Origin of the sequence: Burkholderia sp. Bp8984 (assembly GCF_003853755.1) — a bacterium.
Classification (GTDB): Bacteria; Pseudomonadota; Gammaproteobacteria; order Burkholderiales; family Burkholderiaceae; genus Burkholderia.
Genome location: NZ_QTQN01000046.1, coordinates 1 through 47,440 on the forward strand (window position 1 = coordinate 1; position 47,440 = coordinate 47,440).

The following is a 47,440-nucleotide window of genomic DNA, read 5'->3' on the forward strand; positions in this document are numbered from 1 at the left end:
GCTCAGGACCTTTGTTGACTTTCTGGGCGAGTTTCTGCGCAGACCGATGGGCATTGCATGACGCCGGTCGATAAACGCTCGTTGGACAGGTTTCAAGTGCGTTGCGAGCGCCAGAATTCGGCGGTGAAGGAGAAATTTGGGCTTCGCGCTAAGGCCAGCTTTGAATGGCCCTTAGCGGCCGAACCCGGACCTGCGAGGAAGGTCGCGACGCATCGTGGGAGCCCGCGGACACCGCTGGCAGATGCCGACCCGTTTCTGCCGGTGGCAACATGACCGACCTGTCTCTTAGCGGGCTGGATCCGCCATTTAAACTACTTTGGCCCAACGGCCTTCGCATGCGAGGGCTTCCCGAATCAACGTTCAAACGGGCGACGGTGCTTTACCTCCGGCGCTTTGTCGACGCTAGCGCGACCCGTCAAATGCTCAACCATGCGCTGGGCAGCCGGCTGAAGCATTTCGAAGCTTTTGAAACAGACAATGAAGCGACGCTGCGCCCAAACATCGGTAAGTGGGATGATCCTAACGCCCAACTGAGGCCCATATGCTGTCGAAACCTCCACCGGCACGACGCTGATGCCTAACCCTGAAGCCACCACGCGAAACGCAGCATCGAAACTCGAGACGATCACGCGGAAGGCGATTGTATGGCCTGCTTGCGCTGCAGCACGTTGAAGCATCTTCTGCACTGCCGTCGCAGGAGGCAACCCAACATGGTCGTAGCCGAGCGTCTGGTGGAATGCAACGGTCGAGAGCTCCGCGAGAGGATGACCCAAAGGAACGGCCAATGCGAGGCGGTCTTGTCGATAAGCGCGATGCTCCAGGCCTTGTAGGTCAACGTTGTCCCAGCACACCCCGACCGATGCAGCGCCTTCGCGCAACTGCCGAATGAGGTCCTGTGACAGCCGCTCCTCGATGTCCACCATGATGTTCTTGTTGCTCGGCTCGCGCATGAAGGCCGCAATGTCGTCCAATAGCCTTTCCGCGATCGCCGATGCGGACGCACACACGCTGACCCTGCCCTTCAAGCCTTCGCCGAACGACGCAATGTCGCTTGCTATTCGGTCGATCGTGAAAAGCACGCTGCGCGCATGCTCCAACAAGGCCATTCCGGCTTGCGTCGGCTCGACACCGCGCCTCGAGCGCGCGAGGATCGGTACGCCAAGGTCAGCCTCCAGTTGAGCAATGCGCTTGCTTATCGCGGACGGCTCGATGTGTGCCTCCTCAGCCGCGCGCGCAATATTGCGCTGATCACAGACAGCAACGAAAAGCCGCAGCGTCTTCAAATCGAGTTCCCGCACTGCCGTCCCCCTATGCACTGGTGCTGGGCGATGCGTTGTGGTGTTCCGATTGGGAACGTTGGAGCTTCCAAAACGTCGCTTTACGAATACTGCGGAATCTCTAAAGTGTTGTCAAACGCTGGCGACTTGCAAGACCGGCATCGACAAACGGAGACATCAACGTGCCCTCATTCCCTTCTAACGTCGCGATTCGCGAAGTTGGCCTGCGCGACGGCCTCCAAAGCATCAAGACCGTTCTGCCGACCGAGCGCAAGCTCGAATGGATCGGAGACGCGTACGCCGCGGGGCAGCGCGAAATAGAGGTCGGTTCGTTCGTGCCGGCGCGCCTTCTTCCGCAACTTGCCGACACCGCTGACCTCGTCGCTTACGCGAAGACACTGCCCGGTGTCCTTGTGTCGGTGCTGGTTCCGAACCTCAAAGGCGCCGAACGCGCGATCGAAACGCAGGCCGACTTGATGCTCGTACCGCTCTCCGCGAGCCGCGAACACAGCCTTGCGAACTTGCGCAAGGAACCAGAAGACGTTGTTGCAGAAGTCGCGCGTATGCGAGCAGCACGTGACGCAGCCGGCTCAAAGACGCTGATTGAAGGCGGTATTGGCACGGCTTTCGGCTGCACGATCCAGGGCCAAGTCGAACAGCAAGACGTACTGCGTTACATGCAGGCGCTACTCGATGCGGGCGCGGACCGCGTCAGTATCGCCGACACGGTCGGCTATGCTGGTCCCGCCGCTGTCCGGGATCTGTTCGAGAAGGCGCGCAAGATCGCAGGCGAGCGCCTCTGGTGCGGCCACTTTCACGACACGCGCGGCCTCGCGCTAGCCAACGTCTATGCCGCGCTCGAAACCGGCGTTGCTCGCTTCGACGCGACGCTCGCTGGCATCGGCGGCTGCCCGCATGCGCCCGGTGCAAGCGGCAATGCCTCCAGCGAAGACCTGGCTTTCATGCTCGCAGATATGGGCATCGAAACGGGCATCGACATTCCGGCCTTGCTGACGCTGCGCGCAAAGGTCGCGCAGTGGTTGGAAGGCGAAACGCTTCACGGCGCACTGTGGCTCGCCGGGCTGCCCAAAACCTTCGCCGCTCCCGCCGCGCTTAACGCCTAAGGTCGATCATGAGTAACGACACCAGACTTCCTCTCGATGGGATTCGCGTCATCGAGTTCACGCACATGGTCATGGGACCAACGTGCGGCATGATCCTCGCCGATCTCGGCGCTGAGGTGATCAAGATCGAGCCGCCCGGCGGCGACAAAACTCGCAAGCTGCCCGGCCTCGGCATCGGCTTCTTCCGCTCATTCAATCGCAACAAGAAGAGCGTCGTGCTCGACATCAACACGCCCGAGGGTAAGGATGCCGCGGTCGAACTCATCGGCACCTGTGACGTGATGCTCGAGAACTTCCGCCCCGGCCTGATGACGAAGCTCGGGCTCGACTACGAGACGCTGTGCAAAAGCTATCCGCATCTCATCTACGTTTCCCACAAGGGCTTCCTGCCCGGACCGTATGAGAAGCGCCTCGCGCTCGACGAGGTCGTGCAGATGATGGGCGGCCTTTCTTACATGACCGGCCCGGTCGGGCGCCCGCTGCGCGCGGGGACGTCGGTAAACGACATCATGGGCGGCATGTTCGGTGCAATCGGCGTGCTGGCCGCCCTGCGCGAACGGGACAACACCGGCCGCGGGCAGGAAGTTCAGAGCGCACTGTTCGAGAATTGCGTGTTTCTGAGCGCCCAGCATATGCAGCAATACGCGATGACCCGCGAAGCGCCGCCGCCCATGCCAGCACGCGTGTCCGCCTGGAGCGTCTACGACGTATTCACGCTTGACCAGGGCGAACAGCTGTTCATTGGCGCGGTCAGCGACAAACAGTTCATCACGCTATGCGATGTGCTCGAACGCCCCGACCTGGCGGCCGAACCCAAGTTTGCGAACAACGCGCTGCGCGTTGCCGTGCGGCCGGAACTGCTCGAGCGACTTGGTGAAATCTTGAAGAGCCATCGCGCCGATGAACTCTCGCCGAAACTCGAAGCGGCAGGCATCCCATACGCGCCCATCGTTCGCCCCGAGCAACTGCTGGACGACCCACATCTCAAGGCGAGTGGCGGGCTCGCGCCAATGCAAACAGAAGACGGCGGCATGACCGATGTGGTCCTTTTGCCGATCACGATGGGCGGCCGCCGTCCGGGCGTGCGGCGGGCGCTGGCACGCGTCGGCGAGCATACGCAGGAAGTGCTGTCGCGCCTGAAGAGCAAGGTGAGCGCATGAGTCTTTTCTCCATCAGCGGTGCGAAGCCGCAAGTCGCCGCGTCGGCGTGGGTCGCGCCGCAGGCCGTCGTTGTCGGTCAAGCAACACTGGCCGAGTGCGCAAGCGTCTGGTTCAACGCAGTTGTTCGCGCGGACAACGAGCCAATAACGATTGGCGAAGGCAGCAACGTACAGGAATGCGCTGTCCTTCACACCGATCCTGGCTACCCGATGCAGATCGCCGCGAACGTCACCATCGGCCATCAAGCAATGCTGCACGGCTGCACGGTCGGCGAAGGCTCACTCATCGGCGTGCAGGCCGTGGTGCTCAACGGTGCGGTCATTGGCAAGCATTGTCTCGTCGGTGCCGGCGCCGTAGTGACCGAAGGAAAGGCATTTCCCGACCGGTCACTAATCATTGGCGCACCGGCGAGAGCGATGCGGGAGCTGACCGACGAGCAGGTGCAAAGCCTACTTGATAACGCGAAGGACTACGCGCGGCGCGCAGAATCTTACCGGCGCGACCTCGACCAAATTGCCTAAAGGAGCAGCGAAAGTGGCAGATGTTTTTGAAAACCCAATGGGCCTAAGAGGCTTCGAGTTTGTTGAATTCGCTTCGCCGACGCCGAATTTGATTGAGCCGATCTTCGAGAAGATGGGTTTCACACTGGTCGCGCGTCATCGGTCGAAGGACGTGGTGCTGTACCGCCAGGGCGACATCAACTTTATCGTGAACCGCGAGCCCAAGAGTCCCGCCTCTTACTTCGCAGCGGAGCACGGTCCTTCAGCGTGCGGCCTTGCATTCCGCGTCAAGGACGCACACGCTGCGTACGCCCGCGCACTCGAACTCGGCGCACAGCCGATCGACATTCCCACAGGACCGATGGAACTGCGGTTGCCCGCTATCAAGGGCATCGGTGGCGCGCCGCTCTATCTCATCGACCGCTACGAAGACGGTGAGTCGATTTACGACATCGACTTCAAGTTTGTCGAAGGCGACGACAGACATCCCGCTGGCTTCGGTCTCAAACTCGTCGACCATCTTACACACAACGTCTATCGCGGCCGTATGTCTTTCTGGGCCGGATTCTACGAGAGACTCTTCAATTTCCGGGAGATTCGCTACTTCGATATTTCCGGCGAATATACGGGTCTGACTTCGAAAGCCATGACGGCACCGGATGGCAAGATCCGCATCCCGTTGAACGAGGAATCATCCAAGGGCGCGGGACAGATCGAAGAGTTCCTGATGAAGTTCAATGGCGAAGGCATCCAGCACGTCGCGCTTCTGACGGACAACCTGATCGACACGATCGACCAACTGGCGATGGCAGGCATACCGTTGATGAGCCGACCGAGCGAAACATACTACGAGATGCTCGACGAGCGTTTGCCCGGGCACGGTCAGCCAGTCGCCGAACTACAGACTCGCGGCATTCTTCTCGACGGAAACACCGCTGGCGATCGTCCTCGTTTACTGCTTCAGATCTTCTCCGACACCTTGCTCGGGCCGGTGTTTTTCGAGTTTATTCAACGCGAAGGCGACGACGGATTCGGCGAAGGCAATTTCAAGGCGCTGTTCCAGTCGATCGAGCGCGACCAGGTTCGCCGCGGTGTGATCGCACAATCGTAAATCGGCGCACGCCGAGCGCAGGATAAGCGACAGGCACCGCAAAAAGAGTGCCGTCGTACCAGACGAAGTCATCAGGAGACGAACATGCAACCAACCGTTACTGCGGATTCGAACCCACTCGCCTCGCCGACCATTTCGGTCGGCGTTACACCCGGCGCAGAGATCTCCGCGCGTATGGATCGACTGCCCTCTGCACGCCATTTGTGGGTGCTCGTGGCGCTGATCTCGCTCGGCGGCTTCTTCGAGATCTACGATCTTATTTTCACGGGCTATATCGCGCCGGGAATGGCGAAGAGCGGGCTCCTTCAAACCACGACGCACGCCTTCTTCGGCTTGACGGGCATGGCCGGCTTTATCGCCGCCACGTTCGCGGGCCTCTTCGTTGGCACGTTTGCCCTGGGATGGATGCCGGACCGATATGGCCGCCGAGCCGTCTTCACAGTGTCCCTTCTGTGGTACTCGATCGGCTCGGGCATCATGGCGCTGCAGACGACGCCCGAAGGCGTCATCCTTTGGCGTTTTATCACGGGCATCGGTGTTGGCGTCGAAATTATCACCATCGACAGCTATGTGACGGAGCTGGTGCCACAGCACATGCGCGGCCGTGCGATGGCATTCAACCAGATGGTCATGTTCGCAGCGGCGCCAGTCGCGGCAATCCTCTCGTACTGGCTTGTACCGGAGATGGTATTCGGTATTGACGGCTGGCGCATCGTCGTTCTCGCGGGCTCCGCAGGCGCCGTCGTTGTGTGGTTCATTCGTCGGTCGGTCCCGGAGTCGCCGCGATGGCTCGCGACGCATGGCAAGGTAAGCGCAGCCGGCCAGATCGTCGAGAAGATAGAGGCTATCGTCCAGCGTCAATCTGGACAGCCGCTCCCGGCGCCGCTTCCAGTAATCGAACAACCTGCGCACCGGCGTGCATCATTTGCTGAACTTCTACAGGCGCCGTATCGCTCACGCCTCGTTCTGCTGATCACCTTCAACTTCTGCCAGTCCATCGGCTACTACGGCTTCGCGAACTGGGTGCCGACTCTGCTCATAGGACAGGGCGTCACGGTGACGAAGAGCCTGCTGTACTCGTTTGTGATCGCTTTTGCACTGCCAATCGGGCCATTGTTCGCGATGTTCTTCGCCGACAAGGTGCAGCGTAAATATCTGATCGTCGGAGGCGCGCTCGCTGTCATCGTATGCGGTCTCGCGTTTGCTCAGATGAAGTCGGCAGCATCGCTCATTGTCCTTGGCGTTTTGATCAGTCTTGCTGGCCAATTGATTTCTGTCTGCTACCATGCTTATCAAGCCGAGCTGTTTCCGACGGCAGTGCGATGCCGCGCCAATGGCATCGTCTACTCGGCGAGCCGCGTGGGGGCCATGATGTCAGGCTTCCTCATCGCATATCTGCTGCGCAATTTCGGCGTCGCGGGCGTCTTCACCGGCATCACAGCGACGATGCTGGTGGTCGCGATTGCAATCGGGGTCTTTGGTCCTAGAACAAACGGATTGCGACTGGAGGAAATCAACCAACACTGACCTCACACCCCGCTTCAGCCTGACCTACCTATAAAACGCAAGCACGAGCGGCCGCGTTGACGGCCACGAGTGGTACCGCGCTAGCACAGAGCTCAGTGACGCTGTATGGCATCGTAGATAACGGCATCGAGTATGTCAGCAATGTACGGGTTGCCCGCGGAGTGGGCAAGTCGCTCTATCAATTGGACGCGGTCAGCGGTCTTCAGGGATCGCGCTGGGGACTGCGCGGTGCCGAGGATCTCGGCGGCGGCATAAAGGCCATCTTCGTTCTCGAGAATGGTTTCGATGCGAATACCGGTAAGCTCGGCCAGGGTGGCTCCGAGTTCGGCCGCCAGGCGTACGTCGGGTTGTCGAGCGGTTATGGCACGGCTACGCTCGGACGCCAGTACGATAGCGTCGTGGATTTCGTGGGTCCGCTCGGAGTTTCCGATCAATGGGCGAGCCATCGCGGCGCGCATCCTGGCGACCTGGACAACCTCAACAACTCGGTTCGCACCAACAATGCGGTGAAATACGTGAGCGCGAACTATGGCGGCTTCGCATTTGGGGGGCTCTACAGCTTCGGCGGCCAGGCCGGTCAATTCTCGCGCAATCAAGTCTATTCGGTCGGTGTGGGCTATACGCAAGGGTCCGTGGTGCTCGGTGCGGCTTATCTCAACGTGCGCAATCCGAATGCGTCTTTCTTCGGTGACCATCCGAATGGTGGCGGTGCCGCGGTGAACAACATTCCGGCAGCCGTAGACAAAAGCAAAGTTGTCACCGTTTGCGAAGTAAAAATGTCACATCGCGGGTCGCCATCGACTGGGAAACGGAAAACTGTCGCAAATTCATGGGCTTAAGTGTCGCGCAATAAACTCGTCACCGGTCCCGGCGTCGCGAAGACGGGCGTCAACTCGCCCGGTCGCACCGAACAGCGCGATTGTTTTTTCCCGGCCATGAGGTCACACAGCCTTCGCCAACAAGGCTTTGATGGCCGTTTCGGTGTTGGCGATTGCGGCATGCGCCGCATCGGGGCCGAAAACCGTGCCTTCGACGCGCACTACTTCGACGTCGGTCAGGCCAATGAAACCGAGCAGGTGCAGCAAATAATTGGTCTGAAAGTCGAACGGTGCCCAAGCACCTTCCGAGAACACGCCACCGGTAGCGGTAACGAGATAGACCTTCTTGCCGGCCAGCAGCCCCTTCGGCCCAGTATCGCCGTAGCCGAAGGTGACGCCCGGCCAAGTGACGTGATCGAACCAAGCCTTGAGCTGCGAGGGCAGACCGAAGTTGATCATGCCCGAACCGAGCACGATCACATCGGCGACCTTCAACTCATCGACCAATTCTTGCGCGACCTTCACCGCCTCAACCTGTTCCGGTGTGCGATCTTCGGGTGCCGTGATCCGGCCCTGAATGTAGGCTGGCGTGATGTGCGGCGGCGGATTTGCGGCAAGGTCGCGCACGGTCAGCGGACCGCCCGTGCGGGCTTGGATGCCATCGGCGATTTCGGTGGCAAAGCGAGTGGAAAGGCTGTCAGCCCCGCGCGGGCTGGAAGTGACAAGTAGGGTTTGGCTCATGGCGGCTCAAAGGTATAAAAAGAGAACTTAGTAAGGTATTGACTCTTACTTACCAATTTATACAAAGGATGGTATGGTTCCTGCCGCTTCCCCACAAGAAGGCACACGCATGTCACTTAGTCACCCCGAGCTACCTGCCGATATGCCTGCACCTGACGCTGGCGGCTGCTTGGCAACTCGTGAAATCCTGGATCGCATCGGCGACAAGTGGAGCCTCTACATTGTCGCTATGCTGGCCAATGGCCCGCGGCGCTTCAACGAATTGAAGCGCGGCATCGACGGCATTTCCCAGCGGATGCTGACACTCACCTTGCGCGGACTGGAACGCGACGGACTGATAACGCGGACGATGTATCCAACGATTCCTCCTCGCGTCGATTACGAACTCACTGACATGGGAAGAACGCTGTTGAAGCCTGTCATGGCGTTGGTCAACTGGGCGAGCGCGAATCAAGTCGCCATTGCCGAGGCGCATAAACGTTTTGACGAGGCGCCGGAGCCAGATCAGGTGTCGACTCAGGGCGTTGTCTACCAGCGTCGATAACGGGTCCAGACCGTAGGCTTGTGCCAATACAGCGGCGAAATCCAAATGCCGGCTCCCGTTGGACCTGTTCCAACACGGATTTTTCGTGGGCTGAGAAGGCGCTGCATTTTCCGATCTATCCAACCGTGAGTCGGCCAACCAATCGGAAAATTCGCATAGCCTGACTTGGGTGTCCGCTCCCTGAGCCAGCCGGGACGCCTCAACGTCTCGCCGTTGACGCAAACCAATGACGCTTCCTGGCGGTGGATTCAACCGGCCGCCGCCCAGCGCACACGACCGGCGCAGATCGACGCTAAACGGGCGATCAAACCTCCCGTCAACGGTCATACGAACGAACCGACCGGGATCTATATGCTACGTCGACGATGCCGTGCCGCACTGTTTGAGCAAACTGTTCCAAAGCGCAAGTAGCTCAGCTTCCCCAGGCGCTCCGACGCCCTGCGTGCGAACTGCGGTATGTACGAGGACAAGATCAGATTTGGGATCAACGAAGATGCGTTGTCCGTGGATGCCTTCCAATGCGAACGCTCCGCGCGGCCCTGGTAGCAGCCACACCTGGTATCCGTAACCACCCGGATGACTCCCCTTACCCAGCGCGAGAAAAGTTCCAGGAGTGGCCGGTTTTGTGGCATCCAGTACCCACTGACGCGGGATAATCTGACGGCCATTGAACGCACCGCCATGCGCGAGCAGTAACCCGAACCGGGCATAATCTCTCAGCGTTGAATTAAGACTGTTGATGTCCGCATCCCCGGTGGGTTAAGACTCGGTGGAAATCAACACAGGAGGCATTACGCGGCGCCCTGCGGCTCGTAACAGCGGAACGCGATCTTGCCGAGGAGCGACTCCGGGCCTACCGTCATGAGTTATTCGGCGCAAAGAGCGAGGCACGAGATTCAGATCAACCCAGCCTGTTCAATGAAGCCGAGGTGCTCGGCGCGAGCAGCACGCCTGCTCAGGAAGATACTCCAGAATCGACGTTCGCTGCACATACGCGCAAGAAGCGGGGCCATCGCAAGCCACTTGATCCCAACCTGCCGCGCGACGTTGGCGCGACGTTGTGCGGCACGAACTGCTTGAAGCCGAACGCTTCTGCATGAACGATGGTCACGCGCTCGTCGAGCTCGGCGTGGAGATCAGCGAGCAGCTCGACGTGAATCCGGAGCGGCTTCGCGTGATCCAGCACCAGCGCGTCAAATATGCATGTCCGTGCTGCGATCTCGGCATCAAGGTGACGCCGACGCCGTCTCGCATCATTCCTCGCGGGCTGTTGAGCGAATCGGCGCTTGCATGGATCGCCACCGGCAAGTATCAGTTCGGAATGCCGTTGTATCGCCAAGCCGGTCTGCTACGTCGCTTCGGCGGCGACATCTCGTCGACCACGATTGCTGCGAGCATGGTCCGTGTGGGTCTCGAGACGCAGCCGGTGATCAACCTGATGCGTGATTCGCTGTTCGATGCGGATCTGGTCTACTGCGACGAGACAACATTCCGGGTCCTGAAGGAGAAGGGGCGCAAACCCCAGACGAAGAGTTACCTCTGGTCGCAGATGACAGATTCGGGACATCCGATCCGCTGCTTCACATACACGCCCGGACGCGGCGCGCAGTTGGCCGATAAACTGTTCATGGGCATCCGCAAGGGCGCGGTCCTGATGACCGATGGCTATGAACCCTATAACGGCATCGCCGAGCGATATCAGCTCGTGCATCTTGGATGCTGGGTTCACTGTCGGCGCTACTTCGTCAAGGCAGAAGAAAATGTGCCCAAGGCTGCGCGTTCGCGCGATCTGCTGGCCACGCGGTTCATCAAGCTGATCGGAAAGTTGTTCGCGGCCGAGGCACGCACTGAGAAATGGGAAGCCAACCAGCGACAGCGATTGCGACGGCGCTACAGTGCACGTGTGCTCGACGCCATTTACGATCTGATGCTCGAACAATCACCAGGCGTCGTGCCCAACAGCCTGCTCGGGAAGGCCCTGACCTACCTGCGCAAGCAGTGGCCGAAGCTGATCCTTTATGTCGAGAACGGAGACTGGCCCATATCGAACAATGCCTGTGAGAATTCGATCCGTCCGTTTGTGATCGGGCGCTGCGGCTGGCTATTCGCGGACAGTGTCGAAGGCGCGGCTGCGAGCGCCAATCTTTACTCTCTCGTCGAAACCTGCAAAGCCTGTCGAATCGATCCGTACCGCTATCTCACCTTGCTGTTCCAGCGATTGCCTCTAGCAAAGAACGTCGACGACTACACCACGTTGCTTCCCTGGAGCATGTCAACTCAGTCTGGACGACTTATAGATTTGCGCGTAGGAAGTCCACGACCTCATGGTCGATCTGGCGATGAATCTCCACACGATCGATCCCGAGCGCATCCTGACAGATCAGTGCCGCACTGGCGGCGACCGAGGCCGGACAAGGATCAATGAAAACGAAGTGGTTGCCTGGCACGATGTGGACTGCGGGCGGTGTGGGCAAGCCTGACACAACTCCAAGAGCGTTTCTCGCAGAACCAAGATAGCTGTCGTCCCGCGGTCGATAGAGCATCGTCGGTACGCGCACGGCGGACAAGCCAGATGCCTCAAACATCATCGCCAGCGGATCCATCAGCACCAAGGTCTTCAGGCGGCGATCAACGGGCGGTTGCCAAGCTATCAGGTCAGCGGGTACGGCCGCTTTGCCTTGGGTGCCGTGCGCACCATTGCTGGTTGCTGGACGCGGACACGATCCCGGATCATCGTGATCTGCGCAGTACGCACCGGCATACGCAAAATCGGGTTTCGCTCCGGCCAGAATCAGCGCAGTGTAGCCACCGGCTGAGTATCCGATCATGCCAATTCGGCCAACATCGGCGCTCGCGGAAAACCGTGGATCCGCGAGGACTGCATTGAGCGCGGCCTCTGCCTGCCGGGGGCGATCAATCAGAATCTGGGCTTGGGACGGCGCTCGGGGATAGCCTGAAGCGTCCCCAACGTGCGTCGGCAAGACGACGATAAATCCGGCGCGAGCCAGAGTTGTGGCCAATTCACGGTGGCTGAGGGGACCGCCGCCTCGTCCATGTGAAATCAATACAACCGGGAAGCGGCCATCTGGTACTGGAGAAGCATCGCGCGTCGCCTCAACAGTGAACGGGCCCGCTTGCCACGGAACTTCACGCTCACGCGTAGGGTAAAAGATCACCGTGTTGAAAGGGGCAGCTTCGTTCACCCCCGTGAGCCAGATTACCCCTGCGTTAAAAGCAGCCGGATCAGCCAGCGCGGAACACGTACATACGATCGCCAGTACGAGAGGCACTATCCAACGCATGTCACTACTCCTGGTCAGCCAGAATGAGAGGCGAAGGATATCAGAGCGTTCTTACACGTTTGATGACCGAGGGGCGTCGTTTATCGATCGCTTACGATCAGTTGCAGGATACGCAAGGTGGCGCTGATTCAGGAGCCATTCGTGCTCGGCCTCGTCGATGACGCATTCGAAGGCGGCGTCCAGTCTGCCCCGGTCGCCCTACCCGGTTGCCTTGGCTCTAATGTGCTGGCGACCGGAGCTGCGAGGAAACGTCGACGCAGGCGATATACGGTGGTGCAATGAACGCCTAATAGCTGTGCTGCTCGCTCAGCCTGCTGTCAGAAAAGCACGCCGTTGTCAAGCGGCCGAAGCACGGACGCAATCTTCGCTGCTCGAGCGGTCCGCTCTTCGATCTAATCCATATGGATTCCTATTAATCCACGCGACACGTACGTTAGCGATAACGAAGAACACGTGGAACGTGCTAGCAACGTTAGTGAACATTGGCCAAGTTTCTGTTGCAGAAACGCAACGGCCAAGCAGCCGCCGGAAAGCTTCAAAAAGTCCCTGTTCGCCGAGGCTTCTTTGAGAATTTCCGCTGGCAACGTTTCTGAGCGCGGCTAGCGCTAATAATGAACGCCTACACCATCACATACGAATGCCAGGCGGTGAACCGTTGCTGGTAGTGACTTTCCTTTGCGCGACAAGGAAAGATCGAATCAAGAACCTTAGCTCAGCGTCCGTCGACGGTGGCAGCAGGCGAGAGTCGGGGTTACACCCGAGCGTCTTCTGCGCGTCGGCCGGCGCTGCTTTGAGCAACCCACGATGCGGAGCGTGATGGTAGCGTCTCCCAATCTCAACCGCGAGCCATCGCTCGACCTCTCGAGGCGTCAACAACACGCCGTCTTTTCGAACTACCCCCTTTGCGGCCCTCTATGGGATGACCCAGTCGCTCCCGGCAGGCCTCGGACGCGCTCCATCAAAGTGCGGTTCAAGCGCTCAATGTGCCCGCCAAAATGCGGCCGCCCGACTGAACGATACATGGGGTCGATGTCGTATTCACGACACCCGCTGCGAAGTGCCCCGCTTTTCCAAGCACTTCAACATCCGCCGCTGGCCGCCCTGCTGGCCCACCATCGAGCCACTGCCCAGCACGGGTGGACCAGCGCTGAACCGGCAGCGCGTCTCAATGACAGAAATGACTGATTTGGTCATATCAGGGTTTTCATTGATCGATCTGATCACAAAATAGGCTAAAATGAACATATCGATCAATTTATTGATTGGAACGAGCAAGTCAATTCACCGATATCGGCCGGGATTTCTGTGCGTCCGGATAGCGTCGGAGGACATATCCAGCGGCGCAATCCTGACCGCCGGTGCGCAGCGTCCGCTGATGTCGACACACCCCATGGAGATGGCGATTCCGCCGCCGTCCCAGCCGCGATGGAGCAAGCATGTCAATTTCGTTCAAGGGAATCGTTCCCGCGCTGATCACGCCGATGACGGCGGACGAGAACGTCGATGAAGACGGCCTGCGTGCGCTGGTCGAGCGGCTAATCGAGGCCGGCGTGCACGGACTGTTCGTGCTCGGCACCAATGGCGAATTCATCGCGCTGAATGAAGAAGAGAAGCTGCGCATCGCGCGGATCGCGGTCAGCCAGGCGCGTTCGCGCGTCCCGGTCATCGCGGGCACCGGCGCGTATGCAACGCGTGACGTGATCGACCAGAACCGCAAGATGGCCGACGCCGGCGTCGACGCGGTGTCGGTCATCACGCCGTATTTCAATGGCGCGACGCAGCCGGAGCTCTACGCGCACTACAAGAAGATCGCCGGCGCGACGCCGCTGCCGGCCATCCTGTACACGATTCCCGCGAAAGCCGGCATCACGCTGACCGTCGATACGGTGCGCCGTCTTGCCGAGATTCCGAACATCCGCGGCATCAAGGACAGCGGCGGCGACTTCGACCGTTTGCTGCAACTGATCAACCTGCGGCGCGACGACTTCGCGGTGTTCACCGGCACCGACTCGATGATCCTGTGGACGCTGATCGCCGGCGGCGACGGCGCGGTCGCCGCGACGACCAACGCCGTCCCGGATGTCGTGATGTCGATCTGGAACAAGTTCCACGCGGGCGATATCGCCGGCGCGCGCGCCGCGCAGGAATCGCTGCGCGCGCTGCGCGACGCGTTCGCACTGGGCACGATGCCCGTCGTGCTGAAAACCGCCGCGCAGATGCTCGGGATGCCGGCCGGCCCCGCGCGCTCGCCCGCGCAGCCGCTCGACGACCACGCCCGCGAGCGCCTCGCGCAAGCACTCTCCGTCTACCGCGACGCCGCGCGCGGTCACTGAAACAGGTCCCAGCATGACGACTCACCACTTCCAGACAGTCAAGCACATCGTTCACGGCGCCGGCAGCCTCGCGACGCTGCCCGACAAGCTGGCACTGCTCGATACGCCGGTCAAGCGTATCGCGCTGATCACGCAACCGTCGATGGAAGCGCTCGGCATCGTCGATCGCGTGATCGAATCGCTCAACGCGAAGGACGTCGACGTGCGCATCATTCGCGGCGTCGAGCCGGAGCCGACCATCGGCAACGTCGAGACGGTGTTCAACGAACAGATCGAGCCGTTCGCGCCGCAGGCGATCCTGTCGATCGGCGGCGGTAGCGTGCTCGATGCGGCGAAACTGTTCGCAGTCCGTCTGACCAACGACGAGCCGCTGCGGAACTGGCTCGGCATCGACCTGATCAAGCGCCCCGGCGTGCCGATGATCCTGGTGCCGACGACGGCCGGTACCGGCTCCGAGGTTACGCCGAACGCGATCGTGACGCTGCCGGACGAATCGCTGAAAGTCGGGATCGTCAGCCGTCACCTGCTGCCGCAAATCGTCATTCTCGATGCGGAGCTGACGCTCGGCCTGCCGAAGCCGATCACGGCCGCGACTGGCATGGATGCGTTCGTGCACGCGCTCGAATCGTACATCTCGACGAAGGCGAACCCGATCAGCGACATGTACGCGATGGAGTCGATGCGGCTGATCGGCGCGCACATCGTCGAAGCCTATGAAAACGGCCGGTCGCTGAAGGCGCGCGAAGCGATGATGCTCGGCTCGATGTACGGCGGCCTCGCGCTCACCGCGGCCGGCACCGCGGCCGTGCACGCGCTCGCATACCCGCTCGGCGGGATGTTCAACGTCACGCACGGCGTCGCGAACGCGATGCTGCTGCCGCACGTGATGGCGTTCAATCTCGATGCGATCGAAGGCCGGCTGTCGAACGTCGCGCGCGCACTCGATCTCGCGTCGCAAGCCGACGCCGATGCCGACGCGGCCCGCAAGCTTATCGACAAGATGGAGGAATGGACCGCGGCCGTCGACATTTCGCAGGACCTGCGCAAGTTCGGCGTGTCCGAAGCGCATCTCGATGCGCTCGCGATCGCCGCGTCGAAGGTCAAGCGCCTGCTCGGCAACAACCCGAAGGCGCTGACGCTCGACGACATGAAGTCCATCTACCGCCGCCTGCTGCCGTGAACACGCCCGCACAGCCCGCGACGCGGCTCCTGATCGTCGCCGACGACCTGTCGGGCGCGGCCGACTGCGCGGTCGCCGGGTTGCGTCACGGCCTGACGGCAATGGTCGTGCTCGACGCCGCGCATACGGCCACGCCGCCGCAGGGCGTCGACATCCTGTCGATCGACGTGGACTCGCGCCGCGCGCCGAAGGACGCGGCCGCCCGGCGCACCGTGGATGCCGTCGCGTCGCTGTCGGGCACCGGCACGCGCGTCTACAAGAAGGTGGACTCGACGCTGCGCGGCAACTTCGCGGCGGAAGTCGCCGCGCTGGCCTCTCGCGTCGGCATGGCGATCGTGTGCCCGGCCTACCCGGCTTCCGGACGCACGACCATGGACGGACGCCAATGGGTGCGCGGCGTGCCGGTGGAAGCAAGCGAATACTGGCGCAACGACCACATCTCGGGCGAGGCCGACCTCGTTGCCTTGCTGTCGGCCGAGCATCTGCGTGTCGGATACGCGGCGATCAGCACGGTGCGCGGCAATGCAGATGCACTCGCCGCGCAGCTGCGCGAGCTGCAATCCGAACGCGTGCAAGCGGTCGTGTGCGACGCGGAATGCGACGACGATCTGCAACGCATCGCGCGCTCATCCGCGACGCTCGACGACGTGTTCTGGGTCGGTTCGGCCGGCCTGGCGCCCGCCGTCATCGACGCACTGGACCTGCCGCGCAGCGTCAGCGGCCCGGCGACCCGCGCTCCGCATCCGCAAGGCCCCGTGCTGACGGTGGTGGGCAGCATGTCGAGCGTCTCCCATGCGCAGCTGGACTGTCTCAAGGCACATGCCGGCACGCATCTCGTTGCACTCGACGTCGCCGTCTCCGCGCTGGACGACCCGCAAAGCGACGTCACGGCCGTGGTCGGCGACGCGCTGCGTCGCGGCCGGCATGTCGTCGTGTCGCTGAGCCCGACGCAGCGCGGCGACGTGAACGACGGACTGCGGTTCTGCACGCGTCTTGCCGCGCTGCTCGCGCCCGTCGTGTGCCACGCCGGCGGCATCATCGCGACCGGTGGCGAAACGGCGCGCGCGCTGCTCACCGCGGCCGGCGCGAGCGCGCTGCCCGTCGTCGACGAAATCGAGGACGGCATGCCGCTGCTCGAATGCCGATTGCACGGGAACACACTGCCCGTCGTGACCAAGGCCGGCGGTTTCGGCCGCCCCGATTCGATCTATCACGCCTGGCGCCGGCTTGCGAACGCAGGCAAACCGGCCGATACGGCTCAAACCAATCTGTGAAGGGAATTGCCATGGACAACCGTCCCATCATCGGCATCACCATGGGCGACGCGGCCGGCGTCGGACCGGAAATCATCATGAAGAGCCTCGCCCATGCATCCGTGTACGAGCAGTGCCGCCCCGTGGTCGTCGGCGACGCTGCGCGCCTGCGCGATGCCGGCCGCCGGGCCGGTGTCGATCTCGAGGTGCGCGCGATCGACCGGCCGTCCGAAGGCGCGTTCCGCGTGGGCGTCGTCGATTGCATCGACCTCGCGCTGATTCCCGCCGACCTGCCCTATGGAAAGCTGTCGGCGATCGCCGGAGACGCCGCGTATCGATATATCGCGCGCACCGTCGAGCTGACGTCGAACGGCGAGCTCGACGCGATCTGCACCGCGCCGCTGAACAAGGAAGCGCTGCATGCCGGCGGCCATATCTTCCCCGGCCACACCGAAATGCTCGCGCATCTGACCGGCATCGACGAAGTGTCGATGATGCTCGTCGCGCCCAATCTTCGCGTGATCCACGTGACGACGCACATCGGCCTGCTCGACGCGATCCGCAAGATCGAGCCGGGCCTCGTGCAACGCACGATCGAACGCGCCCACGACACGCTGGTGCGCGCCGGTATCGCGAATCCGCGCATCGGCGTCTGCGGGATCAACCCGCATGCCGGCGAGAACGGCCTGTTCGGCTACGGCGAGGAGGAAGAGAAGATCGTGCCGGCGGTCGAAGTGCTTCAGGCGCGCGGCTGGGACGTCGAAGGCCCGCTGCCGGCCGATACGCTGTTCTTCCGCGCGGGCCGCGGCGATTTCGACGTGGTCGTCGCGATGTATCACGACCAGGGACACGGACCCGTGAAGGTGATGGGCCTCGAAGCCGGCGTGAACGTGACGGTCGGCCTGCCCGTGATCCGCACGTCCGTCGATCACGGCACCGCATTCGACATCGCCGGCAAGGGCATCGCCGACGAACGCAGCCTGCTGGAAGCGTTCCGCCAGGCCGTGGATCTCGCGACGCAACGCAACGAGCCGTCGCCGGTCGCCAGCGCCGCGTAAGCGGCCCCGTACGCAACGACACGCAGCATCGGCGGGCGATACCGGCAGGTACATGCCGGATCACTCGACGCACCGAACCTACATCAACCGAAGGTAACGTGGAGACAAGCGATGGCCACCTTCAGTTATTGGGACACGGCTACCATCATTGGGATAGTTGTCGTCTACATTGTGATAACCAGCCTGATCAGCATTCGCCTGCGCAGCCGCAATTCCGAGCAGTTCATGGTGGCCGGGCGTTCGATGCCCGCCCTGGTGGTCGCGATCCTGCTGATGTCGGAATTCATCGGCGCGAAATCGACCGTCGGCACGTCGCAGGAAGCATTCTCGGCCGGCATCGCCGCATCGTGGTCGGTGCTCGCGGCCGCCATCGGCTTTCTCCTCTTCGGCCTTTTCATGGCCAAGCGCCTGTATGCATCCGGTGAATTCACCATCTCCGGATTCATCGCGCAGCGATACGGGCACGGCGCGAAGCTCGCCGTCTCCGCGATCATGATCTACGCACTGTTCGTCGTGAACGTCGGCAACTACGTGAGCGGTGCGGCGGCGATCTCGACGATCATGCGCATCGACCTGCCGACGGCCGCCGTCATCACCGCGATCGTCAGCACCATCTATTTCGTGTGGGGCGGCCTCAAGAGCGTCGCATACCTGACGGTCGTGCACAGCGCCGCGAAGCTGCTCGGCATCGCCATCCTGGTCGGCGTGGCATGGAAGCTGTCGGGCGGGATTGCGCCGATGGCTCGGAGCCTGCCCGCGCACTACTTCACGTGGACGGGCGCGTTGTCGGGCGGCACGATCGGGGCATGGATCATCGGCACCGCCGGCGCAATCTTCTCGACGCAGTTCATCATCCAGGCGATCTCGGCCACCCGCAGCCCCGAGGGTGCGCGCGCGTCGTCGCTTATCGCCGCGTTCCTGTGCGTGCCGATCGCGCTCGCACTCGGCTTCATCGGCGTCGCGGCCAAGTACCTGTATCCCGGCGTCAAGAGCCTGTACGCGCTGCCGGTGTTCCTGCAGCACATGAATCCGATCCTGGCCGGCATCGTCACGACGTCGCTCGTTGCGTCGATCTTCGTCAGCGTGTGCACCGTCGCGCTCGCGATCGCGTCGCTGATCGTCAAGGACTTCTATGTACCGCGTTTCAATCCGACGCCCGACGTCGAACTGAGGATGACGCGCTGGATCTCGCTGATCGTCGGCTTCCTGCCGCTGATCTTCGTGCTGTTCGTTCCGCAGATCCTCGCGCTGTCGTTCTTCAGCCGCGCGCTGCGGCTGTCCGTGTCGGTCGTCGCGCTGATCGGCATCTACCTGCCGTTCTTCAGCGGCAAGCGCGGCGCCGTGTCGGCGCTGATCGTCGCGACGCTCGCGACGACGTTGTGGTATCTGCTCGGCAACCCGTTCGGCATCGACAACATGTACATCGCGCTCGTGACGCCGGCCGTCGTGCTGGTGATCGGCAAGCTGCTGTTTCATGGCGACGGCGCGAACCTTCGCGACAAGCCGCTCACGCATCGCGAATCGCACTGACGCCGCCTACCCAGAGAGATTTCATGAGCACCTACCTCGTTGAAGCGGCGAGCGCTGCGCCGGACCGTTTCGTTCGCACGGCCTATGCCGACGCGGAACGGCAAGAAGCGTTTCTGCCTACCGCGTGCGTGCAGAACCACGCGGCCAACCTGCACTGCCTCGCCAACGGCGACCTGCTGTGCGTGTGGTTCGGCGGTACGCAGGAAGGCATTCCGGACGTGTCGATCTACCTGTCGCGGCTTGCGGCCGGAACCAACGAATGGTCGGCGCCGCGCAAGCTGTCGGACGACCCGACCCGCTCCGAACAGAACCCCGTGCTGTTCACCGCACCCGACGGCCGCCTGTGGCTGATCTACACCGCGCAGTTGTCCGGCCATCAGAACACCGCGATCGTGCGCCGCCGCGTGTCGACGGACGGCGGCGTCACGTGGGGCCCCGTCGAAACGCTGTTTGACCGGCCGGGGACGTTCGTGCGCCAGCCGATCGTCGCGCTCGACAGCGGCACGTGGATCTGCCCGATCTTTCTGTGCCGCACGGAACCCGGCGAGCGCTGGGTCGGCAACGACGACGTCAGCGCGGTCATGGTGTCCGACGACCAGGGTCACACGTGGACGCTGCACGAGGTGCCGGACAGCGTCGGGTGCGTGCACATGAACGTTCACGTGCTGCACGACGGGACGCTGCTGGCGCTCTACCGCAGCCGCTGGGCCGACTTCGTCTACGCGAGCCGCTCGACGGACGGCCGCACGTGGAGCGCGCCCGAGCGCACCGACGTGCCGAACAACAATTCGTCGATCCAGTTCACGGTGCTGCAGAACGGCCACCTCGCGCTCGTGTTCAACGAAAGCGACGCGTCACACGGCAAGGAGCGCCGTGCGTCGCTGTACGACGACATCGAGGATTCGGAGGACAGCGACGAGCTGCGCGACCAGAAGGCATCCGCGTGCGGCACCGCGTTCTGGGGTGCGCCGCGCGCGCCGATGTCGCTGGCCATCTCGGAGGACGGCGGCAGGACGTGGCGGCGCCGCCGCAACCTCGAAATCGGCGACGGCTACTGCATGACGAACAACTCGGCCGACCGGCGCAACCGCGAATACTCGTATCCGTCGATCGTGCAGTCGCAGGACGGTGCGTTGCACATCGCGTTCACGTGGTTTCGCCAGAAGATCAAGTACGTGCGCGTCGACGAAGCGTGGGTTCGCGGCCGATGACGCTCGCCGCGGCAACTGGCCGGCCGGTGCGGCAATTCGATAAACTTGTCGGTCGAGCTGCGCGCCGTTGCGCGCCCATTCGATCAGACCAGGAAATCACGCTCATGAAAGTGACCAGGCGCCGGGAGGCGATGCTGCAGGCCGTGCTCGGCGGCATGACGGAGGTTGCGACGTTGTGCGAGCACTTCGGGATGTCCGAGGCGACGGTGCGCCGCGACCTGCGTGCGCTGGCGAGCGACCGCCGCATCCTGCGCACGTACGGTGGTGCCGCCGCGGTCGGCGGCCACGAGCCGGAACCGTCGCTCGAGGAACGGCGCGTCAGTTCGCAGGAGCAGAAGGAAGCGATCGCACACGCGGCGAGCGCGTTCGTCGAGGACGGCGACACTGTGTTCCTCGACGGCGGCACCACGACGGCGGCACTCGCACGTCTTCTCGCCGGCCGGACGGACGTGCACGTGGTCACCAACAACCTGCTCGTCGTGAGCCTGCTCGTGGCGTCCGGTGTGCACGTGACTGTGATCGGCGGCGACGTGCGCTCGTCCAGCATGAGCACGCTCGGGCCGCTCGCGCAGATTGCGCTGAGCCGGCTGAGCGTCGACAAGGCATTCCTCGGCGCCGACGGCGTGGTCGCCGAGCTGGGATTGTGCGAAGCGAGCAACGAGCAGTCGTATCTGAAGGAATGCGTGATCCGGCAGGCCGCCGAGGTGTTCGTGCTCGTGACCGCGGACAAGCTCGGGCGCGCGAGCCAGCAGTACTGGACGCCGCTCGAACGCGACTGGACGCTCGTGACGGACGACGGCGCGCTGCACGAGCAGCTCGAGCCGTTTCATGCGCAGGCGCGGGTCACGGTTCATGCAGTCGGCACGAAGCCGGCGACTGCGTCCGGCAGTTCGCCGCAGGTTCAAACGTAACGGGAGAGATCGTGGCGCAACGGGAGCAGCCGGATTCGGTGTCACGTCATGCCGTCGTCACCGGCGCGTCGTCGGGGATCGGCCGCGCGATCGTCGAGCGTCTGCTCGCCGACGGCTGGCGCGTCACCGGACTATGCCGGTCGCACGTCGAAACGGCGCACGAATCGCTGACGATCGTGCCGGTCGACGTCACCGATTTTGCGGCGCTCGCGCCCGTGTGCGACGCGCTAGGCGCGGTCGACGCGCTCGTGCATGCGGCCGGCTTCATGCGCACCGCGCCGCTCGGCCAGCTGTCGCACGACGACGGCGCGGCGATGTGGCGGCTGCACGTCGACGCCGCGACGTTTCTCGCCGATCGCCTGGTGCCGCAGATGCCGGCCGGCGGACGGATCGTGCTGCTGGGCAGCCGCACCGCGAACGGCGCGGCCACGCGCAGCCAGTATGCGGCGACCAAATCCGCGCTCGTCGGCCTCGCGCGATCGTGGGCCGCGGAACTCGCGCAGCACGGGATCACCGTGAATGTCGTCGCGCCGGGCGCGACCGACACGCCGTTCCTGCGCGATCCGGCGCGTGCGGCCACACCGCCGAAGCTGCCGCCGATCGGGCGATTCATCACGCCCGACGAGGTCGCCGCGCTGACCGCGTTCCTGCTGAGCGCGGATGCAAGCGCGATCACCGGGCAGCAGATCGTCATGTGCGGCGGTGCATCGCTTTAACACGGCGCCGCCGGTGTTGAAGTTCGTAGATACTGCTGATGGTGTCCGTTCGAGCGCTAATTGTGTCCAGTGATTCCGCTAACGCGGGGTGGCAAACGTCAAGCTGAGGAAGTACGCAGCGGCAGGTCGCTGGCGAGGCGTTTCATCGACGTGCGCTGAATTCCGAGCGATGGTGTCGAAGCGCGACAGAGGCGCGTACCACGGCTGTTGACGTAGATCAAATTAAAGTTGTCACCGTTTGGGAAGTAAAAATGTCACTTCGCCGCCTCGCGCCGGCGATGAAGAGCGAAACCGTCGTGAATTCATGGGGTTGCACGTCGCGAACTAAAGTTGTCACCGGCCACGGTGTTGCGAAGACCAGTGTCAACTGCCGCGCGGCGCCGTTGCAGCGCCGGCAACCCCTGTCACGCGTTGTGCGAAACCCGAGTTTGAATGGGTGATCGTACTGTCGTGATAACAAAGCTTATCTCGTTACCAGAACGTTCGGCGAGGTCGGCAAACAAGCCCGTGCGCCGTCGAGCGGCCGTTCTGGAGCCGTGCGAGAGGCGCTTCGCGACCCACTCCGGTCAGACAGCCGCCTCCAAACCGGTCAGTCAGTCGAGTCAATGTTTTCGCGAACTGGAGCACCATAAAGCGGACGTTGGCGGCCTCACCCAATCGGGCCACTTGTGGGCGTTCGACCGCGCTCTCGCGGCGGACATTCGAACGTCAGTTCCGCTCAGCTATCAGACTCTGCCTTGTCGAAATGTGCCGTCGTGCTTCGGCGGCCCGATTGGCGACGCGTAGCGTGATCATCGAAGATTTGAACACTGGCGTTGGCGGTGTTAGCGCTTGCGTCACCTGCTGACTGAGAATTCGCAGTACAGGACAGTTTTCCCCGATAACAATCAATCTTCGTGCGCCAGCCGAAACAAGACATCAGCGAGGGGCGCGAATCTTGGACGTTGCGGCTCGTTGGGATGGATAGACGACGAAGTAAGAAATGCGCGGCCGCCATAAGCCTTTCACTCAGAGACGTCAATCCTTATCCCCGCCAGGGAAGCAGGGAATGCAAATCAACAATCGGCAAGCTACGAGCTCGCGTCGCGGTTCTGGCTGTCGAAAATCCGCCTCGCTTCTCTGAAGCGGTCCGCATTCTCGACAATCCAGGTCCACAACGGGACCATGCGAACGAGCAGGTCCATGCCCGTGTCGGATAACTCGTATTCGACTCTAGGGGGCACTTCATCGAAATCGTGACGGAGCACCAGACCGTCACGTTCGAGTTGTCGTAACGTGCGCGTCAACATCCGCTGAGTCACCCCGTGCATGCGCCTGCCGATTTCGGCATGGCGCAGCCTGCCGTACACGCCAAGCGTGTGGACGACACCGAGCGACCAACGACTCCCGGCGTGTGCGAGCACCTCTCGCCGCAGTCCGTCATCATCGTCTCGCAGGCCGTCGCAAACGGTTTGCGAATATCGGAGAAGTTCGTCTCGATCCAACTATCTGGCTCCCAGTATCACGCATGTGCCTTCTTTCATACACGTCCATGCATTGCTAGACTGCCGCAACACATTTCTCAGCAGGCTAGACGATGAACCAAACAGATCCTAACGCCACGTCTCAAAACATTCTCGTGCTCGGTGCTGGCGAACTTGGCCTTCCAGTGCTACGCAATCTCGCACGTCGAGCGAAGGACGTGGCCGGCGCGAAGATCAGCGTGCTGCTGCGCGCAAGTGCCGTTGAGTCCAATGCACCAGCCAAGCAACATGATATCGCGGAGATTCGAGACCTTGGGATCGAGATCGTCGTGGGCGATCTTGTGAAGAGCTCTATTGATGAGCTCGCAGGCGTATTCGCAGGATATGACACGGTAATCGGTTGTGCGGGCTACGCAGCCGGCATCGACACGCCGATGAAGTTGGCGCGGGCGGCGTTGCAGGCGCGCATCCCGAGGTACTTCCCGTGGCAGTTCGGTGTCGACTTCGATGTGATCGGTCGTGGCAGTCCGCAGGACATCTTCGACGCACAGCTGGACGTGCGCGAGTTGCTGCGCAGTCAGCACGAGACCGAGTGGGTCATCATCTCGACCGGCATGTTCATGAGCTACCTGTTTGAGCCAGACTTCGGTGTCGTTGACCTGCAAAACGACGCAGTCCACGCGCTGGGCAGCCTCGACACCGCCGTGACGCTGACGACGCCCGATGATATCGGCGCGCTGACTGCCGAGATCGTGTTCGCTCAACCCCGTATCCGGAACGAAATTGTATATCTGGCCGGTGACACCGTGACTTACGGGGTGGTCGCCGACAAGCTGCAAGCGGCCCTCGGCCGCCCCTTCAGTCGTTCCGAGTGGAGCGTGCAGTATTTGCTGGATGAGCTGGCGCGCGACCCGAACAACATGATGCGCAAGTATCGTGCGGCGTTTGCTCAAGGGCGGGGTGTCGCATGGGACAAGAGTGGGACGTTCAATCAACGCCATGCCATTCCAGTCACCGACGTAGCATCGTGGATCGACGCAAACCTTGCTTCGGGCCGCAGCGAGTAATCGTGAATCCGACCATCTAGGCAAACGGCATCGACGACTGCTTCCCCGGAAAGAAAGCCCGACCCCAGCGATGGGTGGGGGCTCCCGTATTCTGTACTGACTTCAACCGAATTCTGCTGGATGAAATCGACGTGTGAAAGCAATGTGGCAGCTGGCGGAAGTTGCTCGTCAGCGGTCGTTGACAGCGCTGAAGATTGGATGACGGGTTAGGGTCGGGCTGCGTCAGCCCCCTCTTCAAACTCATCGCCGGAAAGCGGCCAGTGGAATTCCGCTTCCGGAAGCGGCCAGTCGGCAGTGCGTACTCACGACCCGAAGTGGACCGCCGATATGCTGAGACGGATGACCGCAAAGCTCTCAATACCGGTCCATCCAAGCCGATCAAAAGAAACGATGGCTTGCATCGACGCCTCGATGTTGCGAGATGCGTGCTGAAACAACATCTTCGAGCGCATCACACGCCGCACGGATGTTGTCGGGCCGAAGATTCGTTACGCTCAAAAGTAGGCCGTTCCTCGCGAGCTCTGTCCGTAGGTACCACGCAGACAGCGCAGACGGTGCAAGATTTTCCTTGCGCGCGGAATGAACGATCTCCAGGTCATCGACGCCATCAGGCAACTTGACAATCAACCCCAATCCCGATTCCACGACCTCCGTAAACCGCTTTCTGAGCAGTTCAACAGCGAGATAGCGGCGCTCAGCGTAGACCTTCTTCATGTGTCGGAGGTGGCGCATGAAGTGTCCATCTGCGAGAAACTCGGTTAGTGCCAGCTGTGTCGTCCTATTCGGAGCAGGTGCCATTACTGAAACTGTTTCGACAACGCGTTCGGCCAGTGCGCGCGGCGCGACGACGAAGCCGAGGCCCAGCGCGGGGCTGATTGTCTTACTGAATGCGCCGATGTGGATCACGCGTTGCGCGCCATCACCCGCAGCCAAGGCGGGCGCCGCCCGTCCAACCAACTGTAGTTCACCCAGGTAGTCATCTTCGATGATCCAGGCATTCTTTGCTTCAGCCCATTCGAGCAGGGTACGTCTTCTCATCGGCGAGAGGGCGACGCCCAGCGGCGCATGTTGGCCTGGCGTAACCAGCGCTAACGCGGCATGCGGAGCACGAGCGATTCCTTCCTCGACACGTAATCCCTCGACATCTACGGAGATGGGGGCAACCGTAAGCCCCGCCAGCTCCAGAGCTTTCCTTCCGAGCGGATAGCCCGGTTCTTCGATCCACGCGGTGCGACCGTGAGCTCTGAGCGCGATCAGTGTAAGCATCAGTCCCTGACGGTATCCACTGGTCACAAAAACTTGATCGGGATGGCATTGAATCTGTCGGCTGATGGCCAGGTGACTGGCAATCTGTGCGCGCAAGCCGCGCTCGCCGCGAGGGTCGGCGTAGGTCGTGTATCCGGTGGCGTCCGCCCGGACAGCCCGCGCTCGCATTCGAGCCCAGACCTTGGCGGGGAATGCATCGTGAGCCGGTACGCCCATCTGGAACGGTAGTGGCGCGCTCGAATACGGTCGTGTAAAGGCATCCAGTGGCCCATCGAGCGGAATCTCGGTCTCGGTTGGCGCTGGAGGAAGTTGCGCGCAGACGCGTGTGCCGGCGGAGCCTGCGCCGACCACTAGCTTCTCGGAAGCCAGCCGCTCGTAGGCCACCAGAATCGTTCCGCGCGCGACGCCGAGCTGAGCAGCGAGATCCCTTCCAGAGGGTAACCGTCTTCCGGGTTGAAGACGGCCGTCGACAATCGCTTGCCTGAGGCTCGCGTAGATCTGCTCGCCAACGGGCGCCGCCGCAGTACGGTCTATCTCGATCGCAAGCGTGGGCATAGTCTTTGGCTCAGTCATTTCGCCAATTCTTGGGCCTGTTGTCCGTAATCTCGGGCTAGTAACGTCGCGTTATGTCATGAGTCACGCGCGAAGGGGAAGTAACCAACCCGCGACCGTGACCCAAGAGACGTTATTTTATGGCCAAACGGCAAAGGACAAAGATGACACGCTTGAACTGGAGCGAGATCGCACCGGACGGCGCAAAAGCGCTTTTCGGTGTCCATCACTATGTGACCAAAAGCACCAACCTGCCCGAGGAACTCATTCATCTCGTGTTCCTCCGTGTTTCACAGATTAACGGATGTGCCCATTGCATTGATATGCACAGTCGCGATCTTAGAAAGACCATGTCCATCGACAAGGTGACCCTGGTGCCCGTGTGGGACGAAGTCCCACACCTGTTCTCCGCTCAGGAGCGCGCCGCCTTGGCTTGGGCCGAAGAGGTGACTCTCGTCAGCGAAACGCATGCTTCAGATGAAGCCTATGCGGCGGCCTCGGCGGCGTTCTCGCCGAAGGAACTTGTCGACCTCACGATAACGATTGCCGCGATGAACGCCTTCAACCGTCTCGGCGCCCCATTCCGACTCCCGGTCGCCGCCAGGACGTGAGTTCACAGAGGCATCGGACGCCGACTCGACCGACTAAATCCGCGCTGTGTCGTCAAGCCAATGGATACGGTTAATTGCCGCAGCGGCTACTGAAAATGCATCAGCCAGTTGCGACCTCATGTAAAAGGGCGAGGCGGATACGGAGGTCGTGTGCACCTGCCGTTTCCAAGCTAAGGCTCGGTCCATAGCGTGCGAGTCAATCGAATCTGACCGGCGGTCATCCGCCAGGAAATGGTCACTCTCCTTGCGTCTTGTGCGGCCGCTTCTGGCTGCGTGGAGGCAATGCCACCTGCGATCTGCTCACCGAAGACCGGCCATTGAGCGAGGGCGGACGAGGCCTCGGTCAGCCAAACTGGACGACGACCTCGACCGGCCGCTCATGGCCGGAAGCCGTCAGTAGCGGCCGAGCCGCCACCGCCCATGCAGTCCTCCAGGGCGTGTCCGGGGCGGGGCGTCGCGACTGAACGATTCGCATACCGAGAATCGTATATAAATCATGCCTCTACGGTCGTTCAGGGGAGCGTACGACGCGAATTGACGACTTTGCTTCGGACATAGACGAAGTGACGACATTATTTCGGTGAGATTGTCGATAATGTCGTCAACTCGGGCGCGAAGAGCCACGTGCGACGGACACCTCGAATTGACATCTTTGCTTTGCTCTACGGCTGAACGGCGAGCGCAAGACCGGGATCCTGCCGCCCACGTTCGCGATCAGCTCGACCAACGGCTATGACATTGCCGTCCCGGTCTATTTCAATCTCGCGCCGAACTACGACCTGACGGTCACGCCGCGGCTGATGATCAAGCGTGGCGCGATGCTGACGACCGACTACCGCTACCTGAGCCCGACCTATTCCGGTTCGCTGTCCGTCAGCTTTCTGCCGGACGACGCGACGACGCACACCAACCGCTACTCGATCGCGTTTCAGCATCGCGAGAACCTCGGCAACGGCTTCGCCGCGTATGTGAACTACAACCGCGTGTCCGACGCGTCGGTGCCGTCCGACTTCTCGAGCGCGAACTCGCTCGCCGTCGGCTCGCAGACGCTGTTCCAGCAGGAAGCAGGCGTGACCTACAACCACGGCCCGTGGTCCGTGCTCGCGCGCGTGCAGAACTGGCAGTCGTTTACCACCACGCCGCCGTACAACCGTGAACCTGAGCTCGATGCGAAATACACGCGCTACAACGTTGACGGCTTCGATTTCGGCGCGGACGTGAACGCAACCCGCTTCACGATCCCGACCGCCGACTCGACCGAAGGCAACCGGCTGACGGTCGATACCTACGTCAGCTACCCGATCGTCGCACCAGACTGGTACGTGACGCCGAAGTTCCAGTGGCACGCGGCGTCATACGACCTCACGTCGATCGGCAGCGATGCGCCGGCCGGCCAGCCGAAGAACTTCAGCGTCAACGTACCGACCGCGAGCCTCGACATGGGCGCGACGTTCGAGCGCGCGGTCCAGCTGTTCGGCATCGACATGATCCAGACGCTCGAACCGAGGCTGTTCTACGTCTACACACCGTATCGCAACCAGACCTTCGCGCCGGCGTTCGACACCGCGCCGCTCGATTTCGGCCTCGCGGAGATCTTCACGAGCAACCGCTTCGTCGGCGGCGATCGCGTGAGCGACATGAACCGGTTGACTGCTGGCGTCACCACGCGCTTCGTCGATGCGGGCAGCGGAACCGAGCTTGCGCGTTTCGTGCTCGCGCAGGAGTACTACTTCCGCGCGTCGCAGGTCACGATGCCGGGCGACACGCCGCCGACCGTCGGCCCGTCCGACGTGATCGCCGGCGCCGCGTTCCATGTGGGCACCGGCCTCGAGCTGCAACAGGCGGTCGAATACAACCAGTCGAGCAACGAGCTGACCCAGGCGACGGCCGGCATCGACTGGAAACCGGCCGACGGCAAGGTCGTCAATTTCGCGTACCTGTATGCGCGTGCGAATGCGACGCTCGACGACGAGCCGGAGAACCAGGTGCTGTTGTCCGCGCAATGGCCGCTGACGCATGCGCTGTCGGGCGTCGGCTCGGTCGACTACGATCTGGCCGCGCACCGGCTCGTCAGCGGGCTACTCGGGTTCCAGTATGCAGCCGATTGCTGGGCCGTCGGCTTCGCGCTGCAGAAGTACACGAGCTACAACGGCACAACCTCGCCGACTACCGGTACGCGCGTGCTGGTGCAGTTGCAGCTCAACGGGCTGAGCCACATCGACAACGGGCTGATGCAGCAATTCAGCGCGAATGTGTCCGGTTATTCAACGCCGACGCTACCGGCACCGACCTCCCGCTTCACTGACTACCAGTAGGAGACATGTTGCTTCTCAGCGGTTATAGCCACTGCATTTCACAAAATCTGATTCACCGAGCAAGAGTCAGGGTTAGATGGCGGCCGACATGGACTTTGGAACCACCCGATAGCAACAATAATCTGGCGTCACCATTCCGGGCAGCAACTTTACACGCACGCAATCATGCCGGCAGTTGCACTGATAGGAAGCTAAACGACCACCGATCGCGCCATTGTGCAGACCTCTGCGCCTTCTACGCTGACCTGTCGCCGGATTTCTACCGGTCCGAGCGGCGCGCTCCCCTTGCGAGAACGAGCCAAAACCGACAAGCTGCACGCTATCGCCCTCGCTGACGGCGTGTGTTATGACGTGCAGTATGGCTTGGCTTGCCTCGCCGGAGACAGTCTTGCTAAGGATCAGCTGAAAATCAATCTGCCCGGCAAATACATCGCCGGCATCCCGGCCGAGGCAAATCCATTCTCGGAAGAAGAAATCGCCATGCTGGCTGCGAAACCGCATGACCTCCCCCCCACATCACTACCCCCCGTCGCCACTCTCCAACTCAAGAATGATCGCGCATCGCATGGCGGCTCCCTGTTTCGAAATTTGGGAGACGACACGCTTTCATTTGGCCGCTTCCCGGCGTCTTTAACGGCTTCATCGACTCGTGAAGGGTGCGCTAAAAAACGGTGTGAGCGTCGATGAGTTCAAAGCTACGCGTGCTGCAAGCGACTGCTTGTTTGGGTATTCCACATGACCTCGGCAGGTTCGCCGCGTCGCATGAGGTGATGGTGGCGGAGGGGGCGTTGAAGTAACGGAGCCTGCAGACGTGAAGGATCGGCACGCGACGGACCATGCGATTCTTCCGCCGCGACCGGACTCCCGATCGCGGCCCATCCCTGCACTCAGAACTTGTGTCGAATCGCGACGCGTACGGCGGTCTGCACGCTCGTGTTCGACGATGCTCCCAAGGCCGCCTCAGCCTGCGTGCCGAAGCCGTGATCGTGCGCCAACGTTCCGACCAGATAGACATCGGTGCGCTTCGACAGGAAATAGTCTGCACTGAGAATGAGCTGGTTCGCGCTTCCGACGTTATTGTTGCGGGCCTGATACTGCAACCCGCCGGCGAGCGACAACGCAGGGGTCACGAGATAGCTGACGCCACCTTCGACGGTGGTTGCACGGGCCTTGTCCCCGCTCGACAGCCGCACGTCGGTCACGTAACCGAACACGCGAGCCTTGCCGACGTTGTACGCCGCCCCCGCCGCGTATTCGACGGAGTTGGCGGACGGCGTCGCGTTATGGATGGACATGTACGCGAGTGCCGCACTGAACGGTCCGTTCGCATAGCTCACGTAGAAGTTGCTGGAGCTGTTCTGCCCGAGCGACCCGGCGACATTGCCGAACCCGTACATCGCGCCGAACGTGAACCCGCCGATGACCGGCGACTCGTACTTGACCGCGTTGTTGACCAGATCGCCCCACACGTGGTTATCGAGCGCGTACCCGCCCGACGCGTAGGTCGGCAGGCTCCAGCCCAGCAGCCCGGCCGGCGTATTGGCGGCAATCGCATACGCGGGGAAGTAGTAGCCGATGAAATCGTACTGGCGACCGAGCGTCACGGTGCCCCAGTTTCCGCTCAGGCCGACGAACGATTGCAGGCCGAACTCCGCGCCGCCACCGAGCAGCTTGCCGTTGCCGACGTCGAACGAACTTTCGAGGGTGAAGATCGCCTTCGTTCCGCCGCCGAGGTCTTCGGTTCCGCGCATCCCCCAGCGGCTCGATTGAGCGACGCCCGACTGAAACTGCAGGGATGCACCTTTCCCGGACGAATCGTTGACGTGATTGGTATAGGTCACGCCTGCGTCGATCAAGCCATACAGCGTGACGGACGATTGCGCGCACGCCGCCCCGCAGATCAAGGTGGAAGATACTGCAAGCATCGTCTTTTTCATTATGGACTCCTCTATTATCGAGTGATGAAACTGACCTTATGAACGCATGTCGATTCCTTTCAACGCGCTTCCCGTCGACACCGGCGGACCAGCAACCCTGCGGCGGCGTATCCGCCAGCGAAGGCGCATCGCCCGATCACGATCGAATCAACTGGCTTCCACGAACCGCCGCACGTAGTCGTTCGCCGGCGCGCTGCGAATCTCGTCAGGCGTGCCGACCTGGATCACCACGCCGTCCTTCATGATCGCGATCCGGGAGCCGATCTTCATCGCTTCGTCGAGATCGTGCGTGATGAACACGATGGTCCGTTTCAGTTCGGCCTGCATTTCCAGCAGAATGTCCTGCATCTCGCATCGAATCAGCGGATCGAGCGCGCTGAACGCCTCATCCATCAACAGAACGTCGGGCTCGGACACGAGCGCCCGTGCCAGTCCGACGCGTTGCCGCATCCCGCCCGACAGCTCGTCCGGGTATTTCCGCTCGTATCCCTTCAGTCCGAGCCGGCCGTTGATCCAGGCACGCGCCACGTTGTCGGACTCAGCCTTTGCATCGCCGCGAATCCAGCGGCCGAATACCACGTTCTCCAGTACCGTCTTGTGCGGCAGCAGCGCGAAGCTCTGAAACACCATGCCGATGTGATGGCGGCGCATCTCGCGCAGCGCGCGCGCCCCGAGCCGCAGCACGTCGGTGCCGCGAAACAGCAATTCGCCGGCATTGGGCTCGATCAGCCGATTGAAGTGACGCACGAGTGTCGATTTCCCGGACCCGGACAATCCCATGATCACGAAGATCTCGCCTTCGCGAATCGACAGCGACACGTCGCGTACGGCGACGTTGCAACCGGTCTGCTGCAGGATTTCGTCTTTCGGCATGCCGGTGCGGGCCATCGCGATCGCGTCGTCGACGCGGCCGCTGTGCGGACTGAACACCTTGTACAGGTGGCGCAGCTCGAGAATCGGCACGTCGGTCGCGATGCCGGCAGCGCCGCGCGTGGCTTCGGGTTCGCGGCGATCTGCGCGGACGCCGGTCGACACACGGCTCGATTCTGCGTCGAGCGATGTACCTGTATTGCTGAGCGTCGAAGGATTCATTTGATTATGTCCGTGCATGGCGGCGTGCGCGCTTGCCCACGCCGAAAGACTGGGTGATGCGGTCGAATACGATCGCGAGAATCACGATAGCCGCACCGGCCAGGATGCCCTGCCCCATGTCCAGGTTGTTGATGCCGGACAGCACGTCTTCGCCGAGCCCGCGCGCGCCGATCATCGATGCAATGACGACCATCGCGAGCGACATCATCACGGCTTGGTTGACGCCTGCCATGATGGACGGCAGCGCGAGCGGCAATTCGACCGCGATCAGTTGCTGCCACGAGGTCGCGCCGAACGAGCGTGCGGCCTCGACGACGTCCTCCGGAACCTGACGCAGGCCAAGGTCCGTCAGGCGAATCAGCGGCGGCAGCGCGTAGATCATCGTCGCGAAGATCGCCGGCACGCGACCGAGCCCGAACAGCATCACGACCGGGATCAGGTACACGAACGATGGCAGCGTCTGCATCATGTCGAGCACGGGATTGAACACGCGTGCAAGGGCCGGACTGCGCGAAATCGCGATGCCCGACGGCACGCCGACGATCGTCGTCAAGATCAGCGCGGTCAGCATGATCGCGCACGTCGCCATCAGCTTGTCCCACAGCCCAAGACAGCCGATCACATAGGTCAGTGCCATCAGCAGCGCCGCCGGACCGATTCGGCGAGCGCCGAGCCATGCGATCACGCCGATGACCGCGATGACCGCGAGCGGAGGCGTCGCCTTGAGCAGCGCTTCAACGGGATTCAGTGCGTACAGCAGCAACACCGCACTGACGTGATGAAAGACGTCGCCGTAGCGCGCGACGACGCTGGTGAAGAACTGGTTGATCGCATCGCCCAGTTCGAGCGAATAAAAGATGCCGTTCACTTGGGTTCCTTCATGTTCGGGCTCGGTCCGCACACGCGGCGCGTGCGGACCTCGATTGCGCGGGATCGCACATGGCAGCGGCGCGACGCCTTACTTCAGGCTGGCCGCGACCTTTTGCGCGGCCGCAGCCGGTGCCCATTGGGCAACGAGCGACGGGTTGGCCTTCAGGAAATCCACCGCTGCCTGGCGCGGCTGCACCTTCTCGGTCGCCATGCGCGCGATAGTGGTGTTCAACGCGCCGATCGAGAACTGCACCTTTTCGAACAGCGACATCAACGCCGGGTCGGAATCGGCCACCGAGTTCGACACAACGACGCGCAGCGAGGTCGGCGGCGACGCGGAGCCGCACGGATTCGGATCCTTGCTGCCGTTAATGGTCTTCCAGCAGGCAGCGTTGTAGGCCGGCTCGTCGAGCTTGACGGCGCGGAAGCGACCGAGGATGGTCGACGGCTCCCAGTAATAGAACAGGATCGGCTTGCCGCGCGTGAATGCCGACTCGACGGCGGCGTCGAGCGCTGGCCCGGAGCCGGGATGGAAATCCGTGTATGCGGCGCCGATCTTGTAAGCCTTCATCTTCTGTTCGGTGTCGGACTCGCACTGCCAGCCGATCGGGCAGTTGTACAACCGGCCACGCGACGGTTCTTCGGGATCGGCGAACACGGACTTGTACCGCGGCAGATCCGCGACGCTCTTCAGGTCCGGCGCAAGGGGCTTGATGCCGCGCGCGGGGTCGCCCTTGACCACGTATTCCGGCACGTAATAGCCCTCGACGCTGCCGCCGTTGACGAGCGAACCCAAGATCCTGACCCGTCCATCCTGTACGGCCTTCTCGTATGCCGGCGTACGTCCGGCCCAATACTCGACCATCACGTTCAGGTCGCCCGTCGTGATTGCCTGCAACGCGATCGCGTTCGTCGCGGTCATTAGCTCGGTCTTGCAGCCGTAGCCCTTCTCGAGCACATAGCGAACCACTTCGGTCATGAACTTGGCGCTATCCCAGCCCATTTCGGCGAACTTGACCGGCTTGGATGCGGCACACCATGACGATTGCGCCACATCGGCCGCATGCGCGGGCGTACCCAGCAATGCCGCCGCACCGACGCCGCATGCGGCCAGCGTACGCGCCGCGTTGAACTTGAAAATTCGTTTGAACATGTCTCACTCCGCCCGTTGATTTACCTGGATGACCGGCCCCGCGCTGCTGTCAGGCCCGGCCGGGAAACGCTCACTGCTCGTTGTCTACCGCCGCTCACGGCCTGCCGGCGAGTCGACGGCTGCGCGACCGGCGTCATGCGGCCTGGACCGCAACCGTCGGGCGCGACTGCGCGATACCTTCGCGCATCGCATCGAGGTACCAGTCGATGAAGGCCATCACGCCGCTTTCGACGAGCGGCGAATACTGGCCCGGCTCGTACCCCCTGGAATTGATGCCGAGCTGGTTCGTCTCGACGAGTCGCTGATCCTGCGCGTTGGTGGCCTTCCATACGGCCGTCAGCGTGTCGAGGTCGTAGTCGACGCCTTCGACCGCGTCCTCGTGGACAAGCCATTTGGTCGTGACCTGCGTTTCGCGCGGGCCGAGCGGCAACAGCCGGAATGCGATCGCGTGATCGCCGAGCGCGTGATTCCACGTATTGGGAAAACGCAGCAAGCGCAGCGAGCCGACATCCTGCTCCGGCAACGTGCCCATCACGCGCGTGCAGGCCGGTTCGCCCGACATCGTGAACGACAGGCCACGCTCCATCGCCGCGCGAATCAACCGGTACTCGGGCGCCTCCTCGACGGGCGCATAGGGCAATCCGGCCGCCGCCCAGCGCGCTTCGTCACGCGCGGTTTTCTCCGCAAACGCGATGCCGTCGCTGCCGTAGCGCGGATCGGTCGGACCGTCGTACTCGGAAATCGTCCGCAGCAGCTCCGGATGGTTCGCAGAGCAGTGATAGCACTCTCGATTGTTTTCGATCGCGAGCTTCCAGTTGCCCTTCTCGACGATGGTCGATTCGAACGCGACCTTCGCATGGTCGAAGCCGTGCGGTGCGAGATAAGGCGCTACGCGACGGCTGAACGACGAAAAGTCCTGCGGCTCATCGGCGAGGCTGATGAAGATGTATCCGGACACGACTTCGCACGCGACAGGCTTCAATGCATGCCGGGACGCATCGAACGATTCGCCCATGTTGCCGGCATACGCGAGACGGCCATCGAGCCCGTACGTCCATTGGTGATACGGGCAAGCAAGCATGGGCGACGAGCCGCGCTCGCCCGCGCAGATGCGCGAACCGCGATGCCGGCAGGTGTTGTAGAACGCGCGGATCGCGCCGTCGCGGTCACGCACGACGACGATCGACGTTTCACCGATCATCAACGTGAACCAGTCGCCCGGCTTTCCGATCTCGCACGACAGGCCCGCGAACAGCCAGTAGCGTTCCCAGATCAATGCCATGTCGGCGGCAAACAGTTCGTCGTCCTTATAGAACGCCTGCGGTAGCGGGCGGCCGGGCACACACGCGTCCAGCAGCGATTTGAGCCTCAGAGAATCGAACATTGAACGTCCCGTGCTTCAGTCGTTGCGTGCCGTCGTTGCCGGCGGCACGGCGACACCGGTGTGTCGTTGAGACGATTTCATGACGACATAAAGGGCTCGACAAACCACTATTTCTGATTCGATGCATGACAATTCACATGCAACTATCGTCAGACCACGCAGAGGCTTTTGCATCAAGGCACGCGTAAACGGCGCGGCGCCGGCCGATGCCGGCGGGGCACGCCGCATAGGTGTTAGTCCTTAACAGGAAACGTGCATGCGAAGCGAAATCGGAGGCACAGTGCTGCGACGCAAAAGGGGGCGCGCTGATATGGCGCATGTCGTTGAATCGCGTGGTGGTAAAGGGATGCGAGGGCGTCTATGCACGATCGCGTAGGAGACGGACTGCGCACCACCGTGCGTGACTGCGGAATCGCTCGCGATTCGCTGCGCTCAAAGCAAAACGCGAGGCGATTCCGGAAGGAACCGCGCCGCGTCTTTGAACAAGGGAGCTCGCGCAGGGTGTCCCCGCGCAAAGCGCATCAGGAGCCGCGTACGGGCGTGCCGTGGATCGTCGAGAATGACTGGTCGGCTTCGCCGGCACGCATGTGGCGCCCGGCCAGATAGAAGTGCCACGCTGCCCACAAGCCCGTCAGCGACACCAGCACGAGCACATATCGCAGCGACTCCGCCGGGTTCGACAGATGCGGCGAGATCACGTCCGACAGAAACCCGATCGCCTGCGGTGCAATGACGAGGTTCGCGACGTTCGTGACGAACACGATGATCCCGATGACCTGGCCGCGCATCGGGGCTGGCGTGAGATTCTGCGCCATCGACGCCGACGGACCGATATACACGTAGATCGTCGGAACGAACACCCACAGCATCAGATGCGTGACGGGAAGCGACGTGGACGCGTACGCAACGAACGATGGGATCGTAGCCAGTGCGGTCACGAGTGCGACGAGCCGCGCCTGCGCGAAGCTCGACGCCGCGCGCGGCCGGCTCAGTACCAGCGCGGTGCCGAGCATCGCGAGGCCGCCGCCGATCCCGTGAATCGCGCCGAGGATCTCGCCGGCGCCGCCGACACCGAGATGGAAACTGCGGACGAGGAACGACGGCGTCCACCATACCAGCCCCCAGCCCCAGAACGTCAGCACGGTCGTGCCGGCGATCGCGTGGAATAGCGCCTTGCAGTCGCGGATATGACGCAGGGTTTCCTTGAGACCAGCGCGGCTCGTCGCGCTGTCCGGCTTGTCGAACACCCCGCGCGGCGGTTCGCGAAAGCCGAGCAGCAGGATCGCGACCAGCGGCATTCCCAGGCACCCGAACACGAGCAGGACGGCACGCCACCCGTGCTGCTCGGCGATCCAGCCGCCGCCCGACGAGCCCATCAGCGCGCCCACGGCCGCGCCGACGGAAAAGAGGCTCATCGCGGTACCGCGCATCGGCGGCGAGAATTTGTCCGCCAGCAGCGAGACCGCGCACGGCATGCAGCCTGCCTCGCCGATCCCCACGCCTATCCGAGACAGGAAAAACGTGAGCGCGGTGCTGCTCGTGCCGCACAGGACCGTGAAGCCGGACCAGACCGCCAGTGCGACGCTGATCATCCGCTTGCGGTTCACGCGGTCCGCGAGCAAGCCGAGCGGCAGGCTCAGCGTCACGTAGAACAGCGCAATGGCCGTGCCGGTCATGAATCCGACTTCGCTGTCGCTGAGCCGGAATTCATGCTTGATGGGTTCGATCAAGGTCGACACCACGTAACGATCCGCGATGTTAACCGTGTAGACCAGCGTCAGAAGAAACAGCACCCACCATTTCGTGGCGTGCCCTTCGCGTGCGGTCGATGCCGCTTGATACCGTGTCTCGCTCTTCATGTCTGTCTGATTTCTCGTTCTCGGGTCTGCTACTTCTCGGAGCGGCCCGCCCATTTCTGGGCCGCGAGCACACTTCTTACGCCGATGTCCAGGAACGGCCGCCGCGGCAGCAGGTCGGGCGATCCCAGGGCCAGCATGTCACCGATCAGCGGATGCCCGGTATCGCAGGCCAGCTCGGCGACAAGCGCGCCGGCCGTCGTCTGTTTGGCAATGCCCACGCCGTTGCAGTTGACTGCCGCATATACATTCTTCGACAGTTGCCCCCAGCCCGGCGCACCGTTGTGGCTCAGCGAAAGGTAACCTGCCCAAAAATGTTCGAGCGATACGTGCTCTAGCATCGGAAAGCGGGCCCCGAAAAGCACCTGATGCGTACGCCGCATGCGCTCGCGCAGCGCCGCCGGGCAACGCAAGGTCGGCGCGAACTGGAACCCGTACCGGAACAGGATCCGGAAATCCTGCGTATATCGTAACGTGGCGCCAGCGATGCCGTGAGCCGGTGTAATACCCCAATCGTACGAGCCGCCGAGGGCGGCTCGCTCGTCGGATGTCAACGGCCGCGACAGGCTTGCAAACAGCACAAACGGCAGCAGTTTCCGGTCGAAATACCCGAAGCGGTTGATGAACGCGTTGTTGGTGAGCACCGCGTTTCGCGCGGCCAGCCGTACACCACTGCGCAGGGTCGCCACCACGGGCGACCCGGGCTCGATGTCGAGCACCGGCGAGTGCTCGAACAGTTGCACGTTCGCCGGCTGCGAATCGGCCAGCCCGCGCGACAGCGCAGCCGGATTCAGGAGCCGCGTGCCCGGCGTGTAGATCGCGGAATCGTAGTACCGCGTGCCGAGCCGTTCGTGGAGCGCGTCCCCGCGCAGCATTTCGTAAGGCTCCCCCAGCGCGTCGAGCTCGGCCGCCGTTGCGCCCAGCAACTTGCGTGAGATGTCGGGTGAAACCGCGCAGTCGTAGCGCCCCCGCTTGCTCCACTGGCATTCGATCCCATGCACGCGGACCAGCTCGTCGAGCGTTTCGATCCCGTAGCGACTCAGTCGCATGTGGCGATAGCCCTTTTCCGTGTTGTCGGGGTCGTGATCGTTGTTGTGCGGAAGGTCGATCGCGAATCCGGCGTTCCGTCCATGCGCGCCCTCGCCGACTGCCTGTGCGTCGACGAGCGCAATCGTATGGGACGGGTTCAGGATGGCCAGCCGTCGGGCTGCCGATAACCCGGCATAGCCGGCGCCGATCACGAGCCAGTCGAAACTCGCCGACTGTCGCGCCGGTTCACGCGGCACGCGCGGCGGCAGGATTGCCGACCAGCCGTTCGTGTTGTCGTCGGCGGGGAGCAATTTCTCTGAAGATACTGAAGCGTTCATGCTGCAATCCGTTTCGAAGGGCCGCGCGTGCATCAGGCGGCCGTGACAACGAAGAAGAATTCCGCGTCGCGGCCGGAATACGTGACGACCGATCCGCGGCTCAGCGACAGCACGTCGCCGGCCTGCGCGAGCAGCTGCCGGCCGTCGCACGTCACGCCGAACGTGCCGCTGAGCACATGAATCACTTCGTCGTAGTCGAGTGTCTTCGCGGGTGTCTCGCCCGCCTTCAGCCGACCGAAACCGGACGCGAGCGAATTCCCGGTCGAGCGCACGGCCCAGGCGATACCGCCACCGCCTTCTTGCGCCCCTTCACGGATATCCCACACCGCGTCATCGGCACGTGTCAGCGCCGTCGTTGCAGAATCGTTCATATGCAAAATCGTGGACCAAGCCGTTCGAATCGAACTTTAGGAAAGCGCCACATACGCGACGATCTCGATGAGCATCTCCGGATGGACGAAGCCGCGGACGACCACGCTCGACCGATTCGGGTACGGATCGTCGAAAAATTCCCGGTAAACACGATCGATCGTCGGCATGTGACTCGCATCCTTCATATAAATTAGCACCTGCGCGACGTCGCGCATCGCGCCCCCGGCCGCGGCCACTGCCTGCTGCAGATTCGAGAAGGTCAGTCGCGCCTGCGCGTCGATCGGTCCGCCGTCGATCGCACCGTTCATCGTCACCGGCCCGTGCGCGGTGAAAAGCAGCGTGCCGACCCGGGTGGCCCAGGAAAATGGCTGGTTCAGCGCGGGAAGACCCGTATCGATCGTTTCGCGAATCATGGCAAGTGAATGTCGATGTTGAAGGAAGGGCCGGACTGCGCCGGCCGTGGCAATCAGCTCAATACGGCCGTTCGCTGCCGAAGCACATCCGCGATCGCTTCGCCGACATACGCGACGTTGCCGTCGTTCAACCCGGCAACGCACATCCGGCCCGATTGAACGAGGTAGATTGACTTCTGCTCGCGCAACACGTCGACCTCAGTCGCAGTCAGACCCGTATAGCTGAACATCCCGCGCTGATCCGTCAGATAGCGCGCATCGACCTCGGGTGCGATGGCTTCGAGCGCCGCACGCAGCTTCTGTCGCATCGTCTTCATGCGCTGCTGCATCGCGCCGACTTCGTGCTGCCATTGCTGCGACAGCGTTTGGCTGGTCAAGATCGCGCTGACCAGCTGAGAACCAAACGCCGGCGGACTCGAATACACCTTTCTGACCGCTGCCTTCAGTTGCCCCTGCACGCGCGCGGCGGTTTCCGCATCTGCGCATACGATCGACAGCGCACCGACGCGCTCGCCATACAGCGAGAAGTTCTTCGAGAACGAGTTCGACACGACGACCAGCAGACCGGCGTCGACCATGCTGCGGATTGGCGCGGCATCTTCATCGAGCCCTTCGCCGAAACCCTGGTAGGCCATATCGACGAACGGCAACAGGTTGCGGCGCTTCAGCACATGGATGACCTGCGCGAACTGCGCCGCCGACAGATCCGCGCCGGTCGGGTTGTGACATGACGGCTGAAGCAGCACGATGCTGCGCTCAGGCAACGTGCCGAGCATCGCGAGCATGCCGTCGAAGTCGACGCCGTTCGTGCGGGCATCGAAGTACGGATAGGTATCGACAGCCAGCCCGGCCGACTCGAGCAGCACGCGGTGGTTGTCCCACGTCGGGTTGCTGATCCAGATGCGGCTGTCCGGCAGCGTGGCCTTCAGAAAGCGCGCCGCGATGTGAATTGCGCCCGACCCGCCGATCGACTGAATCGTCGCGATACGTCCCGACGTCACCGCTTCCGAATCGCTGCCGAATACGATGTGCTGGACCGCCGTGCGAAACGCCGCGTCGCCCTCCATCGGCAGGTACGTGTGAGGCTTCCCTGCATCGCGGACGAGCGTTGCCGCCTGCCTGACCGACGCCAGCACCGGAATCCTCCCCGCTTCGTCGTAATAGAGCCCGATGCCGAGGTTGGTCTTTTCCGGGCGGGCGTCCGCGACGAACGCTTCCATCAGCGACAGAATCGGATCGCCGGGGAAGGCTTCTACGTTTCTAAACATTTGACGTCATCCTAAATGAATTGCTTGAATCTGCTAGCGCCACGATACGCGCCGGAATCAGAGTTCGGTCCGGATCTGCCAGAGCTCGGGGAACAACACGACGTCGAGCATCTTCCGCAGATAGCCGACGCCTTCGGTCCCGCCGGTGCCGCGCTTGAACCCGATCACGCGCTCGACCGTCGTCAGATGGCGGAAACGCCATTGCCGGAAAGAATCCTCGATATCCACGAGCTTTTCTGCAAGCTGATAGAGGCTCCAGAACGTCCCCGGATCGCGATAGACCTGCAGCCACGCGGCAGCGACGGACGCGTTGTACCGGGTCGGCTGTGTCCAGTCCGTGTCGAGGCGGTCCACGTCAACGGGCAAGCCGGAGCGCGCGAGCAGCCTGATGCTTTCGTCATACAAAGACGGGGCCGCGAGCGCGTCGCGCAACAGCGCCTCGCTCTCCGGCCGATGCTCGTGCGGGCGCAGCATCGTCGCGTTCTTGTTGCCCAGGATGAACTCGATCTCGCGGTATTGGGCGGACTGGAAACCCGACGACAAGCCGAGGTAAGGCCGCATCGCCGTGTACTCCGGTGGCGTCATCGTCGCGAGCACACTCCAGGCCTGGACAAGTTGATCCATGATCCGCGACACGCGTGCGAGCATCTTGAACACCGGCTGCAGTGCATCGTCGCGAACGCCGATCCTGGCCGCGCGTAGTTCGTGCAGCATGAGCTTCATCCACAGCTCGGAGGTCTGGTGCTGAACGACGAACAGCATCTCGTTGTGGTCCGGAGACAACGGGTGCTGAGCGCCGAGGATCGAATCGAGGTGGAGGTAATCGCCGTAACTCATCGACCGGGCAAAGTCCAGCTGCGCGTCGTGCCAGCCTGCGTCGGCAGCGGATTCCGTTGCCGGTGCATGTCCCGAGAATGGACATCCCATTGTGTACTCCTTAGTGCTTGAAAATCAGTCAGCGCGGTTCGTGACACGCTCCGCGCCGTCGGGGCCGACTGAACGTGTTACGCGGCGTCCTTGAACATGCCGTGCGGATCGATGACGAATTTCTTCGGTACACCGGCGTCGAATTCCGCATATCCGGCCGGTGCCTGATCCAGATCGATCACATTGACGTTCACGACATTTGCGATGTCGAGACGATCCCAGAGGATGGCCTGCATCAGGCTACGGTTGTACTTCATCACGGGCGTCTGCCCAGTGAAGAACGAATGCGACTTCGCCCAGCCGAGCCCGAATCGGACCGACAGGCTGCCCTTTCGCGCCGCGGCATCTTCCGCGCCGGGATCGTCGGTCACGTACAGGCCGGGAATGCCGATCCTGCCGGCTGCGCGCGTGACCTCCATCAATGAGTTCAGCACGGTCGCCGGGGCTTCGGCCTGTGAGCCCGCGTGCCCGTGGCCGCGCGCCTCGAAGCCGACGCAATCGATCGCGCAATCCACTTCCGGCTCGCCGAGTAGGCTGGCGATCTGGTCAGTGAGCGACGCGTCCTCAGACAGGTCGATCGCTTCGAAGCCAACACGCCGTGCATGCTCCAGCCTCTTCGGATTCACGTCGCCGATGATGGTGACCGCCGCACCAAGGAGGCGCGCCGATGCCGCCGCGGCCAGGCCGACCGGGCCCGCGCCGGCGATGTACACGGTGCTGCCCGGCGCAACGCCGGCCGTTACCGCGCCGTGATACCCGGTAGGCAGAATGTCGGACAGGCAGGTGAGATCGCGAATTTTCGCCATGGCCCGATCGCGGTCGGGAAACTTGAGCAGGTTGAAGTCCGCGTACGGCACCATCACGTACTCGGCCTGCCCGCCAATCCAGCCGCCCATGTCGACATAGCCGTACGCGCCGCCCGCTCGCGCCGGGTTCACGGTAAGGCACACGCCCGTGTTCTGCGCCTTGCACATCGGGCAGCGGCCGCACGCGACGTTGAACGGCACCGACACGAGATCGCCCTTTCTGAGCGACATCACGTCCGGGCCGACTTCGATCACTTCACCGGTTATTTCGTGACCCAGCACGAGCCCGGCCGGTGCCGTGGTCCGACCGCGCACCATATGCTGGTCGGAACCGCAAATGTTGGTAGCCACGACGCGAAGAATCACGCCGTGACCGGCCTTGCGACCGGACGGATCCGACAGTTCCGGGAACGCGATGTTGCGCACCTCGACCTTCCCGGGCCCGACATAAACCACTCCACGATTTCCTGACATGACGTCTCCGGTTTTTTGTTGTCGCTGGACATCGGACGCGGCCTTCTTGACGACGGCCCTGATTCGCGGCGTTGCGAACGCAATGCGATGTGAGCGATGTCCCGCATCATCGGAGCCGCCAAATCTGCCGTCAAAGCAGTTTTTCTGATCTACCGCATGCGAATTTGCATTCACCACTGCCTACCGGCCACCGCGGATCGACATCGCACCGGCACGGGTTGCCGTGAATGAATTAATGCATGACATTGATTTCGATGAGGCCCGCAAATCCGCGTCGCTGTGATTACCTGCAGGCGAATCTGCGAGTCTCGACGAGCTCTCCGATCCGACAATACCTATCAAAATTTCATGCATCGCATCAGTTTTCATCGCTTGCAGACGTGTCGCCAAGCAGGTGAAATCAGCCCATGCATTCATTCCTTCATGCATTCGAAACCCAATCGAACACCACCATGCTGTCGAACAGTCAACTCACATCGCTCATCGAGTCCCGCGTGGCGGGCCGGTCACTGCCGCAGCCGTTCTATACCGACCAGGCGGTGTATGAACGCGACCTCGAACTCATCTGGGAGCGCCAATGGATCTTCGCCGGCGTGTCGGCCCAGATTCCGAAGCCCGGCAACTGGTTCACGCTCGAGGTGGGCGCCAGTTCGATCGTCGTGATCCGCGACCGGACCCAGGCGATCCGCGCGTTCTACAACACGTGCCGTCACCGCGGTTCGCGCATCTGCGCCGGCGACAAAGGCTCGTCCGGCACGCTCGTGTGCCCGTACCACCAGTGGACCTACGGGCTGGACGGCAAGCTGATGTTCGCGAAGGAGATGGGCACCGAGTTCGATGCGTCTCAATACGCGCTGAAGCCGGTGCATTGCGAGTCGGTCGAGGGCTACATCTTCATCTCGCTTGCGGTCACGCCGAGCCCGTTCGATGAATTCCGCCGGCAAGTATCGCCGTATATCCGACCGCACGGACTCGACAACGCGAAGGTCGCGTTCGAATCGACGATCGTCGAGAAGGGCAACTGGAAACTCGTTCTCGAAAACAATCGCGAGTGCTATCACTGCTCCGCGAGCCACCCGGAACTGCTGCGCACGATTTCGGAATTCGATGGCCCGACGGACCCTCGATTCGGTGGCGAATACGCCGAGAAGTGCGAGAAGGACGAAGCACGCTGGGCTGCGGCCGGATTGCCGTTCAAGCCGATCGAAACCACCGGCGGTTATCGGATGGTGCGTGCCGCGATGGAACGCGGGCGCTCGTTCACGCTGAGCGGCGAGCTTGCGTGCAGGAAGCTGCTGGGGACCAACCAGGATCCGGACGTCGGCTCGTTGCGGCTGCTGCGCTTCCCGAACACGTGGAACCACGTGCTGTCCGATCACGCCATCGCGTTCCGGCTGCTGCCGCTGAGCGCGACGGAGACGCAAGTGACGACCTGGTGGCTCGTGAACGAGGACGCGGTCGAAGGCGAAGACTATGACCTCGACGATCTCACCGCCGTGTGGAAAGCGACGAACGCCCAGGACCAACGACTCGTCGAAGCCAATCAGCAAGGCATCAACTCGAAGGGCTATCAGCCGGGCCCCTACTCTCCGCTGGTCGAGCGCGGCGTGACGGAATTCATCGACTGGTACCTTGCCACGCTGAAGTCGGAACTGGCCGGCACACCGAAGACCATTCCCGTGGAGTGCATCGCATGATGAACGGCAGCGCTTTCACCGACGCGGTATGCGTCGATATCGCGCGCGAGAACTGGAACGTCAAGACCTTCCGGTTTGCGCTCGCGCAGCCGCGAGAGCAGGTTGCATTCGAACCCGGTCAGTATGTGACGCTGTGCGTGAACACCGGCAGCGACACGCTTTACCGGTGCTATACCATCTCGTCGGCACCGCAAGCCCACGGCAACGCGATATTCGAGATCACGGTCAAGCGTTCGCCGACCGGCGCGATGTCGACCTGGCTTCACGATCGGCTCGCTGTCGGCGACGGCCTCCAGGTGTCGCGGCCGGCCGGCGATTTCGTGTTGCCGGCGAACCCCGCCGAGCCGCTGCTGTTCGTTGCCGGCGGCGTCGGGATCACGCCGCTGATGTCGATGGCGCGCGCCGTGTACGCGCGCGGCGAGCGTACCGACATCCAGTTCCTGCAGTTCGTCCGGACGCCCGGTGATCTGCTGTTTCGCGACGAGTTGTTGCGGATGGCACGCGCCTCATGCGGTATCACGTCGCATTTCTACACGGCGGACGAAGCGAGCGTCGATGTTCCGGCCGGGATGCTGTCGAAGGCGGTGCTTGATCACTCGACGCCCGACTGGACCGCGAGACAGGTGCTGTGCTGCGGGCCAGACCCGTTCATGTCCGTCATGCGCGCGCTGTTTCTGGAGAACGGCGGCGCCGAATCCCGCTTCCACCAGGAGCGTTTTCAACTGCCGGAACAGGCGCCTGCGCATGTGCCGAGCTCGGTGGGCGTATCGCGTCTCCGATTGTCGCGGTCGCTCGTCGAACTGGACTGCGCGCCCGGGACGGCTATTCTCGACGCACTGCATGCGCTGCCGAACGGCCCCAGGATCCCGAATGCATGCCGCTCGGGCGTGTGCGGCACCTGCAAGCTCCGCAAGCTGGACGGACAGGTCGAGATGAATCACAACGGCGGCATCACCGACGAGGAAATCGAGGACGGCTACATCCTGCCGTGCTGCTCCGTGCCGCTGTCGGACGTCACCATCGAGTTCTAGCGCCCCGCGCGGCTACGTCCACAGGCTCTGGTTTGCGAAATCGGTCAGCCAGCTGAGGAAGATCCTTGCGGGCGCACTCAGCTCTTCGGTGTCCGCATAAACGATGTATTCGCACAACCCCGTCTTCACGGAAACATCCAGCGGCCGGACGAGCAGCGCGCCGCGGTCTTCTTCCGGAACACCATACGCCCACGCGAGCGCGACGCCCTTACCGCTGCAGGCCGCGCGATAGACCAGGTCATAGTTCGACAGCGTCAGATGCTTTCTCGCCGCGCCGTGCTGAACGCCGGCATGTTCGAGCCAGGTGTCCCACGAATTGGAATCCGCGCTGTCCGATGCGTATTCGATCAACTCGCACTCCATCAGATCCTGCACGGTCTTGATCTCGTGCGCTTTCTGATACGCCGGCGTGCACACCGGAAAGATTTCTTCTTCGAACAGCTTGACCTTGGCCAGGTTCGGCCAATGCCCGTCGCCATATCGAATCGCGAGGTCGACCGGTTCATGCCACGGATCGACCAACGAGTTGCTGGCCAGCACGCGAATGTCGATGTTCGGATGCTGCGTGCTGAACTCGAATATCGCGGGCATCAACCAGAAATTGGCCATCGCGTTGCTCGCGGCAATGGTGACCGTGCTGGTATCGAGCGCTTCGATCATCGTCACCGCCCGGCGAATCGTATTCAGGCTCTGCGCGATGGCCTGCTGGAAAATGAGACCGGCGCGCGTCAGCTGGATCTCCTTGTGCCGCCGGGTGAAAAGCGGCACGCCCATGCGCTCTTCGAGTACTTGAATTTGCCGGCTCACCGCGCCCTGCGACAGGTGGAGCTCCTCCGCCGCCTTGGTGAAGCTCATCAACCTCGCCGATGCTTCGAAAGCGGAAATCGTATTGAGCGGGGGCAACCGCTTGCGGGGCGTTGACAACTTGGCGTCTCCCGGGACGTTCTGCATGCGTACCTAGGCTTGAAAGCCTCGACTGGAAACTGTACTGCATTCAAAAATATGAGGCTACGGACCTGATGGATCGGTTGAGTAGGACATACCCTAGGCGCCTTCCGTTCACTCTGAACAGACGACACGCACGAAATCTGCCTCTGTTCGTGAGGTCCTTCCCAAGCCGCTGCTGCATCAGTAATCGCATGCAGCAGCGTCCCGCGCATCGACACAAAAGTCGTGGCCTGCCCCTCGCCACGCTACCTTCACAGTGCGTTCGGCGCCCCCGT

General features: G+C 62.3%; 39 protein-coding genes and 3 pseudogenes. 21 read left to right on the plus strand and 21 right to left on the minus strand.

Annotated features, from left to right (window positions below; translation table 11 throughout):
• Positions 1-353: 353 nt before the first annotated feature.
• A complete protein-coding gene (locus DID98_RS31820; protein ID WP_124571997.1) occupies positions 354-1,298 on the minus strand; it encodes a LysR substrate-binding domain-containing protein in 945 nt (314 codons plus the stop codon).
• 161 nt (positions 1,299-1,459) lie between these two features.
• Here DID98_RS31820 and DID98_RS31825 point away from each other — a divergent pair, with 161 nt between their 5' ends.
• The 6 genes and pseudogenes from DID98_RS31825 to DID98_RS31850 all read left to right on the plus strand — a co-directional run.
• Entirely contained in the window at positions 1,460-2,401 is a 942-nt protein-coding gene (locus DID98_RS31825; protein ID WP_124571998.1) for a hydroxymethylglutaryl-CoA lyase, read from the plus strand.
• 8 nt (positions 2,402-2,409) lie between these two features.
• Positions 2,410-3,561 carry a CaiB/BaiF CoA-transferase family protein gene (locus DID98_RS31830; RefSeq protein ID WP_124571999.1) on the plus strand — a complete coding sequence of 384 codons (1,152 nt, stop codon included), beginning with the start codon at positions 2,410-2,412 and terminating at the stop codon, positions 3,559-3,561.
• Positions 3,558-4,082 (plus strand): gamma carbonic anhydrase family protein, encoded by a 525-nt coding sequence (locus tag DID98_RS31835; RefSeq protein WP_124572000.1) that lies wholly within the window; start codon positions 3,558-3,560, stop codon positions 4,080-4,082. The genes DID98_RS31830 and DID98_RS31835 overlap by 4 nt, the downstream gene beginning before the upstream one ends.
• Positions 4,083-4,095: 13 nt before the next feature.
• Positions 4,096-5,172: a 4-hydroxyphenylpyruvate dioxygenase gene (gene hppD / locus DID98_RS31840; protein WP_124572001.1), complete on the plus strand. Its 1,077-nt coding sequence runs from the start codon at positions 4,096-4,098 to the stop codon at positions 5,170-5,172.
• A gap of 84 nt (positions 5,173-5,256) precedes the next feature.
• Positions 5,257-6,699: an MFS transporter gene (locus DID98_RS31845; protein WP_124572002.1), complete on the plus strand. Its 1,443-nt coding sequence runs from the start codon at positions 5,257-5,259 to the stop codon at positions 6,697-6,699.
• 56 nt (positions 6,700-6,755) lie between these two features.
• A pseudogene (locus DID98_RS31850) lies at positions 6,756-7,371 on the plus strand (porin); the annotation flags it as partial.
• A gap of 269 nt (positions 7,372-7,640) precedes the next feature.
• Here DID98_RS31850 and DID98_RS31855 read toward each other — a convergent pair.
• Positions 7,641-8,258: an FMN-dependent NADH-azoreductase gene (locus tag DID98_RS31855; protein WP_124572004.1), complete on the minus strand. Its 618-nt coding sequence runs from the start codon at positions 8,256-8,258 to the stop codon at positions 7,641-7,643.
• Positions 8,259-8,367: 109 nt separating this feature from the next.
• On the opposite strand from DID98_RS31855, the gene DID98_RS31860 reads away from it, so the two are divergent.
• A complete protein-coding gene (locus DID98_RS31860; protein ID WP_124572005.1) occupies positions 8,368-8,802 on the plus strand; it encodes a helix-turn-helix domain-containing protein in 435 nt (144 codons plus the stop codon).
• A 354-nt stretch (positions 8,803-9,156) separates the two neighbouring features.
• On the opposite strand, the gene DID98_RS36675 is transcribed toward DID98_RS31860, so the two are convergent.
• The gene (locus tag DID98_RS36675) at positions 9,157-9,543 is read right to left on the minus strand and encodes a serine hydrolase (protein WP_124572017.1); all 387 of its coding nucleotides are present in this window, start codon (positions 9,541-9,543) and stop codon (positions 9,157-9,159) included.
• A gap of 62 nt (positions 9,544-9,605) precedes the next feature.
• Between DID98_RS36675 and tnpC the strand changes: the two are divergent.
• A pseudogene (gene tnpC / locus DID98_RS31870) lies at positions 9,606-11,074 on the plus strand (IS66 family transposase); the annotation flags it as partial.
• A 19-nt stretch (positions 11,075-11,093) separates the two neighbouring features.
• On the opposite strand, the gene DID98_RS31875 reads toward tnpC, so the two are convergent.
• Both DID98_RS31875 and DID98_RS31890 read right to left on the minus strand, forming a co-directional pair.
• Positions 11,094-12,005, minus strand: a complete 912-nt coding sequence (locus DID98_RS31875) for a dienelactone hydrolase family protein (protein WP_260428127.1) — start codon at positions 12,003-12,005, stop codon at positions 11,094-11,096.
• Positions 12,006-13,142: 1,137 nt separating this feature from the next.
• Positions 13,143-13,379, minus strand: a complete 237-nt coding sequence (locus DID98_RS31890) for a hypothetical protein (RefSeq protein ID WP_124572007.1) — start codon at positions 13,377-13,379, stop codon at positions 13,143-13,145.
• A 161-nt stretch (positions 13,380-13,540) separates the two neighbouring features.
• On the opposite strand from DID98_RS31890, the gene dapA reads away from it, so the two are divergent.
• From dapA to DID98_RS31930, 8 genes are all read left to right on the plus strand, one after another.
• Positions 13,541-14,437: a 4-hydroxy-tetrahydrodipicolinate synthase gene (gene dapA, locus DID98_RS31895; RefSeq protein ID WP_124572008.1), complete on the plus strand. Its 897-nt coding sequence runs from the start codon at positions 13,541-13,543 to the stop codon at positions 14,435-14,437.
• 13 nt (positions 14,438-14,450) lie between these two features.
• Positions 14,451-15,617 carry an iron-containing alcohol dehydrogenase gene (locus tag DID98_RS31900; RefSeq protein ID WP_124572009.1) on the plus strand — a complete coding sequence of 389 codons (1,167 nt, stop codon included), beginning with the start codon at positions 14,451-14,453 and terminating at the stop codon, positions 15,615-15,617.
• Complete coding sequence (locus DID98_RS31905; RefSeq protein ID WP_124572010.1) at positions 15,614-16,891, plus strand: four-carbon acid sugar kinase family protein; 1,278 nt, start codon at positions 15,614-15,616, stop codon at positions 16,889-16,891. The genes DID98_RS31900 and DID98_RS31905 overlap by 4 nt, the downstream gene beginning before the upstream one ends.
• 11 nt (positions 16,892-16,902) lie before the next feature.
• Positions 16,903-17,928 carry a 4-hydroxythreonine-4-phosphate dehydrogenase PdxA gene (gene pdxA / locus DID98_RS31910; RefSeq protein WP_124572011.1) on the plus strand — a complete coding sequence of 342 codons (1,026 nt, stop codon included), beginning with the start codon at positions 16,903-16,905 and terminating at the stop codon, positions 17,926-17,928.
• Positions 17,929-18,039: 111 nt separating this feature from the next.
• Positions 18,040-19,458, plus strand: a complete 1,419-nt coding sequence (locus tag DID98_RS31915; RefSeq protein WP_124572012.1) for a sodium:solute symporter family protein — start codon at positions 18,040-18,042, stop codon at positions 19,456-19,458.
• Positions 19,459-19,481: 23 nt separating this feature from the next.
• Complete coding sequence (locus tag DID98_RS31920) at positions 19,482-20,669, plus strand: exo-alpha-sialidase (RefSeq protein ID WP_124572013.1); 1,188 nt, start codon at positions 19,482-19,484, stop codon at positions 20,667-20,669.
• 104 nt (positions 20,670-20,773) lie between these two features.
• A complete protein-coding gene (locus tag DID98_RS31925; RefSeq protein WP_124572014.1) occupies positions 20,774-21,580 on the plus strand; it encodes a DeoR/GlpR family DNA-binding transcription regulator in 807 nt (268 codons plus the stop codon).
• Positions 21,581-21,591: 11 nt separating this feature from the next.
• On the plus strand, positions 21,592-22,296 hold the full coding sequence (locus DID98_RS31930; protein ID WP_124572015.1) for an SDR family NAD(P)-dependent oxidoreductase: 705 nt from the start codon (positions 21,592-21,594) through the stop codon (positions 22,294-22,296).
• 1,070 nt (positions 22,297-23,366) lie between these two features.
• Here the strand turns inward: DID98_RS31930 and DID98_RS31935 are convergent.
• Positions 23,367-23,780 (minus strand): helix-turn-helix domain-containing protein, encoded by a 414-nt coding sequence (locus DID98_RS31935; protein WP_062885772.1) that lies wholly within the window; start codon positions 23,778-23,780, stop codon positions 23,367-23,369.
• 92 nt (positions 23,781-23,872) lie between these two features.
• Here DID98_RS31935 and DID98_RS31940 point away from each other — a divergent pair, with 92 nt between their 5' ends.
• Complete coding sequence (locus DID98_RS31940; RefSeq protein WP_062885773.1) at positions 23,873-24,826, plus strand: aromatic alcohol reductase; 954 nt, start codon at positions 23,873-23,875, stop codon at positions 24,824-24,826.
• A gap of 378 nt (positions 24,827-25,204) precedes the next feature.
• Here the strand turns inward: DID98_RS31940 and DID98_RS31945 are convergent, their stop codons facing one another.
• On the minus strand, positions 25,205-26,665 hold the full coding sequence (locus tag DID98_RS31945) for a PLP-dependent aminotransferase family protein (protein ID WP_080465590.1): 1,461 nt from the start codon (positions 26,663-26,665) through the stop codon (positions 25,205-25,207).
• A 143-nt stretch (positions 26,666-26,808) separates the two neighbouring features.
• Here DID98_RS31945 and DID98_RS31950 point away from each other — a divergent pair, with 143 nt between their 5' ends.
• Together DID98_RS31950 and DID98_RS31955 are read left to right on the plus strand one after the other, a co-directional pair.
• Positions 26,809-27,255: a carboxymuconolactone decarboxylase family protein gene (locus tag DID98_RS31950; protein WP_062885775.1), complete on the plus strand. Its 447-nt coding sequence runs from the start codon at positions 26,809-26,811 to the stop codon at positions 27,253-27,255.
• 800 nt (positions 27,256-28,055) lie between these two features.
• Positions 28,056-29,570 carry an LPS-assembly protein LptD gene (locus tag DID98_RS31955; protein WP_260427373.1) on the plus strand — a complete coding sequence of 505 codons (1,515 nt, stop codon included), beginning with the start codon at positions 28,056-28,058 and terminating at the stop codon, positions 29,568-29,570.
• Positions 29,571-29,810: 240 nt separating this feature from the next.
• Here DID98_RS31955 and DID98_RS36430 read toward each other — a convergent pair.
• The 13 genes and pseudogenes from DID98_RS36430 to fdhA all read right to left on the minus strand — a co-directional run.
• Positions 29,811-29,984 (minus strand): annotated as a pseudogene (locus DID98_RS36430) (HU family DNA-binding protein); the annotation flags it as partial.
• Positions 29,985-30,457: 473 nt separating this feature from the next.
• Positions 30,458-31,507, minus strand: coding sequence for a porin (locus DID98_RS31970; RefSeq protein ID WP_124489638.1), 1,050 nt, complete (start codon positions 31,505-31,507; stop codon positions 30,458-30,460).
• Positions 31,508-31,654: 147 nt separating this feature from the next.
• A complete protein-coding gene (locus DID98_RS31975; protein WP_124489639.1) occupies positions 31,655-32,599 on the minus strand; it encodes a glycine betaine/L-proline ABC transporter ATP-binding protein in 945 nt (314 codons plus the stop codon).
• Positions 32,600-32,603: 4 nt separating this feature from the next.
• The gene (locus tag DID98_RS31980; RefSeq protein ID WP_124489640.1) at positions 32,604-33,467 is read right to left on the minus strand and encodes a proline/glycine betaine ABC transporter permease; all 864 of its coding nucleotides are present in this window, start codon (positions 33,465-33,467) and stop codon (positions 32,604-32,606) included.
• Positions 33,468-33,557: 90 nt separating this feature from the next.
• Positions 33,558-34,622 (minus strand): glycine betaine ABC transporter substrate-binding protein, encoded by a 1,065-nt coding sequence (locus DID98_RS31985; protein WP_124489641.1) that lies wholly within the window; start codon positions 34,620-34,622, stop codon positions 33,558-33,560.
• Positions 34,623-34,755: 133 nt separating this feature from the next.
• Positions 34,756-36,006: an aromatic ring-hydroxylating dioxygenase subunit alpha gene (locus DID98_RS31990; RefSeq protein ID WP_124489642.1), complete on the minus strand. Its 1,251-nt coding sequence runs from the start codon at positions 36,004-36,006 to the stop codon at positions 34,756-34,758.
• A 521-nt stretch (positions 36,007-36,527) separates the two neighbouring features.
• Complete coding sequence (locus DID98_RS31995) at positions 36,528-37,865, minus strand: MFS transporter (protein WP_185640913.1); 1,338 nt, start codon at positions 37,863-37,865, stop codon at positions 36,528-36,530.
• A 29-nt stretch (positions 37,866-37,894) separates the two neighbouring features.
• Positions 37,895-39,229, minus strand: coding sequence for an FAD-binding oxidoreductase (locus tag DID98_RS32000; protein ID WP_124489644.1), 1,335 nt, complete (start codon positions 39,227-39,229; stop codon positions 37,895-37,897).
• 32 nt (positions 39,230-39,261) lie between these two features.
• A complete protein-coding gene (locus DID98_RS32005) occupies positions 39,262-39,600 on the minus strand; it encodes a hypothetical protein (protein WP_124449930.1) in 339 nt (112 codons plus the stop codon).
• Positions 39,601-39,636: 36 nt separating this feature from the next.
• A complete protein-coding gene (locus tag DID98_RS32010; RefSeq protein ID WP_185640914.1) occupies positions 39,637-40,014 on the minus strand; it encodes a RidA family protein in 378 nt (125 codons plus the stop codon).
• A 53-nt stretch (positions 40,015-40,067) separates the two neighbouring features.
• Positions 40,068-41,282, minus strand: a complete 1,215-nt coding sequence (locus DID98_RS32015; protein ID WP_124489645.1) for an amino acid aminotransferase — start codon at positions 41,280-41,282, stop codon at positions 40,068-40,070.
• 57 nt (positions 41,283-41,339) lie between these two features.
• Entirely contained in the window at positions 41,340-42,209 is an 870-nt protein-coding gene (kynA, locus tag DID98_RS32020; RefSeq protein ID WP_124489646.1) for a tryptophan 2,3-dioxygenase, read from the minus strand.
• A gap of 77 nt (positions 42,210-42,286) precedes the next feature.
• On the minus strand, positions 42,287-43,489 hold the full coding sequence (gene fdhA / locus DID98_RS32025) for a formaldehyde dehydrogenase, glutathione-independent (RefSeq protein WP_124489658.1): 1,203 nt from the start codon (positions 43,487-43,489) through the stop codon (positions 42,287-42,289).
• A 452-nt stretch (positions 43,490-43,941) separates the two neighbouring features.
• Between fdhA and DID98_RS32030 the strand changes: the two genes are divergently transcribed.
• Together DID98_RS32030 and DID98_RS32035 are read left to right on the plus strand one after the other, a co-directional pair.
• Positions 43,942-45,186 (plus strand): aromatic ring-hydroxylating dioxygenase subunit alpha, encoded by a 1,245-nt coding sequence (locus DID98_RS32030; RefSeq protein ID WP_124489659.1) that lies wholly within the window; start codon positions 43,942-43,944, stop codon positions 45,184-45,186.
• Positions 45,183-46,217 carry a flavin reductase family protein gene (locus tag DID98_RS32035; protein ID WP_124489647.1) on the plus strand — a complete coding sequence of 345 codons (1,035 nt, stop codon included), beginning with the start codon at positions 45,183-45,185 and terminating at the stop codon, positions 46,215-46,217. Before DID98_RS32030 ends, DID98_RS32035 begins: the two co-directional genes overlap by 4 nt.
• A gap of 12 nt (positions 46,218-46,229) precedes the next feature.
• On the opposite strand, the gene DID98_RS32040 is transcribed toward DID98_RS32035, so the two are convergent.
• On the minus strand, positions 46,230-47,168 hold the full coding sequence (locus DID98_RS32040; RefSeq protein ID WP_124489648.1) for a LysR substrate-binding domain-containing protein: 939 nt from the start codon (positions 47,166-47,168) through the stop codon (positions 46,230-46,232).
• Positions 47,169-47,440 lie beyond the last annotated feature (272 nt).

Coding starts and splice junctions, on each gene's coding strand:
- kynA (WP_124489646.1), bottom strand. CDS start 42,209: ATGGGATGTCCATTCTCGGGACATGCACCGGCAACGGAATCCGCTGCC.
- DID98_RS31920 (WP_124572013.1), top strand. CDS start 19,482: ATGAGCACCTACCTCGTTGAAGCGGCGAGCGCTGCGCCGGACCGTTTC.
- DID98_RS31975 (WP_124489639.1), bottom strand. CDS start 32,599: ATGAATCCTTCGACGCTCAGCAATACAGGTACATCGCTCGACGCAGAA.
- DID98_RS31830 (WP_124571999.1), top strand. CDS start 2,410: ATGAGTAACGACACCAGACTTCCTCTCGATGGGATTCGCGTCATCGAG.
- DID98_RS31900 (WP_124572009.1), top strand. CDS start 14,451: ATGACGACTCACCACTTCCAGACAGTCAAGCACATCGTTCACGGCGCC.
- fdhA (WP_124489658.1), bottom strand. CDS start 43,489: ATGTCAGGAAATCGTGGAGTGGTTTATGTCGGGCCCGGGAAGGTCGAG.
- DID98_RS31845 (WP_124572002.1), top strand. CDS start 5,257: ATGCAACCAACCGTTACTGCGGATTCGAACCCACTCGCCTCGCCGACC.
- DID98_RS31945 (WP_080465590.1), bottom strand. CDS start 26,665: ATGACTGAGCCAAAGACTATGCCCACGCTTGCGATCGAGATAGACCGT.
- DID98_RS32005 (WP_124449930.1), bottom strand. CDS start 39,600: ATGAACGATTCTGCAACGACGGCGCTGACACGTGCCGATGACGCGGTG.
- DID98_RS31955 (WP_260427373.1), top strand. CDS start 28,056: ATGATCAAGCGTGGCGCGATGCTGACGACCGACTACCGCTACCTGAGC.
- DID98_RS32010 (WP_185640914.1), bottom strand. CDS start 40,014: ATGATTCGCGAAACGATCGATACGGGTCTTCCCGCGCTGAACCAGCCA.
- DID98_RS31855 (WP_124572004.1), bottom strand. CDS start 8,258: ATGAGCCAAACCCTACTTGTCACTTCCAGCCCGCGCGGGGCTGACAGC.
- DID98_RS32035 (WP_124489647.1), top strand. CDS start 45,183: ATGATGAACGGCAGCGCTTTCACCGACGCGGTATGCGTCGATATCGCG.
- pdxA (WP_124572011.1), top strand. CDS start 16,903: ATGGACAACCGTCCCATCATCGGCATCACCATGGGCGACGCGGCCGGC.
- DID98_RS31835 (WP_124572000.1), top strand. CDS start 3,558: ATGAGTCTTTTCTCCATCAGCGGTGCGAAGCCGCAAGTCGCCGCGTCG.
- DID98_RS31990 (WP_124489642.1), bottom strand. CDS start 36,006: ATGTTCGATTCTCTGAGGCTCAAATCGCTGCTGGACGCGTGTGTGCCC.
- DID98_RS31925 (WP_124572014.1), top strand. CDS start 20,774: ATGAAAGTGACCAGGCGCCGGGAGGCGATGCTGCAGGCCGTGCTCGGC.
- DID98_RS32000 (WP_124489644.1), bottom strand. CDS start 39,229: ATGAACGCTTCAGTATCTTCAGAGAAATTGCTCCCCGCCGACGACAAC.
- DID98_RS31995 (WP_185640913.1), bottom strand. CDS start 37,865: ATGAAGAGCGAGACACGGTATCAAGCGGCATCGACCGCACGCGAAGGG.
- DID98_RS31985 (WP_124489641.1), bottom strand. CDS start 34,622: ATGTTCAAACGAATTTTCAAGTTCAACGCGGCGCGTACGCTGGCCGCA.
- DID98_RS31950 (WP_062885775.1), top strand. CDS start 26,809: ATGACACGCTTGAACTGGAGCGAGATCGCACCGGACGGCGCAAAAGCG.
- DID98_RS32030 (WP_124489659.1), top strand. CDS start 43,942: ATGCTGTCGAACAGTCAACTCACATCGCTCATCGAGTCCCGCGTGGCG.
- DID98_RS31940 (WP_062885773.1), top strand. CDS start 23,873: ATGAACCAAACAGATCCTAACGCCACGTCTCAAAACATTCTCGTGCTC.
- DID98_RS31970 (WP_124489638.1), bottom strand. CDS start 31,507: ATGAAAAAGACGATGCTTGCAGTATCTTCCACCTTGATCTGCGGGGCG.
- dapA (WP_124572008.1), top strand. CDS start 13,541: ATGTCAATTTCGTTCAAGGGAATCGTTCCCGCGCTGATCACGCCGATG.
- DID98_RS31915 (WP_124572012.1), top strand. CDS start 18,040: ATGGCCACCTTCAGTTATTGGGACACGGCTACCATCATTGGGATAGTT.
- DID98_RS32040 (WP_124489648.1), bottom strand. CDS start 47,168: ATGCAGAACGTCCCGGGAGACGCCAAGTTGTCAACGCCCCGCAAGCGG.
- DID98_RS31860 (WP_124572005.1), top strand. CDS start 8,368: ATGTCACTTAGTCACCCCGAGCTACCTGCCGATATGCCTGCACCTGAC.
- DID98_RS32015 (WP_124489645.1), bottom strand. CDS start 41,282: ATGTTTAGAAACGTAGAAGCCTTCCCCGGCGATCCGATTCTGTCGCTG.